Below are 42,713 nucleotides of genomic sequence, written 5' to 3'. Positions count from 1 at the left end.
GTTGCGGTTTGTCGGAGGGGCAGGGCAGGCGCTGGGGGAATGGACGCAGCGCACGGCGATGGGGATCAAGTTGGGCAAGGTGGCGAATATCACCAATGCGCCGATCGTGCAGAACAGCGGTGGGGTGTTGCCGTTGGTGGTGATGGTGTTGAATTTGTTGAATGCCCGGAAGTCCTTATTGCAGTTGCAGGTAGTGGAAAGGCCGGATAAGCAGAGGGTGTACGACGCCGCGTCTACGGCATTGTACGCAGGGGCGGCCCTGACAGCTGTTTTAGATAATCAAGTCCGGAAAGCCATTGGGCGTAATTCATTCAGTGTACGCAGTCTTACTACTCCCTATATGGCCATGTTTGGAGCGCTCATCGGTGGGCTGTCGACTGTCGCTGGGCTGGTTGAGTTGGAGTCTCTCCGAATTCAGCTTGAAAGTGCCACATCGGTAGATCCATGGCTAAACATGCGTCGAAAAGCGGTTGGTGGGCTTGTGGTGGCGTATGCCGCTCAGACGCTCGCTGGCGTGTACTGGACAATTAGAGCTCTCGCTGGGCTCTCAACGGTAAGTGCTGCCATTGCAGGGTATACCTTATGGATGGGGCCCGTTCTAATTGTGATTGCAGGGTTGGGGGTTTTGTATTTCATCACCTGGCTGTTTCAGCAAACACCTTTGCAAAACTTTTTGGCAAATTGCTGCTGGTCAAAAAATAGAGCGCAAGTATTAAAGCCTATAGCTGCCCAGGATCAGCGAGTGGAGTTGGAGAGGCTGATCGGTATTCTGTATGTTCCTAGAGTTAGTTTTACCAGCAGTACGCATGTGGTTTCATCACCAATGTTGCCCAGGAACATCGCGGCAGTAAGCACTGTCGACGCCTTGACCATTGATTTACCCGGCGCCGAACCGGACAAAATTCACATGGAAGTGGCGATGATAGGTTACGTAATCGATCAGGAGGCATTAGATGGCCAAGCTGCTGGCGCGCTGCCCGTAACGTCGCAACCACCACGGAAGTGGGTCGACGTAGTGCCTGGCTGGCTTGATAAGAGTCGCTGTGACTGGATCCCTGTTGGCGAAGGGCATGGGTTGCGTCTGGCTGGAAATTTCCCGACGACTAGGAATTTATCTAATCCGACCAAAATTGTCTTGAGAGTTAGGTATAAAACCCCGTTCGTCGCTTTACTGGGAGAGGAATGCTTTGTTGGAGGTAAATCGGGGTTGACATTTACTTTGAATTACTCGAATGGTGTTCTCAGTATACGGGATGAGATGCCGGAGGGTACTGGTTATCAAACAAATTATGTGTTGTCTCAGGAAGGGGTGTGCTCAGCCTATCTGCTTCCGAGGGTGAAAAATGGCCACTCATAAATCAGGTTGTGTCGAGCGAAAATTATTTGGTCAGAATGATTACTTGGCACCGCTGCCTTTGCCGACCCACCAAAATCCGGAAGATTCATTGAATGTAATCTGGCGCAAAAGTAGCGTGCTGCTAGATGTCGGAAACTACGCTGTTGGTGCGGCGGTTTTTACTATATGGCCGCAAGTTGTTCTTTATTCTGCTTTAGCTTACTGTTTTTCAGATGAGTTTATTTCATTGTCGATGCTTGGCATTATAGTGCCTCAACTCGCGCTCTTCATTTTTATGCTCTCAGCCAAAGTCCCCCCACCCATCCGCTTCAACCGCCAACGCCGCGAAGTCTGCGTCCCTCAGGCAGACGGCAGCTACTGGCTGGTCCCCTGGGAAACCGTCACCGCCGCCGCCACCCAGAAAACCAGCGTCGGCCGAGGCGGTTCGGCCTCGATGGGCATGCTGTTTATCGGTTTCGAAAACCCCGACCAAACACTCCCTGAAGAAAAGCGTCATTACGTCATGGGCTTCGGCTGCGGCGGTGGTGAAACGGCCATGGCGCTCTGGGAATGTATCCGCAGCTACATGGAAATAGGCCCGGAAGCTGTCCCTGAATGCCGGGTCGGTGCCTCGCCCTATAAAGAAACCCAGATCGGCGCATTCGTGACCGCCTGGCGTAACGATGACGTGGTCGAAGTGCTGAAGGGGCTGTTCTTCCTGACGATACTCGGCAGCTACTTCGCCGAGAAAGCCCAGGACCTGAAGCTCTCGCCGCCTCCCGACCTCGACCATCCCGACATCGTTGAATGGTCCAAGCCCCTTCCGCCCGAACAATGGGCAAAACGTTCACCGGAACTCGAAGCGGCCATCCTCAGGCGCGAAGCCGAACTCGCCGAACAGGGCTGAGTCGACATCCCGGCGCTGTGCTGTTCGAGGGCAAGGCCGGCTCACGCGGTTAGAAGTGGCCGCTGAGCGGATACTCCAGGGCTAGGCGCAGTTGATCGGCATCCAGTTCGGCCTGCGCCGGGTTGCCACGGTGCAGGTTGTGCCGCAACGAAATCGCCAGGCCCCGTGCGGCGCCACCCTGGATCACATAGCGTGCCTCCAGGTCGCGCTCCCAGTGCTTGCCGCCCTGGCCGTAACCCAGATAGGCATAGCCGCCGTGCGGGTCGACCCGGCTGCCGTCGATCTGGCTACCACGCACATAGGCGGCGCTCAGGGCCAGGCCGGGCAGGCTCCATCGGGCCAGATCGAGGTCATAGCGCGCCTGCCAGGATTGTTCGTTCGGCGCATTGAAATCCGATAATTGCACGGCGTTGCCAAGGAAGATCGCCCCGCGGGTGACATAGTCGAACGGCGTGTCGCCAGCGACCTTCTGGTAACCCAGGCTGAAGCCGTGCGCACCCTGGCTATAGGTGCCGAACAGGCTCCAGGTGGTGTTGTCGATCTGCCCGGACAACGCCTTGCCGGTGTCCGTGGTGCGATAGAGGTTGAGGTTGAGGCTCAGCGCGCGGTGGCTCCCCAGTGGTTGGTTGAAGGTGGTTCCCAGGTAGTGCTGGTGCCAGGTGTCCTCATAGCGCGAGGTGTAGAGGCTGGCGCTGAGGTTTGGCAGGCCGCTGTAGACCACGCCGGCCAGGTCGAAACTGCTGCCCTTGGCGGCGTTGGAGTAGTTCACCACGAAGCCGCGGTCGTGGCTGCTGGCGTTGCGGTCGGTGCTCTCGGTGAAATGCCCACCGACGAATTTCAGGCCACTCAGCGCCTGGCTGGTAAGGAACAGCCCGGTGGCGGTTTCCGGCAGCAGACGGCTGTCGGACGAGCTGAACACCGGGGTTTTCAGCCGTTGTTCACCATACGACAGCACGGTCGACGACAGGCGCAGCTTCAACGCCGCGCCGCCCCGGCTGTAGTCGTCCTTGGGCTCGCCGTGGTGGTCCAGGCTGAGCAGGCGCGCCTTGCCGGCGCGACCGCCGCCGCTGTCGAGCTTCACGCCCAGGTAGGCGTGGGCATCGACGCCGACGCCGATCAGGCCCTGGGTGAACCCCGATTGCAGCGTGCCCATCAGGCCGTAGGCCCATTCTTCGGCATAGCCATTGCGCTCGGCGCGGGCTTTGCTGGCATTGCGCGCCGCACTGTTACTGGCGCCGTGGCGGTACTCGCGGTTGTCGTAGACCGTACGGTTGAGCAGCAACCAGGTACTGTCTTCGATAAAGCCCTGGGCGCCGGCCTGGGCCGAGTCGGCCAGGGCGAACGGTGCCTGGCTGACCAGGGTCAGCAGCAGGGCGGAGCGGGTGCGTATTGGGTTCATGGGGGCCGTTCTTCAGAAGTACTTCAGCCAGGTGATATCGCGGCGCCGGGCCTTGAGCGCGGCGAACCCGCGCACCGGTAGGTACAGCGCCACCGACAACAGCACGGCGACCAGCCACACGGCCCAGACAGTGTCGAAACCGAAGTAGTTGCCCTGATTCAGGCCGAACGCGGCGACGGCCAGCAGGTACAGCAGCTTGAGTGCGTAGAGGTGTAGCAAGTAGAAGAACATCGGCGCCGAACCGAACACGCTCAGGGCCAGGATCCAGCGCTGTTGCTGGGCCCGTTCGAAGGTGCGCAGCAACAGCAGGCCGACTCCCAGGGTCAACGCGAGGAACAGCAGCGACGGTGGGTATTTGGTGATGTTGAAGAAGCTCATCAGGCTGTGTGTGGTGTCGGCGCCAACGCGCCACGGCGCTTCACCGTAGCCATTGCACAGGCGCAGCAGGAAGAATCCGGCCAGTGCCGCAGCGCCGCCGAGCAGCAGTTGGCGCTGGCGTCTGCCGGCATTGGCGCCGCGCGCAAACCACGGACCGAGGGCATAGCCCAGGGCGATCACGCCGATCCACGGCAGCAGCGGGTAGGAGGTCCGCAGGCGCAGGCCATCGGCCAGTTCGATCCAGCCACGGTCGTGCAGGACCGCCCAGGGCATGTGCAGCGCCGAACCCACCGGGAAGTGCAGGCCATCGAGCAGGTTATGCCCGGCGATGATTGTCAGGCCCAGCGCTAGCAGCAGTGGTCGCGGCAACCAGACCAGCGCGGCCAGGGCGATCATGCTTAGGCCGATGGCCCAGATCACTTGCAGGTAGACCACTGTGGGCGGGAACTGAAAGGTCCAGGCGAAGTTGACCAGGGTGAACTCCAGCAGCACCAGGAACAGCCCACGCTTGAACAGGAATGCCGAGGCGTCGGCCTTGCCCTGGTACTTTTCCCCGTAGAGGTAGGCCGACAGGCCGGTGAGCAGCACGAACACCGGCGCACACAGGTGGGCGAGGGTACGGCTGACGAACAGCGCCGGCTCGGTACTGGCGACATCCATCGGGTCGCCGACCTGGCGGTGCAGAAAGAAGGTTTCGCGCACATGGTCGAGCAGCATGAACAGAATCACCAAGCCGCGCAGGGCGTCGATGGACAGTAGGCGTTGGCTGACGGTTGTTGCAGCAAGGGGTGGGGGGCAGGTCATGGAAGGATCGCTGTCGGAAGGATGTCTCGTTTTGTTACTGTATAACAAGATATTCATTACCGACAACAACGCAGGCCCCCGGGGAGCGTTGTTTGCCACGTGCGACAGTAAGCCGCACCCGCTGGGCGATCCTTGATGGAACCGCTGTCCCCGGACGTGACAAAATGCCGGCTTGCTGAAAAACGTTCGTATGACAGGCGCGATCCTCGCGCCTGACACCTTCCCAAAAGGACGGTTACATGACTGATTTACTGACCCGGCGCCAGGTTATCGCCGGGCTCAGCGTGCTGAGCCTCGGGGCTTTGGCAGGCTGCGACAGCTCCAGCAAGTTGAACTTCAAATACGGCAAAGACCTGAGTAACCAGATTCTCGGTCGGACCTTCCGCCTTCGCGACGTCAATGGCGACCAATACAACCTGTCGAGCTTCCAGGGCACCATGCCGATGGTGTTCTTCGGTTTCACCCAGTGCCCGGCTGTCTGCCCAACCACGCTGGCGCGTGCGGCGCAGATCAAGAAGCTGATGGGGCCGAACAACATTCTCCAGGTCATCTTCATCAGCCTCGACCCGGAACGCGACACGCCAAAAGTGCTCGACGCCTATGTCAAGGCCTTCGATCCGTCGTTCGTGGCCCTGTCCGGGACCCTCGAAGAAACCGCCGCCACCGCGAAGGAATTCGGCGTGTTCTACGAGAAGGTGCCGATGGGTGACAGCTACACCATCTCGCATAGCTCTACCAGCTATGTATTCGACTCCCGCGGCGTACTGCGCCTGGGCCTGTCGCATTCCCTGAGTGCAAAAGAGTGCGCAGAAGACCTGCTCACTGTCATGGAGGTTTGCTGATGTTCAACCGTTCGTTCAAATGTGGCCTGGCCGCCCTGGCCCTGGTCGGCCTGAGCCTGCCGGTCATTGCCGAAACCCACGTCGACGACGCCTGGGTCCGTGCCACCGTACCGGGCCAGCAGTCCACTGGTGCGTTCATGAAACTCACCGCCAGCACCGACAGCAAGTTGGTCGGCGTGCAGTCCAGCGTCGCCAAGACCGTGCAGGTGCACGAGATGAAGATGAACGGCGACGTGATGACCATGGGCCCGGTTGACGCCGTGGCGCTGCCCGCCGGCAAAACCGTCTTGCTCGACCCCAACGGCTACCACGTGATGCTGATGGGCTTGGCCCAGCAGGCCAAGGAGGGCGACCAGGTGCCGCTGACCCTGATCGTCGAAGATGCCCAGGGCAAGCGTGAAAGCATCGAGTTGAAGGCGCCGGTCAAGGCACTGAACAGCGCTGGCGACGGCCATGACATGCACGGTCATGAGCACAAGCACATGCAGTAAGGCGTTCACCGCGCCCCAAAAAACGCCGCTGAATCAGCGGCGTTTTTATGCCTGCGTGGTTTGGCGGCAGTCGGCTGCAGGCAAGCCAGTGCCTACCCATACACACCGCGTGCTTGCTTTCTAGGCCAGGCACTCCGGGTCCAGTGCCATGCTTGCCACCCGACACACTGGGCCCTGCATTCGCACATCGTACTGCTCGCTCAGGGCGATCTGGATCGTGCCGCCGGGCATATTCACCATCACCTGGGCATCGACCAGTCCCAGTCGGCGCGCCACGGAAGCCGCCGCACAACTGCTGGTGCCCGACGACAGTGTATAGCCCACCCCACGCTCCCAGATCCGCACCTCCAGATTCGAACGGTCACGCACTTGCACCAGTTGCACGTTGGTGCGAGTCGGGAACTGCGCCAGGTGCTCGATCTGCGGGCCTAGCAGGCGCGCCAGGGCTTCGCTCGGCTGATCGACGAACAGCACACAGTGTGGGTTACCCATTGATACCGGGTACAGCTCCAGCGCCTGACCATCGAGGGTGACGCTGAAACTCGGCGTGGTAGGGAAGGTCGCGCGGCCCATGTCGATGGCCACACGGGCGCCGTTGTCGAGTACCTGGCAGGTAACGCTGCCGCCGGCGGTGCGAACCTGGAACGGTTCGGCGGTGACCAGGCCTTGATCCCACAGGTGCCGGGCAAGGATACGCAGGCCGTTGCCGCTTTTTTCCGCCTGCGAGCCATCGCTATTGTAGATGACGACGCTGTGTTCGGGGGTATCGAACGACGGCACCAGGATGCCATCCGCGCCCAGACCGTGATGGCGCGCGCAGATGCGGGTGATCGCGGCGCTGCCGAGGACGAAAGGTTGATGGCCGCTGTAGACCAGGTAGTCGTTACCGGCGGCGTGGTATTTGATGAAGTGCATCGGCACAAGCCTCCATTCGGTGAGCATACATTGTGCTGCCAAAAAGCAGCGTCGGACGAGCCCGCGCCAACACGTTGGCCGCTGCCGTGTGGCGGTGCGGCTGCTCCCGCCATTGCTACAACGCTACTGCCACGGTGTGTGGCGCCCTCACGTTTCACTGACAATCCGTATAAGGTTATGCTGTTTCGAAATATTACAGAGTCAGGGAATCGCATAATGCCCATCAAGGACCTGCTACTGGCGCTGATCGTCATCGTCGCCTGGGGCGTGAATTTTGTGGTAATCAAGGTCGGCCTCGATGGGCTGCCGCCGATGCTGCTCGGCGCCTTGCGTTTCGCCTTGGTGGCGTTCCCCGCCGTGCTGTTGGTGAAACGCCCGCAGTTGCCCTGGCGCTGGCTGATCGCCTATGGCGCGACCATCTCCCTCGGCCAGTTCGCCTTCCTCTTCGAAGCCATGGGCAATGGCATGCCCCCGGGCCTGGCGTCACTGGTGCTGCAATCGCAGGCGTTCTTCACGCTGTTCTTTGCCGCCATCTTCCTCGGCGAACGCCTGCGCGCCGCCAGCCTGCTGGGCCTGGCCATAGCCGCTGCCGGGCTGGCGCTGATTGGCAGCGAGAACGGCAGCCACGTGCCATTCATTGCGCTGATCCTCACCCTGTGTGCCGCTGCCAGCTGGGCCATAGGCAACATCATCACCCGGCGCTTCGGCACGGTTGACCTGGTGGCGCTGGTGATTTGGGGCGGGCTGATTCCGCCGCTGCCGTTCTTCGCCTTGTCGTGGTTTCTCGAAGGCCCGGCACTGATTGAGGCGTCGTTGCGCCAGATCAACCTCAACTCGATCCTTGCGCTGATCTACCTGGCGTTCGTCGCCACCATGCTCGGCTACAGCCTGTGGAGTCGCCTGCTGTCACGCTACCCGGCGGGCAAGGTGGCGCCGTTTTCGCTGCTGGTGCCGGTGGTGGGGCTGAGCTCGTCGGCACTGCTGCTCGATGAGCGCCTCAGCGCGCTGCAATGCGCAGGCGGCCTGCTGGTGATGCTCGGTCTGCTGGTCAACGTGTTCGGCCCACGCCTGCGCCGGGTCCTGTTGGCCAGGGCTTGAGCAAGCTGCTGGGGCGTCGAAGCGGTGGCCCCCCTTGTCGAGCCGGTCGTTGAGCTGGCACGGCTTAGCGGTGCCCTGACGGCAGCAGGAAACACCCGCGGCGCCCGCCTGCGCCGTGGTTTGTTAAGATCGCGTTCTTTTCTCCGGGCGGCCGTTTCAGGTCGCGCCAGGAGCCGCAACACAGGCAGAGGAGAACGCCATGATCACTACCACTACCGGCTCGGTCGAAGGCCGTGAAATTGCCGCTTATCTGGATATCGTCAGTGGCGAGTCAGTTCAGGGCGTCAACGTGGTTCGGGATATTTTCGCCAGCTTTCGCGATTTTTTCGGCGGCCGCTCGCACACCTTGGAAAGCGCATTGAAGGAAGCGCGGCTGCAAGCCACCGACGAGATCAAGGCACGCGCGCGCAGTTTGCAGGCCGACGCCGTGGTCGGGCTGGACTATGAAATCAGTATGCCATCGGCCCGTGGCGGGATGGTCGTGGTGTTCGTCACCGGCACGGCGGTGCAGCTCAAGTAAGCCGCTGTGAACGCGCCAAAGAGCCCGGCCACTGGTCGGGCTTTTACTTTTGTGACCAGGCAGTCTTCAAATGCCCGGCTAGTCTGTTAGGCATTAGGGTCGGTATTTTCCAGGTGATCGACTGATGGCCGGTACCGATCAGATGCGCAGGGGAGCAGCAGATGAAAGATTCCTACATCGACGTCGAAGGTGATGAGTATTCGGCCAACAGCCAGGTGCGCTGCGGACAATCCGAAGTGCGTCTGGGCTTCATGCTCATGACTCAGGACGACACCTCCAGCGCGGTAAAATCGCGGCCGCGGACCAGTAGCGAGCGTCGGCGGTTTCTGCCGAGCGTGCCACGCAAACGCTGAACGTCTGCAACATCAGCTGACAAGCGGCAGGGCGAATCGGCCGTTTTATGCCGCTTTGTTGACCTCGCGCAACGTCTGGTCGCACCCGACTGGAGAGGGCGGCGGATCTATGCCTTACTGAGACAGCATTTCAATTAGGCACCACAGGAGCAGCAGCATGCGCATCAGGGAAGAGACTTACTGGGAATGGGCAGACTCCCAATTGCACAGCCGCAGTCACGATGAGCAACTCTGCGACGGCACCAGCATCGACGTGCAGGTGCGACTGTCGCGTACCGGCGCCACCCAACTGTTTCTTGGCTTGTATGCCCGTCAGGGCAAAGCCCTGCTCGAAGAGTATTACCCGACGCGCCCCGGCGAAACCATGAGCCGCGCCTTGGTATGGGGCGTCGACCGCGCCAGGGCCCTGGCCACGGGCGCACTGCCCCTGGAGCAGGCCGACCAGCGCCGGCGTGCCTGAGCCCAAACGCTTCAGTCGACGTGACGGTTGCGGCTGGCCTGGACAATGCGCTGGGCCGGTACCCGCAACTGGGTCAACAGGTACTCGGCGAAGGCCGGTGAGTAGTCCTGCTGGGCGATGGCTTTGGCCATGCAATCGAGCCATATCGCGCCGTGCTGGTCGTCAATCGGCCACTGCGCGTGAAACGCCGGGATGGCAATTGGCCCGTAGCGCTCGTTGAATAACCTCGGGCCACCCAACCAGCCACTGAGAAAGCATGCCAGCTTGTCACTCGACAGCGCCAGGCTGTCTGGGTGCATGCGGCGCACGGCGGCGGCGCTGGGGTCCTGATCCATGATCTGGTAGAAATCCTCGACCAACCGGCGCAGGCCATCGATACCGCCAGCGGCCTGATAGGATGCGTCTCCCGTGCCAAACGTGGGGCTGTTCATGGCATGTGCTCCAGGTGCAAAAGCGCCATTCTAGCGAATCGCAGCATGAAAAAAGCCCAGCCTTGTGCAGGCTGGGCTCAATCGGTGCAGTTGGCTCAGCTGAGGCGGTCGATAACCTTCACGCCTTGCTGGTCTTTCAGGCTTGGCCATTCGGCCTGCAGGGTTTGCAGTACCTCGCCAACGAACTGGGTGTCGGCGGCGGCCTTCTTGCCGACGTAGCCATGGCCACGGCGGTACATTTTCAGGCGGGCGCGCATGTTCGGTTTGCGCTGCTCGAATTCGGCTTCGGCCGTGAACGGCGCCAGTGTGTCGATGTGTACTTCACCCGATTCGCACACCCAGAGAATGTGGTTGTCGAGGCTGTCCTTGCGTGCAGCGAACAGCTGAGCCAATTCAGTGATGGTCGGTTGATTGTTCAAGTTCATCATTTAAAGCCCCCAATTACCTTAAGTTGGTGATTTCACATCTGGCGCTACCAGCGTGTAGCGCACTACCAAAGCTGCTACAGCAGCGTCGCAACAGGGGCTTTCTTCACTCTGCCTTTTGGACAGTCCCTCTCCACGGACTACCTGAAAACCACTCAGACGTCTGGATCACCCTTTGCCAGCGCTCCCGATCAGGGAGACGGCTTCACTATGCCAAGCGCCGATGAACGGCGTCAACAGGTTTTGTAGTGATTTTTTTATTGCACTACACATTGCCGGAAACTCCGTTGGATTGTCCTACAAGCCCCGAGACAGAAGGGCTTCGCGGTGTCGTTTGATCCGCGTCAGCTAAAACGCTTCCGGCATTGGCGATGATGCAGGGGAGTGGCGTAGGCAGTGGCCTGCGTCTGATTTTCCGCTGTGAGAGAACCGCCCATGAGCGCGCAAGCAACGTCCCCGTCTTCATCCGGCAGTGGCCCACTGCTGCCGATAGGCCTGCTGGTGGCGATCGCCGCGCTGATCGCGGTGCTGCTGTTGCCGCTGCCGGCCGACCTGCCGCCAGCCGGGCATAGGGTCCTGGCGATCCTGGCGTTTGCCGTGGTGATCTGGATCAGCGAGGCGGTTTCCTATGAAGCCAGCGCAATCATGATCACCTCGCTGCTGGCCTTCCTGCTCGGTACGGCGCCGACCCTGGCCGACCCGACACACACCTACGGCTCGTCGGCGGCCATCGGCATGGCCCTGACCGGCTTCTCCAATCCCGCACTGGCGCTGGTGGTCGGTGCATTGTTCATTGCCGCGGCCATGACCCATACCGGGCTGGACCGGCGTATCGCCCTGGTGACGCTGTCGAGCGTGGGCGTCAGCACCCGGCGCATTTTGGTCGGCGCCGTGCTGGTGATCATTTTGCTCAGCCTGGTGGTGCCCAGCGCCACGGCGCGCAGTGCCTGCGTGGTGCCGATCATGATGGGGGTAATTGCCGCGTTTGGCGTCGACAAGCGTTCGAACATCGCTGCCGGGATCATGATCATCGTCGCCCAGGGCACCAGCATCTGGAACATCGGTATCCAGACCGCCGCCGCGCAGAACCTGCTGACCGTCGGCTTCATGGACAAGATGCTTGGTGCGCGGGTGTCCTGGCTCGACTGGCTGATTGCCGGTGCGCCATGGGCCCTGATCATGTCGCTGGTGCTGATCGCGGTGGTGCTGAAGATGCTGCCGCCGGAGAGTGGGCAGATTCCCGGTGGCAAGGCCGCGGTGGCCGCACAACTGGCTGCGTTGGGACCGATGAGCGGTGCGCAGAAGCGTTTGCTCGGGGTGTCGCTGGGGTTGCTGCTGGCCTGGGCGACCGAGGGCAAGTTGCATCACTTCGACACCACGTCGACCACCTATGCCGGCCTGGTGTTGCTGTTGCTGCCGCGCTTCGGGGTGATGACCTGGAAGGACGTGCAGGCGCGGATTCCGTGGGGCACGGTGATTGTCTTCGGGGTCGGCATCAGCCTGGGTAGCACCTTGCTCAGCACTCAGGCCGGGCAGTGGCTCGGCGCGCAGGTGGTGGCGCATACCGGGCTGGATCAGCTCGGCACGCTGGGCGTGTTTGCGATTCTGGCGGCATTTCTGATCGTGATACACCTGGGCTTCGCCAGTGCCACGGCGTTGACCTCGGCGCTGCTACCGATCCTGATCGCGGTGTTGCAGACCTTGCCCGGCGAGTTCAGCCGGTTGGGGATGACCATGCTGCTGGGGTTTGTGGTCAGCTATGGGTTCATCCTGCCGATCAATGCGCCGCAGAACATGGTGTGCCTGGGTACGGAGACCTTCAACGCACGGCAGTTTGCCCGGGTGGGGATCGTGGTGACGTTGCTCGGTTATGGGCTGATGCTGGTGTTCGCCGCCACCTACTGGCACTGGCTGGGCTGGTTGTAGGCAGCCCCGTTGTGGGCCGCAGGCAATCCTGTGGGGCCGGCAAGGTCGGCTCCCACCGGTTCCATCAGGATGCAGGGGGGGCTACTGGAGCAGGATCAGAAGTTCGCCGGGGTGTTGGCGCTGATGATCTCGGCCTCGTCCTGGCCGATGTTCTTGAAACTGTGCGGCAGGGTAGTCGGGAAGTAATAGCCGTCGCCAGCGTTCAGGACGCTCACCTGGCCATCCACCCGTAGCTCGATGGTGCCACGGGTGACCAGGCCACATTCCTCGCCCTCGGTGTGCACGATCGGCTCTTCGCCGGAGTCCGCGCCGGGTGCATATAGCTCGCGCAGCATGCGCATCTGCCGACCTTCGACACTCGCGCCGACCAACAGCAAGCGCAGGCCGCTGCTGCCCAGGTCGGGCTGCTCGACGGCACGAAACACGAAGCGCTCCTGACGCACCGGCTCATCAAAGCTGAAGAACTCCGCCAGGGTCATCGGAATGCCTTCCAGCAGCTTTTTCAGCGAACTGACCGACGGGCTGACGCGATTCTGCTCGATCTGGGAAATCGTCGAGTTGGTCAGGCCACTGCGTCGGGCCAGTTCCCGTTGAGAGAGCTTGTTGCGTTCGCGCACCAGCTTGAGTCGTGTCCCCGTGTCCATAGCCGCCTTAGTGTCAAAAATAATGGGCGACGCATTAAAGCACATTCCGCAGAGGATGCCGCCTACTGCCGTGAACTGCTCGGCCAGAACGCGATCAGCGCCAGTAGCAGCGCGGCCGCCAGGTACGGCAGGCGCGGGTCGAAGGCGTATATCAGTGTGCCGGCTAACGGCCCGATCACCACCCCCAGGCCCTGCGCGGCGCCGATGGAACCGGCGGTCGAGCCCTGTTCGGACGCGTCGACGGCATTCGCCGCCAGTGCCGAAAATGCCGGAAACACCCAGCCCATGCCCGCCGCTGCGACGAAATAGCAGGCCCACAGCAGCACTGCGCTGTCGACCCAGGCTCCCGAGGCAAAGCCCAGCGCCGCGACACTAGCGCCCACGCGGATCATCCGCAGTGGTGGCCATTCCAGCTTGCGTACGAGGAGCTGCGAGCAGATCAGCGCTACGCCGACCATGGTCAGGGCGATGCCGGCTGCCTGGGCTGCATCGGCCGGTGGCAGCCGCAGCCGGTCGAGGGCGAAGAAACCCACGGTAATTTGCGCCACCGAGACACAGAGCATCGCGACGAAGGCCACCACCAGCGCTCGGCGCAAGCGCGGGTCGTGCAGCCGGACCGGGCGCGGCGGCTGCTTGAGGTGCAGTTCCTGGCGTTGCAGCTTGAAGTACAGCAGCAGCGCCGCCAGCATCGGCAGCACGGCCATGGCATACAGCGGCAGGCTCAGGCTGTGGCGGGCGAGCAGGGCGGCCAGGGCCGGGCCGAGTACCAGGCCGACGGCGTTGGCCGCCCCCAGGCTGGCCATGGCGCGGGCGCGGTGTTGCGGCTCGATGTTATCGGCGATCAGTGCCGCGCCGCCGACCGGCAGCGCGGCATAGAAAGCACCGACCAGGCCGCGACCAAGGATCAGCCCGGCAAATGCCAGCGACGCCGAGGGCAGGTAGCGCAACGCACCGTCGATAAAAACGCACAGTGCCCAGTAGGCCGCGGTGAAACCGACGGTAGCGAGCAACAGCACCCGGCGCCGGCCGAAGCGGTCGCTGGCCTGGCCCCAGGGCCGCGCCAGGAGCATCCACACCACGCCGGCCACGGTCACGGCGGCGCCGGCCTGCCACGCCGCCAAACCGAGGGTACGGGCAATCGGCCCGATCAACGAGACGAACGCCATCATCGCCATGGTGCAGGCCATGTTGGCGACTAGCAGCGGGCGTATGTCGAAGGTGGCGGTGCGGGCTGGCGCTTCCTGGGCACTGTTCATGAGCTATCCAAGGCAGGGTAAGAACGGGCGGCTATTGTGCCGCAGTTACCCGTGCTGCTGAATCATACTTGAGAGTTATTCTCATTTTTCTGCTCGTGCTGCACTCAGGGTGCCGGCAGCTCGATCAGGAAGCGCGTCCAGCCCGCGTCGCTGCTGGCGCTGATGCTGCCCTGGTGGGCGCGGATAATCGATTGGGTGATGGCCAGGCCAAGGCCGGCATGCTCGTTGCTGCCTTCATGTCGAGCCGGGTCGACACGGTAGAAACGGTCGAACAGGCGCGGCAGCAGCGCGGCACTGATCGGCTCGCCGCGGTTGGCGACCTGCAGGTAGATGTGCCCGGCCTTGCGTTCGATCTCGACGCGGATCTCGCCACCGGCCGGGGTGAAGCGCAGGGCGTTGTCGATCAGGTTGGACAGGGCCCGGCGCAGCATGTGCCGGTCGCCCTCCAGGTGCGCCTGGCCAGTGCGCTGCAAGGTGATCTGGGCTTCCTCGGCCAGCGGCGCGTAATACTCCAGCAGCGCATCGGCCTCGTTCTCCAGCACCAGCGCTTCGCGGCTGGGCATCAGCAAGCCATGGTCGGCCTTGGCCAGGTAGAGCATGTCGTTGACCAGCTGCGCCATCCATTGCAGCTCTTCGAGGTTGCCGTGCAGCGCTTCGCGGTATTCCTCCAGGCTGCGCGGGCGGGTAAGGGTCACCTGGGTGTGGGTCAGCAGGTTGGACAGCGGCGTGCGCAACTCATGGGCGATATCGGCAGAAAACGCCGACAGGCGCTGGAAGGCATCGTCCAGGCGTTCGAGCATGGCATTCACCGTACGTGCCAGTTGCGCCAGTTCCGGCGGCATCTGGGCTTCGGGCAGGCGCGTGGTCAGCGATCGCGCCGAGACGCTGTCGGCCACTTCGCCCATCTGCCGAAGCGGGCGCAACCCGCTGCGTGCCGCCCAGGCGCCGAGCAGGGCGGTCGCCAGCGCCGAGAGCCCGACGGTCAGCCAGATCAGCCGTTGCATGCGCTGAAGAAAATGCTGGTGATGGGTGATGTCGAGCAGCAGGTTCAGTTGCGGGCCATCGGCCCGCGTGGCATCCAGCGGCACGCCCAGGCTACGGAAATCCATGCCATCGGCATGCAGGGTGTTCAGGCCGGGGCCGACCGGGAGCGCGCTGCGGGTACCACGACTGTCGAACCAGAGCTGGCCGTCGCGGCCCAGAATGCGCAGGGCCAGATCCGCCTGATGGCTCAATTCTGCCTGCAGCGCCGGCACCCGCGCGGCCAGTGCGGGCTGATCCTGCACGCCCTCCAGCAGCCGCTGGAACTGCGCAACCCGGCCACTCAACAGTTGCTGATCGAGCTCGATGAAGTGTGCGGCGCTGGCGCGACTGAACAAGACCCCGGCCACCAGCGAAACCACCGCTGTACAGCCGGCGAACAATAACGCCAGACGTGCGCCGAGCGACAACCGGCGCATCACGCCGGGCGCTCTTCGAGTACATAGCCCATGCCGCGCACGGTGTGGATCAGTTTGTGTTCATGCGGATCGTCGATCTTCAGGCGCAAGCGACGGATAGCCACTTCGATCACATTGGTGTCGCTGTCGAAATTCATGTCCCAGACCTGCGAGGCGATCAGCGACTTGGGCAGCACTTCGCCCTGGCGGCGTAGCAGCATCTCCAGCAGGGCGAACTCCTTGGCCGTCAGGTCGATGCGACTGCCGGCGCGTTCGACGCGGCGGCGGATCAGGTCCAGGCGCAGGTCGGCCAGGCCCAGGGTGGTTTCCAGGGTCGGGCTGGCACCACGGCGCAGCAGCGTGCGTACCCTGGCCAGCAGCTCGGAGAAGGCGAACGGCTTGACCAGATAGTCGTCGGCACCCAGCTCCAGGCCATGCACGCGATCCTCGACGGCGTCGCGGGCGGTGAGGAACAGCACCGGCGTGTCCAGGCCGGCGTCGCGTACTGCCTGGAGGATCTGCCAGCCATTGCGGCCGGGCAGCATCACATCGAGAATCAGCAGGTCGTAATCGCCGCTCAGGGCCAGGTGTTGCCCGCTGTCGCCGTCGCTGGCCAACTCGGTGCCGAAACCGGCTTCGCTCAGCCCCTGGCAGAGGTAGTGGCCAGTCTTGGCCTGGTCTTCGACAATCAGCAGTTTCATGGTGGGCTCGGCAGCGATAACAGAATGGCGTTATACCGTTTGCAGGACGGCGCAGGGCGAAGCTGACAAAGTTGTAATCTTTTCGTCAGGTAGATGCCAGCGGCTGCTGTCTAAAGTGAAGGCTTGTCGATGCGTTAGCCAAGAGGTTTGTTTCATGAAGAGTCTGATCGTTGCCGCCGCACTGTCGGTATTCAGCCTGCCGCTGCTGGCGGCTCCGCCGCACAGCTTCGCCTTTGGTCAGCCGGCCGCAGCAGCCAAGGCGACGCGTACGGTCGACGTGGTGCTCGGCGACATGTATTTTGAACCGGGCGAGCTCAAGGTCAAGGCCGGCGAAACCGTGCGTTTCGTCATCAGCAACAAGGGCCAGGTTGCGCACGAATTCAACCTGGGCGACGCCGCCATGCACGCGCGCCATCAGCAGGAAATGCTGGCCATGGCCGGACAGATGGATCACGCGGCGATGGGCCACGGCAGCATGGACCACAGCAAGATGCAGCCAGGCACGATGAAACATGATGATCCGAACATGGTTATGGTCGAGCCCGGCAAGCAGGCCGAACTGACCTGGACCTTCAGCCAGCCGGGCGCCATCGAGTTTGCTTGTAACGTGCCAGGGCATTACCAGGCCGGCATGGTCGGCAAACTGACCATCGCGCAATAGCCACTGCATGGCCCGAACCCGGTAAACTAGGGCAATTTCGTCCTTCAGGTTTGAGCCATGCATCCCGCCGCCGAACATTCCCCGCTGGGCAAGTCCAGCGAATACGTAGCCACCTACACGCCGTCGTTGTTGTTCCCGATTCCACGTACCGCCAAATGGGCCGAACTGGGCGTTACCGCGCAGACCCTGCCATGGCAGGGCACCGACTTCTGGAACTGCTTCGAACTGTCCTGGCTGTTGCCGTCGGGCAAGCCGGTGGTGGCGATCGGCGAGTTCGCCATTCCAGCCGATTCGCCGAACATCATCGAATCGAAGTCGTTCAAGTTGTACCTGAACTCGCTGAACCAGACCGCCTTTGCCACTGCGCAAGCCCTGCAGGCGTGCCTGGAGAAAGACCTCTCGGCCGCCGCCGGCAAGCCCGTCGGTGTGCGTATCCGCAGCCTCGCCGAGGTGGAGCGCGACGGCGTCAGCGGATTGCCGGGCACCTGCATCGACGACCTCGACGTGAGCATCAGCAACTACGAGCAGCCGCAACCGGAACTGCTGCGCTGTGACAGCGAGCGGGTGATCGAGGAAACCCTGCATAGCCACTTGCTGAAATCCAACTGCCCGGTGACCGGTCAGCCGGACTGGGGCAGCGTGACCGTGCATTACCGTGGCGCCGCGCTGGATCACGCCAGCCTGCTTACCTACCTGATCAGCTTCCGTCAGCACGCCGACTTCCATGAGCAGTGTGTCGAGCGTATCTATCTGGACCTCAAGCGCCTGCTCAAGCCGCAGACCCTCACGGTATACGCCCGTTATGTGCGCCGTGGCGGCCTGGACATCAACCCGTACCGCAGCACCGACGCGCTGGAAATCGACAATCAGCGGCTGGTTCGCCAGTAACGAAAAAGCCCCGTGCAACGACGGGGCTTTTCGGTTTGCGGAGTGTTCAGATGCCCATGCTTTGCAGGCTCTGAACGATATTGCGCAAGGTAGCAGTCAGGCCCGGGTGTTCCACCTCGAAGCGTTCAACCGCCAGGTTGACGCCGTCGACCAGGTTGTTGTCGGGGCTGGCAGCCTCGAGCTTGATCTCGGCTTCGATCTGCTGCATCAGTTCATGTAGATGTTCACGCTCCTCCAGCGAGAGCGGTGGGTCTTGCTCCAGTTGCTCGCGCAGAGTGTTGAGTTGCTCTTGCAGTTCGCGGGCAGGCATGGGTGATCTCCCTCTGTGAATTGGCACAGCCATGGACCTCGACGGGTGCCGAAAGGTTCGTGACCTGTTGCTCAGAGTAATCCACCGCGCGCTGCTTTGCATGACCCTGATCAACAGCGCTGTTTCAGGGCTTTTCACCTTTGTGCCGGCGTTGGGCGATATCATTCAGGCAGTCGTGCAGCTCTTCCAGATGGTCGATCACCGAATGTACGCCCAGCTTGAACAGTGCCAGGGTTGCCTGGCCGCGTTTTTGCTCGCGTTCGCCTGCCCCGAGTGCTTGCCACTGGCTGGTCGAGAGCCCGCACAACGGCCCGCAGGCGGCCAGGCCAATGGTCCACAGGCCAGCGTTCAGGCCCGATTGCAGTAGCTGTGGCTCGCCGCTGACCAGTACGCAGCCGTCCAGGCGGCTGGCCTTGAGTTGCATCAGCGCCTGCCAGCAGGCGTCGGGTGCCGGCCATGGCGCAGCGCTGCTGCAGGCGATGCCGTCGAGCCAGTCCGGTAGCGGCAGGGCCAGGTGCCGGCCGAGTGGCTCGGGCAGGTCATCTAGCCAGGCGCAGGGCACACCCTGGCGGTTGAGTAGCTCCAGGCTATGCAGCGCGCCGGGGGTGAGGCTGACGCTGTCGGCTGGGCTCTGGCAGCGCGCGCCAAAATCGACTAGGCAGCCACGCAGGCCGAACAGCAGGGCGGTAAAGGCGGGGGCATGAGGCATGGCAACATCCCTGAAAATAACTGTCGACGTTACTGCCGGTAGATGACCGTTGGGTGACAGTGGTGGGGCTAAACAGTTGTTCACAAATTTCCGATGCAGTTTGTGCGAAGCTGCCTAATCTAGTTAGGAGGCTTTATACTTGCTTCCTTTTTGGCTCGAGCGCGTCATGGCGCCTCGCCATCGTGAATGTTCAGGAGAGTGTGTATGCGTAGGATCGGTGCCGGTGTGATCGATCGAATGACCCGCAGCTGTGTCTGTGCAGGTTTGCTGATGAACCCGTTCCTTGCCCAGGCGGCAACCGAAGAAGACCCGTGGGAAAGCATCAACCGGCCGATCTTCCGGTTCAATGACACGGTGGATACCTACGCGCTCAAGCCGCTGGCCCAAGGCTATCAGTTCGTCACCCCGCAGTTCCTCGAAGACGGCATCCACAACATGTTCCGCAACCTGGGCGATGTCACCAACCTGGCCAACGACGTGCTGCAGCTCAAGCCGCATGCCGCTGGCGTCGACACCGCGCGGTTGATCGTCAACACCACCTTCGGCCTGGCCGGTTTCTTCGATGTCGGTACCAAGATGGGCCTGCAGCGTAACGATGAAGACTTCGGTCAGACCCTCGGCTACTGGGGCGTGGGCAGCGGCCCTTACGTAATGCTGCCGCTGATGGGCCCGAGCACCGTGCGCGATGCGCTGGCCAAGTACCCGGATACCTACACCGAACCGTATCGCTACATCGACCATGTGCCGACCCGCAACAGCTTCTTCGCCCTCGATGTGATCGACACCCGGGCCAACCTGCTGTCGGCCGAGAAGATGATCCGTGGCGACAAATACACCTTCATTCGCAATGCTTATCTGCAAAACCGCGAGTTCAAGGTCAAGGATGGCGAAGTCAAAGACGACTTCTGATGTGTAACAAAAAAAGCGGCCTGCGGGCCGCTTTTTTTTTGCCCGTAGGCTTTCTTCTAGCGCATGGCGAGGATGCGCAGCCCGAGCTTTTGCTGACCCTCGGCCTGGTCGGCGATCCACACCACCTGCGCCTTGGCATTCAGCCCGGTGAGTGCCGGGTGCTCGGAATCGATGCGTACCTCCAGCTCGTCGCCCACCTGAAAGGTGCGCGGCGCCTGCACCTGCATGCCGCTGGCCGAAAGGTCCAGGCAGACGGCGGCAATCACCTGGCCGGCATGGATAAGACTGACGTCGGCATCCACCCGCATCCGTATGAAATCGCGCTTCTCGCTGTAGTCGGCGTGGTTCTGACTCATGCCTGCATCCTTCCATTGGGTTGCGATAGATGAGGTTTTTATAACTCCCGGTGATTTGCGCTGTAAAGACCGCAAGTGACCATCGGTGCATGCTTGAAACGCCTGACGGATGGGAGTACCGTCTGCGCCTTACAGGGCACCTCTATTATTTGCCGGTCAGGTCTTTCTGTCCTACACCTCAAGTAGAAGAGTGGCAAGAAGTGAATCCAGTATGCGCGCTCCGTCACTCGAGCCGCCTACGCCAACCTATTTCTGGCGCCGTTTGCCCACATGCAGAAAACCAGTGCAACGCTGCTGATAATCGATGATGACGACGTAGTGCGTGCGAGCCTCGCCGCCTACCTGGAAGACAGCGGTTTCAGCGTCCTGCAGGCGAGCAATGGCCAGCAGGGCCTTCATGTCTTCGAGCAGGAACAGCCCGACCTAGTGATCTGCGATCTGCGCATGCCGCAAATGGGCGGCCTGGAGCTGATTCGCCAGGTGACCGAGCGTGCGCCCGATCTGCCGGTGATCGTGGTGTCCGGCGCCGGCGTGATGAACGACGCGGTTGAAGCCTTGCGCCTGGGTGCTGCCGATTACCTGATCAAGCCCCTGGAAGACCTTGCGGTGCTTGAGCACTCCGTGCGTCGGGCGCTGGACCGTGCCCAGCTGGTGCTGGAAAACCAGCGCTATCGCGACAAGCTCGAAGCTGCCAACCGCGAACTCGAGGCTAGCCTGCACCTGTTGCAGGAAGACCAGAACGCCGGGCGCCAGGTGCAGATGAACATGTTGCCGGAAAGCCCATGGCTGGCCGGCGACCTGTCGTTCGAGCACCAGATCATTCCATCGTTGTACCTGTCGGGCGATTTTGCCGATTACTTCCGCGTCGACGAGCGTCGCGTGGCGTTCTACCTGGCCGACGTGTCCGGGCATGGCGCCTCGTCGGCCTTTGTCACCGTGCTGCTGAAGTTCATGACCACCCGCCTGCTGTTCGAATTCAAGCGCGGCGGCAACCTGCGTGACTTCAAGCCGTCGGAAGTGCTCGGGCACATCAACCGCGGCCTGATCAACTGCAAGCTGGGCAAGCACGTGACCATGGTCGGCGGGGTGATCGACGAAGACACTGGCCTGATGACCTACAGCATCGGCGGGCACCTGCCGCTGCCGGTTCTGTACACTCCGGGCCAGGCCCGCTACCTGGAAGGTCGCGGTCTGCCGGTGGGGTTGTTCGAGGAGGCAACCTACCAGGATCACGTCCTGGAATTGCCTCCGCAGTTCAGCCTGACCTTATTGTCTGATGGCATTCTGGATCTTTTGCCGGGCGACACACTCAAAGATAAAGAGGCGGCCTTGCCTGAAATCATCAAGGCTGCGGGCGGTAGCCTGGATGGGCTGCGGCGACGATTCGAATTGGCTACGCTTGGGGAGATGCCGGATGATATCGCCCTATTGGTGTTGAGCAGGAACCTTCAATGAGTACTGGTAGAATCCAGTTCGCCGAGCAGAATGGCACCTTCGTTCTGAAGTTTGTCGGCGAAGTGCGTCTGACCTTGTGTTCGGCGCTGGATGCAACGATTGAAAAGATCTTCACGGCGTTGAATTTCTCGGCAATCGTCATCGATCTGACAGAAACCCGGAGCATCGACAGCACCACGCTCGGCCTGTTGGCCAAGCTGTCGATCCTGTCGCGGCAAAAAGTCGGGCTGCTGCCTACGGTGGTGACCACCCACGCCGACATCACCCGCCTGTTGCAGTCGATGGGCTTCGATCAGGTGTTCAACATCGTCGGCCGCCCGATCCCGTGCCCGGAGTGCCTGACCGACTTGCCGTCTCAGGATCAGAGCGAAGACGTGGTCAAAGCCAAGGTGCTGGAAGCGCATAAGATCCTCATGGGGCTGAACGATTCCAACCGTGAAGCCTTCCACGACCTGGTCAGCGCCCTCGAGCGCACCTGACCGTGCTTGGGCGCGGTACGCGCGCCCGGTCGTTACCTTTCCCTATTGTGCTGGCCCGCGCCGTGGAAACTCGGTCGGCGGTGAGCCGTCGGCGTTGAGCTGGAAAATCCGCTCGGGCTGGCCCTTGGCATTGAAAAACACCTGGCCCAGGCCCGCGCTGTTCCACAGCCGTTCGCCGGCCTTGCTGTGGCTGGGGATACGTGGCTCCACCTCCATCAGCCGGCGCTTGGTGAACCAGTTGAGTGGCGAGCGGGGTGCGTAGAGCCAGCGGTTGAGGCGGTCGAATACGTCGAGCAGGCGCCGTGGGAACTCGTTCTTGATTCCGCTGCTGGTGATCTGCCAAAGGTGCGGGCTTTGCTGGCGGTGGCGGATCTTCACCTCGTAAACGAACGAATAATGCACGTCGCCCGAGAGGATCACGTAATGCCCGGGTGTGCGCGAGTGGCGAAAAATATTCAGGATCACCTGCGCCGCACCGCGATGGGCCATCCAGTTTTCTGCGTCGACCAGCAACGGGTAACCGCACCAGCTAAAGACTTTCTGTACCGCCTCGATCAACTTGACGCCAAACAACGGGGCGGGTGAGACGATGATCGCCGAAGGGTGGTCGAGCAGTTCCTGCTGCAGTTCACTCAGCGCTTCCCAGTCGAGCAGCCCGGAGGGCTTCTGCAGGTTGCTTTCGCTGCGCCAGCGCCGGGTGCGTGTGTCGAGCACCAGTAATGCCGGGGTGCTGGGCAACACGAAATGCCACTGTTGAAAGCGCAGTAGAGTGTCGATCAAAGCGTCCTGGGCGCCGGCCAGCAGGAATCCGTCGCTGTCGACGCTGGTGGTCAACCTCTGGCACTGCCCGAGCAGCTCGGTAAATGCATCGGGGTTGTTGCCCCAGCCCTGGCAGAGCAGGTAGGCGATCAGCGCATTGCCGATGATTCGCCGCGAGAACGGGTGGCCGTAGGCGGTCTGTTCCCAGGCGGCGGACAGGTTCCAGTCGTCGGTGATGTCGTGGTCGTCGAAGATCATCAGGCTCGGCAGGTGGGCGAGCACTCGGGCCACGCCGGGCAAGCCGTCGACGAAACCGTCGATCGCCTGTTGTTCGTGCCGGTAGCGGCTCTGGCGCTGCGCGTTCAGTGCCGGCATTGCCGGGCTGATCAGTTGCCAAGGTACGGGCGACCACACCAGCAGGTACATGGCCATGACTTCGGCGAGCGTCACCAGGTGGTTATCGGCGTTGCTGCTGGTGAAAATCGGCTTGCTTACGCCGCCGAAGAAGCGTTCGCGCAGGGTTTCGTTGCTTTTCAGCGCCGGCAGCAGATCGCCGCGGTGGTAGTAGCTGGCGGGGTGCTCATACAGTTGGCGGCTGTTCTCGACTACCGCGCCGTCAAGGTGTTCGTCGAACAGGCCGAGGCGTTCGATCAGTGAATGAATGCTTCGCAACATCGGCCCGGCGACGTCGTCGGCATAGATCTGGTCGCCATTCATCATCAATAGTGCCGGGCGCTGCTCGGGCGTGTGCGGCGTGGCCAGCAGGCGGTCGGCGCAGAGCAGCCCGTCGGCGGCGCTGTGATGGGGCTTGCGGCAGGAGCCGTGGAGCAGTTGATCGATCCGCGAGCGGAGCACGACGTTCGGGTAGCGACGGCCGTCGTACAGCAGGTGCGTGGCCCAGTCGGCAATACCTTGCGGGCCGGTCGGCGTGTCGAGGATCACGTCGTAGTCGACTGGCACGTCGAACGGCAGCGGCGTGCCGAACGACACATCGATCAGATGGATGTAGGCGTGACGGCCGATGGCGAGGGTGGTGCAGGCCATTGGACCCACTTCTGCGTCGCCGTTGGGCAGGCACAGCTGCGCGTGCAGGGGTTGCGAGCCCACCAGCCAGATCACCATGCGTGACGATTCGAGGCGGCGCAGCACGGGGCCGGCCAGAACTAGCGGTAAAGCGGGTTGTTCGGACATCGGTGACTCGGGTGTGGAGTTGAACAGCTGCGCGCGCGGAGAAGCCGTTGCCCGTGTGGAAGCCAGCCTTGCCGGCTACAGGCCCGGTGGGGCCTTGATCGCTGGCAAGGCCAGCTCCCACAGGGCTTACAGGTTACTTGAGCCTGGCGATAAGGCCTCATGCCCGCCCAGCAGGCAAACCCATATTTGTTTCAACCCTTTGCAGCGAGCAATGCTTCGAGCTTTTCCTGGTCACGGGCGAACTGGCGAATGCCTTCGGCCAGTTTCTCGGTGGCCATGGCATCTTCGTTCGAGGCCCAGCGGAACTGACTTTCGTTCAGGCTGAGGCGTGGCTCGGCGGTCTTGCCCGGTGCCAGTTTGCGCGCCAGGCGGCCCTGGTCGTCGCTCAGTTGCTGGAGCAGTTCCGGGCTGATGGTCAGGCGGTCGCAGCCGGCCAGTTGTTCGATCTGGCCGATGTTGCGGAAGCTCGCGCCCATCACCACGGTTTGGTAACCGTGGGCCTTGTAGTAGTCGTAGATGCGGGTCACCGACTGCACGCCCGGATCGTCGGCACCGACGTACTCGGTACCGGTGGCTTTCTTGTACCAGTCGTAGATCCGGCCCACGAACGGCGAGATCAGGAACACCCCGGCGTCGGCACAGGCAGCGGCCTGGGCGAAGGAGAACAGCAGGGTGAGGTTGGTCTGGATGCCTTCCTTCTCCAGCACCTCGGCGGCGCGGATACCTTCCCAGGTAGAAGCCAGCTTGATCAGTACGCGGTCGCGGCCGACACCGGCCTGGTCGTACAGCTCGATCAACTGGCGGGCCTTGGCCAGCAGAGCCGGCTGGTCGAACGACAGGCGGGCGTCCACTTCGGTGGAAATACGCCCTGGAATTGCCTTGAGAATGCCGCTGCCGACCGAAACGGCAAAGGCGTCGCAGGCCAGGCCGAGATCGCCCTTGCTGGCTTTTACCGCATCGTTGAGCAGCTCGGCATAGCCGGGCATGGCCGCTGCCTTGAGCAGGAGGGACGGGTTGGTGGTGGCATCGACCGGCTTCAGCCGGCTGATGGCGTCGATATCGCCGGTGTCGGCGACGACCGTGGTGAACTGCTTGAGTTGTTCCAGCTTGGAAGTCATGAGCGTGCTCTGTCCTGTGCGGTTCGACGACATTACCCGAGCGCCGCCAGCCGCTCAAGGGCTGTGCCGGCAGGCGCGGGGCAACGGGATAGTGCTTCGAGTGTCGAATGGCGCGCAGGTTCCTAGCGGCCCTGCAGCAACGCGCTGGCCTGGTCGAGCAGGGCGAGTGGGTCCGGGTGCTTGTGGATGTCTACCGAGAGCAGTTGGCGGAACTTGCGTGCGCCGGGGAAGCCCTGGCCCAGGCCGAGAATATGCCGGGTCACATGGTGCATCGCGCCGCCGCTCTCCAGGTGCCTGGCGATGTACGGGCGCAGCTTGGCCAGCGCTTCGCTGCGGGAAATGACCGGGGCGTCGCTGCCGAACAGTTGCTGGTCGACTTCGGCCAGTACATATGGGTTGTGGTAGGCCTCGCGGCCGAGCATGACGCCGTCGAAGGTCTGCAGGTGCTGCTGGCACTCGGCGAGGGTCTTGATACCGCCGTTGAGGATGAACTCCAGATCGGGGAAATCGGCCTTGAGCCGGGCGGCGACGTCGTAGCGCAGCGGCGGGATCTCACGGTTTTCTTTCGGCGACAGGCCTTCGAGGATGGCAATACGTGCGTGCACGGTAAAGCTGCGGCAGCCGGCATCGCGGACCTGGCCGACGAAATCGCAGAGTTCGGCATAGCTGTCGCGGCCGTTGATGCCGATGCGGTGCTTGACTGTGACCGGAATCTGCACCGCATCAAGCATGGCCTTGACGCAATCGCCAACCAGCGCCGGGTGGCCCATCAGGCAGGCGCCGATCATGTTGTTCTGCACGCGGTCGCTGGGGCAGCCGACGTTGAGGTTCACTTCGTTGTAGCCGGCGGCCTGCGCCAGGCGTGCGCAGGCGCCGAGGTCGGCCGGCACGCTGCCACCCAGTTGCAGGGCCAGCGGGTACTCGGCCTCGTCGTGCCGCAGGAAACGCTCGGCATCGCCGTGGAGCAGAGCGCCGGTGGTGACCATTTCGGTGTAGAGCAGGGCGTTGCGCGAGAGCAGGCGCAGGAAAAACCGGCAGTGGCGGTCTGTCCAATCCATCATCGGTGCAACGCTGAACCGGCGGGACGGCTCAGGGCGCTGGTTTACTGGGGTTGAGGCGGATTCTAGGGGCATTTCGTCCAACGTGGGGTGTACCAATTTTTTGGGGGGCGTACTTGCCGAGCCGTTGGTACACAGTACCAAGCATAAACCGATCTGCTCGCTTCAATCGCAAGTGGCGCACAGTCTACCAAGAGCGCTGGGCTTTCGCCTAAGCAGCGTACTAAGCCCTCTTGAAGTCGGCAGCAACGCCTGAGGTTCCGTTACTCGTCAGCGTCCTCATCCAGATCGCCGGCAAATGCCTCTGGCGCTGCTTCGACCGCGTATGGCGAGCCCCAGCGTGTGCTGATCCAGTCCACCAGCGTCTGCCGGCGCTCTTCGCATTCCAGCGGCGTCCAGTCCTCGAACAGCGCCAGTTTGCGCTCCTGGCGGATATCCGAGTTGCTGTAGCTGTAGCCGCTACCGGCACTGCCTTTCTTGCGGGCGAAGTCGAAGTTGCGGTAGTTCGAATTGTTGTGGGTCAGCACCAGGTTGCCGATGTCATGCAGGTACAGTTCCGTGTTCTTGGCGTCCCATACGTCGCGCCAGTGCGAGTCCGCTGCTGGCGTCTGCGGGAGGATATGCTCCAGGGTGGAGTCCTTCAGGTCTTCCCAGGCAATTTTCGCACGGTGGCCTTTGCCTTCCTTTTCCGTCAGGTACAACTCGTATTCGTACAAGGTGTACTTCAGCAGATAACGGTAGTGGTACCAGTTATCCGGCTCGCCGATCCAGGTCTTGAAGCCCTTGTCCGAGGAATAGTAGCGGGCCATCCCATAGACTTCGCTGATCACTGCGGCAACGTCCAACTTACCGTGGAACATTCGATAGGCCAGGTAGTTGAAGCGCGAGGTACCGGTATTGCTCTTGCGCCCATCGAACAGGAACACCCGGTAGGCGTAATGTTCGAGCGCGCGCAGCAACTCTATATAGTGGTCTTCGGCGAGGCTGCGGTCGTTTCTGCATTTACGCGCTGATACCAGCAGCGGCAGGAAGTTGGCGATGTTGCCCGTATGATGAATCTTGGTCAGCCACGTCAGTTCGCCTGGCGTGGTAGTGGCGGCCGACGGGGTGACGATACGGGCATACTCTGCCGAGACTTCGGTCAGGCCTTCGGCGAAGGTGACGATGAATTCGCGGGTCTCCCGCTCGTTGCGCAGGCTGAAGTCGCGTAGGGGAATGTACTGGCTTTCCTTGAAGCCCTTGTAGCCCACCCAGTTTTTCGGCGAGTGGGAGCAGTACAGCGTCCAGGCAATCCGCAGGCACTGGTCTTCATTGCCGGTGCAGGTGCCGAGGTTGCCGTAAATGGTCTTCCAGCTGCGGTTCAAGGTCGCGGTCAGCGCTTGCGCAGTGCCATGTTTATGGCCGTTACGCGATGCCCAGTGCATCAGGTAGTTCTTCAGCAGCTCTAGTACCGAGAGGTCCTTGCCGCGCGAGTTCATCAACTCGAAGGTCATGCCGATCTCACATTCTTCCTCGATGGTATAGAAGGTGAAATGCAGTTTCTGGGTGAGGGCGTTGTACAGCGCTTGCAGGTAGTCGCCGGCTGTTTCGCCGCGCGCCTGAAGTTGCGTGTGCAAATGCACGGTCATGAAGTCGAGTGCCTGCACCAGCCGTTTGCCGTGGGGCGTCAGCACCGTGGTATTCGACCGGCCATGTTTGAGCAGGTCATGGAACAGCTCTTTGCAATCGTTGTTCAGTTCGAGCCTGCAACGACCTTCGGCGAACAGGAACGCTTCGACGGCGCGCTGGTAGCCCCTGTCCCCACGGGCAACCAGTTCACGGGCAATCAGCGAAAGGTACAGGCAGGAAGTGGTCAGGCGTTGCTGGCCGTCGACCACATCGGCGGTTGAATCGGCGTCGTCCTGGCGATACACCACCACGGTGCCGGTGTAGTGCCCGCGCACCTCCTCATCGACCAGCCCGTCGACATCCTGGACGAAATCCAGCCAATGCGGTTTGACCCAGGCATAGCCGCGTTGATAGTCGGGAATGCGGAACAGGTAGTCGGAAAATAGGCTGGTCAGGGTTTTCTTCTGCACCGGGCGGCTCCTTGCAGGGACGAGGTTTCCAAATCGCCCGCGAGGGTAGCACGAAGCCATCAGCGCGCCACGGGCTCTTCAGCTGCGGCGCGCGCTTCGTTACTCAGCGCTAGCGAGGAACTCCAGCAGATGGCCGATAACCTCAGACGGCGCGTCCTCGGTCGCGTACTCGGCACCGACTGCCAGCACCGGCAGGGTTAGCGGTTGCAGCGCCGCACATGATCGTTGTGCGGCTACAGGCGGCCAGCCTGGCAGGGCAGTTGAGGGAAGGGGCGAACGTGCAGGCGCGCGACGGGCTATCGAAGGAGGCATTGCTGACGGCAGTGGAGAGCGCCATGGCCGTGTTGCCACTGGCGCCTCCACCGGCCGAGCGAGGCGATCAGAACGCCAGCTTGTAGCCGATCATCAGCAGCATGGCTGCCAGGCAAGGGCGTAGGACGCTATCGGAAATGCGCCCGGTCAGGTGACTGCCGATGTAGATCCCCGGCAACGACCCCAGCAGCAGGTAGCCGAGCAGCGACCAGTCCATATTGCCCATGCTCGCGTGGCCGAGGCCGGCGACCAGCGTCAGGGGGACCGCGTGGGCGATTTCGGTGCCAACCAGGCGGCGGGTCACCAGGTGCGGATAAAGCAGGAACAGCGCCACGGTACCCAGTGCGCCGGCACCAATCGAGGTCAGCGAGACCATCACCCCGAGGATCACCCCGGTCACCACGGTGAGGGCGTTCAGGCTGCGCTCGCTCAGCGCGTAGCGGTCGCCGGCATGTTTGCTGGCGAAGGCTTGCAGGCGCGACTTGAACAGGATCGCCAGTGCGGTCAGCACCAGCACCACGGCCAGGCCCTGCTTGATGATGGCGTTAAGTGCCTGGGTGTCGGTGTGCAGGGTGGTCAGGAACCACAGGGTCAGCGCTGCCGCCGGCACGCTACCGAGCGCCAGCCAGCCGGTGATCTTCCAGTCGATGTTCTTCTGCTTGCCATGCACCCAAACCCCACTGGCCTTGGTAATGGCGGCATAGAGAAGGTCCGTGCCCACGGCGGTCGCCGGGTTGATACCGAACCAGAGCAGGATAGGGGTCATCAGCGAGCCACCGCCGACGCCGGTCATGCCGACGATGAAACCCACAACCAAACCAGCAATCGTGAAGCCGAAAGAACCTACATCCATAAATGACCTAAACGTCCCGCGTGCCCGTGATCGGATGGACGCAGCATAAAGGTTTTTTTATAGCTAAATAGACTAGTTCGTTATTAGGTTATAACCGGCCAGAGGAATGACCGGCGATGAGCAGAAAATACTGTGGGAGCCAGCCTTGCTGGCGATGCCCGGCTCGGCCGGGCCAAGGGCCGCTACGCGACCCATCGCCGGCAAGCTTGGCTGCGAAAAAGAACGTTTAGATCTTGAAGCTATCCACCAACTGCTTCAACCGCCCCGCCTGACGCGCGAGGTCGTCGCAATGCTTGAGCGTGTCGTTCAGGTTGGTCACCCCTTGCTGGTTCAGCACGTTGATCTGGGTGATGTCCAGGTTCAGGCTCTCCACCACGGCGGTCTGCTCCTCGGTCGCCGCCGCCACCGACTGGTTCATCCCATCGATCTCACCGATACGCTGGGTGACGCTGGTCAGGCGCTCGCCGGCCTGGTTGGCGACCAGCACGCTTTCCTCGCTGGAGACCTGGCTGGCGTTCATGTTGTGCACTGCTTCGCGCGAACCGACCTGCAGCGAGGTGATCATCTTGTGGATCTCCTCTGCCGATTCCTGGGTGCGGTGGGCGAGGTTGCGCACCTCGTCGGCGACCACGGCGAAACCACGGCCGGCTTCGCCTGCGCGCGCCGCTTCGATGGCAGCATTGAGCGCCAGCAGGTTGGTCTGCTGGGAAATCCCCTTGATCACGTCGAGGATCTGCCCGATATCGTCGGTGCTGGCGTTCAGGGTTTCGATCTGCTGGCAGGATTCGCTGATCTTCTGCGACAGCGCAGTCATCGCCGAAATGGTTTCCTCAACCACCTGGCGGCCATCGTTGGCCTGGTCGCTGGCGCCGCTGGCATGCTGCGAGGCATCGGCGGCGTTACGGGCGATTTCCTGGGTGGCGGCGCCCAGTTCGTTGATCGCCGCCGCCACGCTGTTGGTGCGCATGCTCTGCTCTTCGGAGCCGATGATCGAGGCGTTGGATGCCGCCATTACCCGCTCGGAGAGATCGTGCACCTGGCGGGTCGCCGACGACACTTCGCTGATCGAGGCATGGATACGCTCGACGAACTGGTTGAACGAGGTGGCCAGTTCGCCGAACTCGTCCTTGTTTTCCACGCTCAGGCGGCGGGTCAGGTCGCCCTCGCCTTGGGCGATGTCCTGCATGGCGCGGCCCATGGTGGTCAGCGGGCGCATCAGCACCGGGATCAGCAGGCCGAGCAGCACCACAATGGCGGCCACGGCAATCAGCATGGCAATGATTGCCGAGGTACGGAACTGGCTGAGCGGGGCGTAGGCTTTGTCCTTGTCGATCGACAGACCGATGTACCAGTCGGCCGACGGCAGGCCGGCGACCTTGGTGAACGACAGCAGGCGGTCCTGCTTGTTCAGCACCACTTCCTGGTTGCCCGGCTGGATGCGCAGGTTGCTGCCCGGGTAGATGTCGCTGAGGTTTTTCATCACCTGGTCTTTGTCCGGGCTGACGATCACCTGGCCGTTACCGTCGACCAGGAAGGCATGGCCGATTCCGCCGAAGTCGACGGCATTGATGATGTCGACCAGGGTTGCCAGGCTCAGGTCGCCACCAACCACGCCCATCAGCTCGCCGCTGCCCTTGGCTTTCACCGGCATGGCGATGGTCACCACCAGCCCGCCGACGGCGGCCATGTACGGCGGGGTCAGCATGGTTTTGTTGGCGGCCACTGCGGCGCTGTACCACGGGCGCTGGCGCGGGTCGTAGCCGTCGGGCATCTTCGCGTCCGGGCGCTGGGTAAACACGCCGTTGGCCTGGCCGACATAAGTGAACTGGAAGTTCGAGGTGAACGACGGTTGGTCGACCAGCCCCGGGTAATCGGCGTTGGCGCCTTGGTGGGCAACGTTCTCGGCCAGGTTCTCCAGCACCAGGATGCGCCCGCTCATCCAGTTCTGCACACTGCTGGCGGTCAGCGCGCCGGCCTGCTGCACCGAGTCGTCGATGTTCTGGTGGATGGTCTTGCGTTGCAGGTAGTCGTTGTAGAGGGTAAACAGCGCGAATGCCAGAACCACAACGCCACAGGCGCTGAGCAGGATCTTGTGGCGAAATTTCAGGTTCATGTTTCGAGACCTTATGCCAGAAAAAGGGAGTGCTGGCTGCGCGAGTCAGGCCTTGTGGGCCAGTCGACGAGCCAGGCGGGGCACCTATCCTTGTAGGTATCGGCTGTAGGACCGAAATGTTTATGCACCATTTTGCCGCACGGGCCGCCTCAGCGCCCCAGCAAGCGCACCAGTTCCTGCGCGCCGCGCTGCAGTGGCTGGTTTTTCAGCCAGAAGGCGTGCACCGGCAATTGCAGCTCGTTCTTGGTATTGCGAAAGGCCAGCTGTACCAGGCGCCCGGCTGCCAGCAACGGGGCGATGCGCGACAGCGGGAAGTCGCCCCAGCCGAGCCCGGCTTCAACCATAGCGATGGCCATGCCGAGGCTATCGGTGCGCCAGTGCGAGGTACCGATCAGTGGGCGGGTGTCGGTCATCGGCAGGTCGCGGCTGGCCACCAGGATCTGCCGCACATTGATCAGATCTTCCAGGTAACGCACCTGGCCGTGTTCGCCAAGGGCCGGGTGGTGCGGCGACACTGTGGCGGTCAGCGCCTCCATGCCGATGTGCTGAAAGCGCTGGCGCGGGTCGACACTGAGTCCGGCAAAGGCCAGGCACAGGCTGACCCGGCCGCTGTGGAGCAATTGCAGGGCGTCTTCCTGCGGCGCGGTAAAGACCTCCACGTCGAGCAACGGGTGCCGCTCGCTGAGGGTTTTGATCGCGCCCAGCAGGGGCTGGTGATCGATGTCCGGGATGACCGCGACCGCCAGTTTGCTCTCCAGCCCCTGCGACAGTTCGACGGCATGCGTTTGCAGTTGCGCCAGCTGTTCGGCGATCAGCCGGGCGTGCGGTTCGAGGGTCAGTGCCAGCGCGGTGGGGCGGGTCTCGCGGTGGGTGCGTTCGAACAGGGCAAAGCCCAGTTCCGCCTCCAGGTTGCCGATCGCCATGCTGACCGCCGAGGGCACCCGACCGAGGGCGCGGGCGGCAGCCGAGAACGAACCGCGGTCGAGCACGGCGAGGAACAGTTCGATGTTGTCGCTGGAAAAATTCATGGAGGCTCCGTCAGCTATCAGTTGATCTGACAGCTGTTGACTTTTTCTGTCAAGAATATTGACGCAATCTGCGCGCCTTCGCTAACTGACAAGAGGCAGTAACGTGCAAGGCGTTAAACGCAAACTGGTTTATGTGACCGCGTATGAACTGATCGGCTTGAGCCTGTCGACCCTGGGCCTGGCCCTGTTGTCCGGCACGGCGCCGAGCACTACCGGCCCGTTGGCGGTGTTGATCACCAGCATCGCGATGGCCTGGAATTTCATCTACAACACCGCGTTCGAGTGGTGGGAGCACCGTCAGCTGACCCGCGGCCGCAGCGTGGCGCGGCGGGCGGTGCATGCCATCGGCTTTCAGCTGACCCTGGTGGTGTACCTGATCCCGCTGATTGCCTGGTGGCTGGGGATTTCGCTGTGGGAAGCGTTTGTGGTCGACCTGGCGTTTATCGTACTGATCCCTTGCTACACCTTTGCCTACAACTGGGCGTTTGACCGGATCTTCGGGCTGCCGGCGTCGGCGCTGGCGCAGCCGGCCTGAAGGGCGCTATCGCGGGAGACGCCTGTTCGGTAGGCGCTGGCTTGCCCGCGCCTACCGCCGCTGATCACGCCACCTGAGCCTGCATCAGCCATTCCCCGTCCTGCTCCCGCACCAGCCCGCTGGCGAGGAACAATGGCAGTACCCGCACATGCAGCTGTGGCTCGACGAACGCCTTGACCGCCTCCAGGTCCAGCGCGCCGGCAGTGCCGAGCTCGGCCTTGGTGTACGACAACCAGGCTTTCTTCAGCATGATCAGCACATCGCTGCCCGCTGTGCTGGCGAAGCGGCGGTTCACCAGCAGGCCGTTGAAGCTGAAGGTGTGCTGATGCGCGTAACCGGTCTCGTCGCCCGAACCCTGCTGGCAGCGGCTGCATGCACAGGCACCCTCGCCAAAGGCGTTGAGCAGGTAGTTGTTGAAGTCCACCACCGGTTTGAGGCTCAGGCGCTTGTCGACCTCGAACAGATCGGCAGTCAGGTTTTCTTGAAGGCTCAACGTCGTTCCCCTAATCATTTACCGCAGTTTTGCGGCCGTCACGATACCAGCCACGGCAGGGCAATGCACACCGCTAGACGATTGCCTGCCTGCACCGATTGCCGAGGGCACTCGGGCCAATGCATGAGCCGGGCAGCGCTGATCCAGGCAAATTGCACGGTGCAGCCCACACGGGCAAAGGCAAGCTCGCGCCAAGGCAAACATTCATCGAAACGGGCTTTTTCCCCGCCACTGGCTTACCCTACGCCACATTTCCCAGCCCCGGAGCACACGCATGTACAAGTACACCGCCACCGTGACGATCAGCAACGATCAGGACGACGACGTCGAGGCGGTTGAAAACCCATCGATCCGCGTGGGCCTGGAAGCCGTCAGCGAAACCCTGAAAAAGGTCCACTTCGTCGGTACCCTGGCCGCCCCGGATGGCGCCACGCACATTTGCGTCACCCTGGAAAACGGCCTCAGCTACTACGGGCCGATCGTCAACGGCCACGCCGAACTGGAAGGCGGCTGGATCGCCTTTGAATCCGACATGCTCACCCCTGAGGAACTCGAACTCCCAGGCTAAACCTGCGGATTTACCGCGGCCACCAGATCCAGCTCGACGCTGGCATTCTTCGGCAGTTGGTAAGCGCCCACCGACGTTCGCGTGTGGGCGCCCAGCTCGCCGAGTACCTGATACAGCACCTCGGAAGCGCCATCGGCCACTTCGCTGTGCTGGGTAAAGTCGGCGCTGCAATGCACATACACGCTGATGCGCAGAATCCGCCGCACCTGGTCCAGCGAGCCGAGGCTGCGCTGCAACAACGCCAGGGCCCGCATCGCGCCGATCTTCGCCGCCAACTGGGCCCGCGCCAGGTCGACATCCTCGCCCACCCGACCGGTCACCACCACGGTGTCGCCGACCCGCGGAATCTGCCCGCTGATGTACACCTCGTCGTCATGGCGCAGCAACGGCACGTAGTTGCCGCCAATCTTTATCTCGCCGTCGAAGCAATAGCCCAGTTGCTCGGCAACCTGGGTAAAACGCTGGTCAGCAGACATGCAGGTACTCGCACTGAATAAGGGCTGGGGCCCGGGCTGCTAAACCTAGCAGATTTATTTTCGCCCCCCTGCATCCAATTGCCCCCCTGACGGGTAGTAGTGGCAGTGGCGCTATTGCCGCTGACCCTAGCCCTGTGGAGAGATGACGATGATCGCCCATCACCTGCTTACCAGCCTCGCCGCCAGCTGCCTGTTGCTGGCCCTGCCTGCCGCCCATGCCGCCAGTGTACCGGACAGCATCAAGGTGCCTGATGGCCACAAGGTGGCCCTGGAAACCGTCGGTGTCGGCGAAATCACCTATGAGTGCCGCGACAAGGCTGACATGGCCGGGCAGACCGAATGGACCTTCGTCGGTCCCAAGGCCGTGCTCAACGACCGCAGCGGCAAGGCCATTGGCAGCTACTTCGGCCCACCCGCTACCTGGCAAGCCGCCGATGGCTCGAAGGTTACTGGCACCCAACTGGCCGTGGCGCCATCGAGCCCGGGCAACTTGCCGTATCAACTGGTCAAGGCCAACCCGGCCGAAGGCAAGGGCGCGATGACTGGAGTCACCTATATCCAGCGTGTCGCGCTTAAAGGCGGGGTAGCGCCGAGCAGCGCCTGTACGGCCGCCAACAAGGGCGCGAAGGCAGTGGTGAAGTACCAGGCCGACTACATTTTCTGGGCTGCCAACTAGCCTGGGCAAACTCGGCTACGCTGCTATGCGCAGGCCCCCGCGAGTCAGCGGGGGCCACAATTACGGCGGACGGCAGACCTTGGTGACGCTACTCGAGTGCCCCTTCGACTACGAAGCAACCCTGGCCGCCTGCGCCCGTGGCGAACGCCTGGCCTTGCAAAGCCTGTATCGGCAGGAGAGTGCGCGCCTGCTCGGCGTGCTGCTGCGCCTGGTGCGCGAGCCGGCCCTGGCCGAGGACCTGCTGCATGACGCTTTCCTGCGCATCTGGAGCGCCGCCGGCAGTTTCGAGCCCAGTCGCGGCAGTGCTCGCGGCTGGATCTACAGCGTTACCCGGCACCTGGCGCTGAATCACCTGCGCAACCGTCAGCGGGAAGTGCAGGGCGGTGCGCTCGAGGAGATTCCCGCCGCGGACCTGCTCGACCTGGCGTCGGACGTCAGCCTGCAATCGGCGCGCATTCACTTGTGCCTGGATCAACTGCCGCCAGCGCGACGCGCCTGCATCATGCACGCCTATGTCGACGGCTTTTCCCACGCCGAGATCGCCCTCAAGCTCGGTGCGCCGCTGGGCACGGTGAAGGCCTGGGTCAAACGCAGCCTGGCTGCCTTGCGGGAGTGCATGGGATGAACGACGACTCGGACAACGACACGCAGGACGAACTCGACGCGCTCGCCGCCGAATATGTGCTCGGCACGCTGACGGCAGGCTTGCGCAGCGAGGTCGAGCAGCGCCTGCACCATGACGCCGAGTTGCGCGCAGCGGTCGATGCCTGGGAGCAGCGCTTGCAACCGCTGAGCGAACTGGCGGCACCGCACACGCCACCGCCGGCACTCTGGCCGCGTATCGAACGCAGCCTTGGCGAATTGCAGGCAGCGCCCCCCGCGCCGGCCACCACCGGCTGGTGGAACTGGCTGGGCCTATGGCGTGGGCTGAGTGCCGCAGGGCTGGCGGCGAGTGTGGTGCTGGCCAGCTTGCTGCTGACCCGCGAAGCGCCGCCGCCGAGCTATCTGGTGGTGCTGGTCGCACCCCAGGACAGTGCCCCCGGCTGGGTGATCCAGGCCAACGACCGGCAGAGTATCCAGTTGATCCCGTTGGGGGTCGCCCAAGTGCCGGAAGACAAGGCCCTGCAATTCTGGACCAAGGGCGCCGACTGGCAGGGGCCGGTGTCGCTGGGTCTGGTCAAGCCGGGGCAGACCCTCAAGGTGCCGCTCGACCGTCTGCCGCCACTGGAACCGAACCAGCTGTTCGAGCTGACCCTCGAAGGCCGTGGCGGCTCGGCTACCGGCAAGCCGAGTGGGCCGATCCAGTTTATCGGGCGCGCGGTAAAGGTGATTTGAAGTAGGTCACACTGCAAAATAATTGCAGCCATCCTGCAATTCTTTCCGTTGGAGCGCGGCCGGAATTTTCTGCAGACTGCGGCGCAGGTGAACCTTCCGGGTTCCATCTCCAAGGAAGGAACAATTCTGTATTGCGCCCTCGCGATACAAGGTCCGTCCGCTATTGGACGGGCTTCTTTTCTTCATTTCAGGTGTCTGGTCGTCGCATGTCTACCCGTGCTCCACAACGCTGGCTTGATCGCTTCATCCCTGCTGCCCTGCACATCCCCCCCAAAGAATGGCTGCGTGCCGGCCTCGGCGCCTTGTTGGGCCTGTTGCTGGCCGGCGGCCTGACCAGCGTGCTGTTCGGCAGCACTGTGGCCCTGCACCTGATGGCACCGTTGGCGGCGTCGGCGGTGCTACTGTTCGGCGTGCATTCGGGGGCGCTGTCGCAGCCCTGGCCGCTGCTCGGCAGTTATGCCTGCGCGATGGCGGTGGGGCTGGGCCTGCATCATCTGTTCGGGCCGAGCCTGCTGGTGGTGGTGCTGGCGTTGCTCGCGGTGATTTTGCTGATGTGCCTGTTGCGCTGCCTGCACCCGCCGGGGGCGGCACTGGCGGTGAGCCTGGCCCTGGCCGATCCGTCGTTGAGTCAACTGGGCGTTGCGGTGGTCGAACCGATTCTGCTCAACGCCCTGTGCCTGCTGCTGGTGGCCGTGGTGTACAACCGTCTCACGGGGGTGCGCTACCCGAAAATCGCCGCCCCGCGCAAAGACCTCCATCACACCCAGGACGCCCCGCTGGCCGAGCGTGTCGGCCTGCGCAGCGACGATCTGGACCAGGCCCTGGAAGAGGTTGGCGGTTTTGTCGATGTGACCCGCGACGACCTTGAGCGGATCATCCTCGCTACCGAACGGCATGCCTTGCAGCGCAGCCTTGGCGGGATCAGCGCAGCCCAGGTGATGTCGCGCGACGTGCAGTTTGCCGCGCCTACGGACTCGCTCGAACAGGCCTGGGAACTGTTGAGTCGCCATCGCCTGAAGACCCTGCCGGTGCTCGACGCCGAGCGGCGGCTGGTGGGCATCGTCAGCCTCAGCGACCTGGTCGGCCCGGCCATGGCCCGGGCGCGGTTCAGCTGGCGTGCGCTGTTCGGCCGGCGCCGCCCGGTGCGCCTGGCGCAGGTGATGAGCCCGCGGGTGATCAGCGTGCGCAGCGAGCAGCCGGCCAGCGAACTGGTACAGCTGCTGTGCGAGCAGGGCCTGCATTGCCTGCCGGTACTGGAACAGGGGCAGGTGGTGGGGGTGATTACCCAGACCGACCTGATTGCCGCCTTGCAGCGGCACCTGTTGCAGCGTGCCGGTGACGCGCTAGACCAGCGGGTCCCAGCGTTGGGACCAGTCGCTGTCGCCCGCCGCGAGCTGGCGTAACAGGCCGCAGGCCTGTTGCAGCGCCGTCGAGTTGCGCTCGCGGGCGTACACCAGATAGGTCGGGTAGGTGAACTCGGGGGCCTGCGGCACCCGTTCCAGCACCCCGCGGTCCAGGTAGCTCTGCACCACGCGGGTGCGAAAGTAGCCGCTGCCGCCATGCTCGAGGATGTACTGCAAGGCCAGCGGGCCGAGGTTGAAGCTCAGCGCCGGGCGTGCCAGCTCCGGCAGGGCGGCGTCGTGCTGGCGGCGGAACACGTCGCCCCAGTCGATGTACACGTAAGGTTCCGGCTGGTGGGTGCGGCGGATGCGGATTAGCTTTTCTTCCATCAACTGCTCCACTTGCAGCCCCGGTGCGTAGCTCGGCTGGTAGACCAGCACGGCGTCCAGCGCGCCGCTTTCCAGCTTGCGCAGCAGGCTTTCGCTTTCGCCGACTTCGCTGCGCACGGCGTGGCTGGCGATCTGTTCGCGGATGGCGCTGACCCAGTGCAAGACCAGCGGGTTGCACAGGCTCATCTCGCCGCCGATGTGCAGCACCTGGTGGCAGCCGTCGGGCAGCGGCAGGTCGCGGCGCGCGGCTTCCCAGGTTTGTACCAGCTGGTTGGCATAGACCACGAAGGCTTCGCCGTCGGTGGTCAGGCTGGCGCCATTGCGGCTGCGCACGAACAACTGGCAATTGAGCTGTTGTTCGAGCTTCTGCACCCGCGCGCTGATGGCGGTCTGGGTCAGGTGCAGGCGCTGGGCGGCGGCGACCAGGCTGCCACTGCGGACGATTTCCAGGAAGGTGCGGGCGAGGTCGATGTCCATGCGGGGCTCTTGGGGCGGTGAAGGGGAGCATTCTATGCTCAACTGCCCGCATTGTTGCAGCCGATCTCTGTGGGAGCCGGCTGCCACGGAAGGCCCTGATACAGGCATGCTACGATCTCTCCCGTCGTTTGCGCCGTAGCCCCGCCCTTGAACCCCACCTTCGCCTCGCTGAGTCTAGCCACCTGCACGCGTTGGACACCCTGCTGCAGTTGAAAAACCTTAGCCACGCCGCCGAGCGGCTGGGCAGCAGCCAATCCGTGCTCAGTCGGCAGCTGGCGCACATGCGCAGCGCCTTCGACGACCCGCTGCTGGTCCACCAGCACCTGCGCGCCCAGGGCCAGGCCCGGCGCATCAGCCTGCAAGTGCCGTTCTTCAGTGCCGCGGTGCAGGTGCTGTGCAGCAGCCAGCAGATGGCCACCGTGCCCGAGCACATCGCCCGCCAGCTCAGCCGCCTGCACCCGCTGACCTGGTGGCCGCTGGCGTTCGTCGAACACACCCAGCGCTACTGGGTGGTCTGGCACCAGCGCTTGCAGGCCTCGGCCGAGCACCGTTGGTTGCGCGCGCTGGTGTTCGAGTTGTGGCAGCAATCGCAGTTCGGCGTGCACGCCAGCTATGCGGATTCGCCATAACAGCTATGCGCCCGGCGACGTTCTTCGCCGCGCCAGCAAGGCCTAGACTCAGCGGCACCACCGCCACCACGGCCATCGACCCGCTGCCGGCCATCGGCGCGATTGCCTCGGGCCTGGCCTATGTGACCCCGGCCACCTTGCAGGGGCGCTGGATGGTGCGTATATCGGTGGGGGCATTGCCGACCGAACGCGAGCATGTGCAACGGCTGTGGGAGCGGTTGCAGGCGGTGGTTCGGCAGTAAGCCCATTGCGGGCTTGTCCCGCGATGCCAGGCACAGCCTTGCTAATCCATCACGGAGTTTCAACATGGACGACTCGCTATCCCTGAACAAGGCCTGCTGGGACGAGCGCGCGCCGTTGCACGCGAGCTCTAGCGGTTACGACACCGCCGCCTTCCTGCGCGACCCGACCCACCTCAGCAATGTCGTGCGCTTCGACCTGCCGCGCCTGGGTGGCCTCGCCGGGTTGCGCGGGGTGCACCTGCAATGCCATATCGGTACCGACACGCTGTCGCTGGCCCGTCTCGGCGCGCAGATGAGCGGGCTGGATTTTTCCCCGGCCTCGCTGGCTCAGGCGCGCGCCCTGGCGCAAGCTTGCGGCAGCGCCATCGATTATGTCGAAGCGGACGTGTACCGCGCCAGCGAAGTACTTGCGCCGGCGTCGTTCGATTTTGTCTACACCGGCATCGGTGCGCTGATCTGGCTGCCGAGCATCGAGCGCTGGGCGCAGGCCGTGGCCGCTCTGCTCAAGCCGGGCGGATGGCTGTTCCTGCGCGAAGGGCACCCGATGTTGCTGGCGATCAATGAGGACCATCGCGATCGGCTGGTGGTCGAGTATCCCTATTTCGAACGCGTTGAGCCGACGGTCTGGGTGAGCGACCAGACCTACGTGGAAACCGACCGGCCCCTGCGCGAAAGGGTGACCCACGAGTGGAACCATGGGCTTGGCGAGGTGATCAGTGCCTTGCTCGGGCAGGGTATGCAACTGACCGCGCTGGTCGAGCATGACAGCCTGCCGTGGGAGGCATTGCCCGGGCAGATGAGCCTGAATGCGGACGGCGAATGGCAACTGGGCAAGGACCGCTGGCGCTTGCCGCTGAGCTATACCCTGCAAGCAGTGAAGCGGTAGCTGCGGCCTCATCGCGGGACGAGTCGTCCCGCGATGAGGGCTGACCTCTTAATTCAAGGCCCAGGACTTACCGTCGCATTGCGCCACGCCACCTGTAGCGCTTGCTCCACCCGCGCCGGCACGCTTTTGCCCGGTTGCTGTTGCAGGCTCAGCTTCAACCCGTTCAACGACCGCCCGCTCAAGCGGTTCTCGCTCAGGTCCTGGGTGAACACCCGCTCGGCCTGCGCCGGCATGCCCTGCGCCAGGTAGGCATAGCCCAGCGACTCACGCAGCGTGTAATACCAGTCCGGTGGCTCGTTGTAATTCAGGCCGTCCTGCACCGCAACGGCCTGGGTCCAGGCCGCCAGCACCTGCGCCGGATTATCGCCGTTCAACGCCTTGAGGTCATCGGCCAGCACTTTGCCCTTGCCAGCCCCCAGCAACTTCGCACTGGCGCTCTGCACCTCGGCCAGCACCAGCTTCGCGGCCGTCGCATCCTGAGCCTTGTTGAACAGGATCAGGTTGGCGATACGCAGCAGCTCCAGCGCCTTGTTGCTGCCATACATCAGTTCCGTCTTGCGTTCGGCCAGCACGCCGTCGACCTGTTGCCAGTAGCCATTCAGCGCATCCACCGCCGCTGCGCTGCTCAGCCCACCCGCGGCCAGCTGTTGGTAGGCTTTGGCATAGGCGGCCATGATTCGCGTGTAGGGCATGTCCAGTTTCGTCCACTCAAGCCCCTTGGCCTTGCTCGCCTGTTCGCAGGTCTGGTTGATCTGCGCCAGCCCGTCGTGGATCTTCGGCTCGATCCGCGCCAGCGCGTCCCAGTCCTGCATGCGTACGGCAAAGTAGTACGGCACCGCGTAGAAGTAGTCCGACTTGGTGGCGATTTCCTGCGGGTATTGCTGGCAGAGGAAGTCCAGCGCCGCGTAGCGGGTGGTGTTTTCTACCAGTTCCTCGGCCATGTTCAGGGTTTCGTTGCGCCGGCCTTCGATGGACAGGGTCCAGGTCAGGAAGTGGATGTTGTGCCCGAGGTAGTGCAGCGGGTAGGGGCTCTGTGGCTGCACCTGGTGGGCATAGGCACGGTCCACCGACACCGCCGAATAGTTCGCCGCGCTGGCCAGGGCATTGTTGCCGGTGCGCTGATAGATGTGCGAAGCCATGTGGATCAGGTGGCCGATGGCCGGGTTCTGATCGCGGAAACGCTCGGCCATCGGCATGCCGCTGTCGGGGAACGGCGATTCTTCGATGGCGTGGATGTAGAAGTGGTTGGCCCCGGTGTGCTGCTTGTCCTGGCCGAGCACGCGATTGAGCACCTGCAGCGCCTCGTAGGCGGCCGGCGTCGGCTTGACCGCGTCACTGGTGGCCTCGCTGCCTTCCCACCATTTCCACGGGCTGATGTTGAGCAGGGCGTCGGCGTACAGCGTGGCGGCGTCAAGATCGTCCGTGTAGGTGTCGGCCAGGACTTTCATTGCCTTGGCGTAGCGCTCGTTGTTTGCCGCGGACAAGCCGAGCTTGCCGGTTTCGCCCTGGTACAAGGTCAGAAAGGCCTTGGCGTAATCCACCTCGCGTTGCAGTTGGCTCTTGCTGAAACGCTGGTTGGCGGCCGGGTCGTCGAGGCGTTTGCTGGCGTTGTCGAGGGCGATGCTGGCCGCGCGGTAGGCGAGGGTGTCGCACGCCGGGGTGGCGACGCTGTTGATGTTCGAGTTGGCCGATAGGGCGATGCCCCAGTACGGCATGGCCGAGCCTTCGTCGAAGCGGCTAGCCTGGTAGAAGGCGCGAATCGCTTCGGAGAAGTTGAAACCGTATTGCAGGGCCATGCCTTGGCTGTAGAAGGCCTCGACCTGCTCGGGCTCATTCATGGCTACCAGCGCGTAGCGGCTGCCGCCCAGGCCGGAGAGTCGTTGGGCCGGTTGCGTGTCCTGGCTGCTGACGCATTTTTGCAGCAGGTCGAGCAGGCTGCTGGAGGCCGCGGCCGGGGTGAACGCGGCAGGTTGCGGGGCGGGGCTGTGACCGAGGGTGTGGGCCTGGAGGCTGAACGGCAGGCAGGCCAGTAGGGTGGCGCCGAGGATTCTTTGCATGGGAGGA

44 protein-coding genes and 3 pseudogenes are annotated in these 42,713 nt (G+C 63.0%); 23 read left to right on the top strand and 24 right to left on the bottom strand.

Translation table 11 applies throughout. The annotated features are described in order from the left end of the window. A pseudogene (locus DCO48_RS22785) lies at window positions 1-1,357 on the top strand (hypothetical protein); the annotation flags it as partial. Then, window positions 1,344-2,243 carry a hypothetical protein gene (locus tag DCO48_RS20585; RefSeq protein ID WP_116552450.1) on the top strand — a complete coding sequence of 300 codons (900 nt, stop codon included), beginning with the start codon at window positions 1,344-1,346 and terminating at the stop codon, window positions 2,241-2,243. The pseudogene DCO48_RS22785 and the gene DCO48_RS20585, both read left to right, overlap by 14 nt. A gap of 49 nt (window positions 2,244-2,292) precedes the next feature. Here DCO48_RS20585 and DCO48_RS20580 read toward each other — a convergent pair whose 3' ends face one another. Together DCO48_RS20580 and DCO48_RS20575 are read right to left on the bottom strand one after the other, a co-directional pair. After that, window positions 2,293-3,642: an OprD family porin gene (locus tag DCO48_RS20580; protein WP_116552449.1), complete on the bottom strand. Its 1,350-nt coding sequence runs from the start codon at window positions 3,640-3,642 to the stop codon at window positions 2,293-2,295. Window positions 3,643-3,654: 12 nt separating this feature from the next. Further along, on the bottom strand, window positions 3,655-4,824 hold the full coding sequence (locus DCO48_RS20575) for a DUF1624 domain-containing protein (protein WP_116552448.1): 1,170 nt from the start codon (window positions 4,822-4,824) through the stop codon (window positions 3,655-3,657). A gap of 239 nt (window positions 4,825-5,063) precedes the next feature. Here DCO48_RS20575 and DCO48_RS20570 point away from each other — a divergent pair, with 239 nt between their 5' ends. Then, window positions 5,064-5,666 (top strand): SCO family protein, encoded by a 603-nt coding sequence (locus DCO48_RS20570; protein WP_116552447.1) that lies wholly within the window; start codon window positions 5,064-5,066, stop codon window positions 5,664-5,666. Beyond that, complete coding sequence (locus tag DCO48_RS20565; protein ID WP_116552446.1) at window positions 5,666-6,157, top strand: copper chaperone PCu(A)C; 492 nt, start codon at window positions 5,666-5,668, stop codon at window positions 6,155-6,157. Before DCO48_RS20570 ends, DCO48_RS20565 begins: the two co-directional genes overlap by 1 nt. Window positions 6,158-6,277: 120 nt before the next feature. Here the strand turns inward: DCO48_RS20565 and dapF are convergent, their stop codons facing one another. After that, on the bottom strand, window positions 6,278-7,072 hold the full coding sequence (dapF, locus tag DCO48_RS20560) for a diaminopimelate epimerase (RefSeq protein WP_116552445.1): 795 nt from the start codon (window positions 7,070-7,072) through the stop codon (window positions 6,278-6,280). A gap of 216 nt (window positions 7,073-7,288) precedes the next feature. Between dapF and DCO48_RS20555 the strand changes: the two genes are divergently transcribed. The 4 genes from DCO48_RS20555 (at window position 7,289) to DCO48_RS20540 (ending at window position 9,503) form a co-directional block, all read left to right on the top strand. Next, complete coding sequence (locus tag DCO48_RS20555) at window positions 7,289-8,170, top strand: EamA family transporter (protein WP_116552444.1); 882 nt, start codon at window positions 7,289-7,291, stop codon at window positions 8,168-8,170. A 199-nt stretch (window positions 8,171-8,369) separates the two neighbouring features. Continuing rightward, the gene (locus tag DCO48_RS20550; protein WP_116552443.1) at window positions 8,370-8,690 is read left to right on the top strand and encodes a YbjQ family protein; all 321 of its coding nucleotides are present in this window, start codon (window positions 8,370-8,372) and stop codon (window positions 8,688-8,690) included. 161 nt (window positions 8,691-8,851) lie between these two features. Further along, window positions 8,852-9,043, top strand: coding sequence for a hypothetical protein (locus tag DCO48_RS20545; protein ID WP_116552442.1), 192 nt, complete (start codon window positions 8,852-8,854; stop codon window positions 9,041-9,043). 157 nt (window positions 9,044-9,200) lie between these two features. Next, window positions 9,201-9,503 (top strand): hypothetical protein, encoded by a 303-nt coding sequence (locus DCO48_RS20540; protein ID WP_116552441.1) that lies wholly within the window; start codon window positions 9,201-9,203, stop codon window positions 9,501-9,503. Window positions 9,504-9,514: 11 nt separating this feature from the next. On the opposite strand, the gene DCO48_RS20535 is transcribed toward DCO48_RS20540, so the two are convergent. Together DCO48_RS20535 and DCO48_RS20530 are read right to left on the bottom strand one after the other, a co-directional pair. Further along, window positions 9,515-9,934 carry a group II truncated hemoglobin gene (locus tag DCO48_RS20535; protein ID WP_116552440.1) on the bottom strand — a complete coding sequence of 140 codons (420 nt, stop codon included), beginning with the start codon at window positions 9,932-9,934 and terminating at the stop codon, window positions 9,515-9,517. A gap of 95 nt (window positions 9,935-10,029) precedes the next feature. Next, on the bottom strand, window positions 10,030-10,362 hold the full coding sequence (locus DCO48_RS20530) for a hypothetical protein (protein WP_116552439.1): 333 nt from the start codon (window positions 10,360-10,362) through the stop codon (window positions 10,030-10,032). Between the two features lie 432 nt (window positions 10,363-10,794). Here DCO48_RS20530 and DCO48_RS20525 point away from each other — a divergent pair, with 432 nt between their 5' ends. After that, window positions 10,795-12,285: a DASS family sodium-coupled anion symporter gene (locus DCO48_RS20525; protein WP_116552438.1), complete on the top strand. Its 1,491-nt coding sequence runs from the start codon at window positions 10,795-10,797 to the stop codon at window positions 12,283-12,285. A 95-nt stretch (window positions 12,286-12,380) separates the two neighbouring features. On the opposite strand, the gene DCO48_RS20520 is transcribed toward DCO48_RS20525, so the two are convergent. The 4 genes from DCO48_RS20520 to DCO48_RS20505 form a co-directional block, all read right to left on the bottom strand. Beyond that, window positions 12,381-12,929, bottom strand: coding sequence for a cupin domain-containing protein (locus tag DCO48_RS20520; RefSeq protein WP_116552437.1), 549 nt, complete (start codon window positions 12,927-12,929; stop codon window positions 12,381-12,383). A gap of 62 nt (window positions 12,930-12,991) precedes the next feature. After that, on the bottom strand, window positions 12,992-14,185 hold the full coding sequence (locus DCO48_RS20515) for an MFS transporter (protein WP_116552436.1): 1,194 nt from the start codon (window positions 14,183-14,185) through the stop codon (window positions 12,992-12,994). 104 nt (window positions 14,186-14,289) lie between these two features. Continuing rightward, window positions 14,290-15,648: a heavy metal sensor histidine kinase gene (locus DCO48_RS20510; RefSeq protein WP_116552435.1), complete on the bottom strand. Its 1,359-nt coding sequence runs from the start codon at window positions 15,646-15,648 to the stop codon at window positions 14,290-14,292. Continuing rightward, entirely contained in the window at window positions 15,645-16,325 is a 681-nt protein-coding gene (locus tag DCO48_RS20505) for a heavy metal response regulator transcription factor (RefSeq protein ID WP_116552434.1), read from the bottom strand. The genes DCO48_RS20510 and DCO48_RS20505 overlap by 4 nt, the downstream gene beginning before the upstream one ends. Before the next feature lie 154 nt (window positions 16,326-16,479). Here DCO48_RS20505 and DCO48_RS20500 point away from each other — a divergent pair, with 154 nt between their 5' ends. Both DCO48_RS20500 and queF read left to right on the top strand, forming a co-directional pair. Continuing rightward, window positions 16,480-16,986, top strand: coding sequence for a cupredoxin domain-containing protein (locus DCO48_RS20500; RefSeq protein WP_116552433.1), 507 nt, complete (start codon window positions 16,480-16,482; stop codon window positions 16,984-16,986). A gap of 57 nt (window positions 16,987-17,043) precedes the next feature. Next, window positions 17,044-17,874, top strand: coding sequence for an NADPH-dependent 7-cyano-7-deazaguanine reductase QueF (gene queF, locus DCO48_RS20495; RefSeq protein ID WP_116552432.1), 831 nt, complete (start codon window positions 17,044-17,046; stop codon window positions 17,872-17,874). A gap of 46 nt (window positions 17,875-17,920) precedes the next feature. Here queF and DCO48_RS20490 read toward each other — a convergent pair whose 3' ends face one another. Both DCO48_RS20490 and DCO48_RS20485 read right to left on the bottom strand, forming a co-directional pair. Continuing rightward, window positions 17,921-18,184, bottom strand: a complete 264-nt coding sequence (locus DCO48_RS20490; RefSeq protein WP_116552431.1) for a DUF4404 family protein — start codon at window positions 18,182-18,184, stop codon at window positions 17,921-17,923. A gap of 124 nt (window positions 18,185-18,308) precedes the next feature. Continuing rightward, window positions 18,309-18,893, bottom strand: coding sequence for a phosphonoacetaldehyde phosphonohydrolase-related protein (locus tag DCO48_RS20485; RefSeq protein WP_116552430.1), 585 nt, complete (start codon window positions 18,891-18,893; stop codon window positions 18,309-18,311). 204 nt (window positions 18,894-19,097) lie between these two features. Between DCO48_RS20485 and DCO48_RS20480 the strand changes: the two genes are divergently transcribed. Beyond that, the gene (locus DCO48_RS20480; protein ID WP_116552429.1) at window positions 19,098-19,802 is read left to right on the top strand and encodes a VacJ family lipoprotein; all 705 of its coding nucleotides are present in this window, start codon (window positions 19,098-19,100) and stop codon (window positions 19,800-19,802) included. A gap of 56 nt (window positions 19,803-19,858) precedes the next feature. Here the strand turns inward: DCO48_RS20480 and DCO48_RS20475 are convergent, their stop codons facing one another. Beyond that, window positions 19,859-20,158, bottom strand: a complete 300-nt coding sequence (locus DCO48_RS20475) for a PilZ domain-containing protein (RefSeq protein ID WP_116552428.1) — start codon at window positions 20,156-20,158, stop codon at window positions 19,859-19,861. 270 nt (window positions 20,159-20,428) lie between these two features. Between DCO48_RS20475 and rssB the strand changes: the two genes are divergently transcribed. Together rssB and rssC are read left to right on the top strand one after the other, a co-directional pair. After that, the gene (gene rssB / locus DCO48_RS20465; RefSeq protein ID WP_116552426.1) at window positions 20,429-21,613 is read left to right on the top strand and encodes a two-component system response regulator RssB; all 1,185 of its coding nucleotides are present in this window, start codon (window positions 20,429-20,431) and stop codon (window positions 21,611-21,613) included. After that, on the top strand, window positions 21,610-22,092 hold the full coding sequence (rssC, locus tag DCO48_RS20460; protein WP_116552425.1) for an anti-sigma factor antagonist RssC: 483 nt from the start codon (window positions 21,610-21,612) through the stop codon (window positions 22,090-22,092). The genes rssB and rssC overlap by 4 nt, the downstream gene beginning before the upstream one ends. A gap of 42 nt (window positions 22,093-22,134) precedes the next feature. On the opposite strand, the gene DCO48_RS20455 is transcribed toward rssC, so the two are convergent. From DCO48_RS20455 to DCO48_RS20420, 8 genes and pseudogenes are all read right to left on the bottom strand, one after another. Continuing rightward, window positions 22,135-24,042 carry an alkaline phosphatase D family protein gene (locus DCO48_RS20455; protein ID WP_116552424.1) on the bottom strand — a complete coding sequence of 636 codons (1,908 nt, stop codon included), beginning with the start codon at window positions 24,040-24,042 and terminating at the stop codon, window positions 22,135-22,137. Between the two features lie 191 nt (window positions 24,043-24,233). Then, on the bottom strand, window positions 24,234-25,160 hold the full coding sequence (gene tal, locus DCO48_RS20450) for a transaldolase (RefSeq protein ID WP_116552423.1): 927 nt from the start codon (window positions 25,158-25,160) through the stop codon (window positions 24,234-24,236). Between the two features lie 122 nt (window positions 25,161-25,282). Next, window positions 25,283-26,293, bottom strand: coding sequence for a tRNA dihydrouridine(20/20a) synthase DusA (gene dusA, locus DCO48_RS20445; protein WP_116552422.1), 1,011 nt, complete (start codon window positions 26,291-26,293; stop codon window positions 25,283-25,285). A gap of 188 nt (window positions 26,294-26,481) precedes the next feature. Further along, window positions 26,482-28,296, bottom strand: a complete 1,815-nt coding sequence (locus DCO48_RS20440) for a DUF262 domain-containing protein (RefSeq protein WP_165840810.1) — start codon at window positions 28,294-28,296, stop codon at window positions 26,482-26,484. Between the two features lie 379 nt (window positions 28,297-28,675). Then, window positions 28,676-29,461 carry a sulfite exporter TauE/SafE family protein gene (locus tag DCO48_RS20430; RefSeq protein WP_116552419.1) on the bottom strand — a complete coding sequence of 262 codons (786 nt, stop codon included), beginning with the start codon at window positions 29,459-29,461 and terminating at the stop codon, window positions 28,676-28,678. 226 nt (window positions 29,462-29,687) lie between these two features. Further along, complete coding sequence (locus DCO48_RS23345) at window positions 29,688-30,428, bottom strand: methyl-accepting chemotaxis protein (protein ID WP_371919532.1); 741 nt, start codon at window positions 30,426-30,428, stop codon at window positions 29,688-29,690. 162 nt (window positions 30,429-30,590) lie between these two features. Next, window positions 30,591-31,574, bottom strand: a pseudogene (locus tag DCO48_RS23340) (cache domain-containing protein); the annotation flags it as partial. 149 nt (window positions 31,575-31,723) lie between these two features. After that, the gene (locus tag DCO48_RS20420) at window positions 31,724-32,602 is read right to left on the bottom strand and encodes a LysR family transcriptional regulator (RefSeq protein ID WP_116552417.1); all 879 of its coding nucleotides are present in this window, start codon (window positions 32,600-32,602) and stop codon (window positions 31,724-31,726) included. Between the two features lie 103 nt (window positions 32,603-32,705). Here DCO48_RS20420 and DCO48_RS20415 point away from each other — a divergent pair, with 103 nt between their 5' ends. Next, window positions 32,706-33,137 (top strand): PACE efflux transporter, encoded by a 432-nt coding sequence (locus DCO48_RS20415; protein ID WP_116552416.1) that lies wholly within the window; start codon window positions 32,706-32,708, stop codon window positions 33,135-33,137. A gap of 64 nt (window positions 33,138-33,201) precedes the next feature. Here DCO48_RS20415 and DCO48_RS20410 read toward each other — a convergent pair whose 3' ends face one another. After that, complete coding sequence (locus DCO48_RS20410; RefSeq protein WP_116552415.1) at window positions 33,202-33,630, bottom strand: hypothetical protein; 429 nt, start codon at window positions 33,628-33,630, stop codon at window positions 33,202-33,204. A gap of 274 nt (window positions 33,631-33,904) precedes the next feature. On the opposite strand from DCO48_RS20410, the gene DCO48_RS20405 reads away from it, so the two are divergent. Beyond that, the gene (locus DCO48_RS20405) at window positions 33,905-34,198 is read left to right on the top strand and encodes a hypothetical protein (RefSeq protein ID WP_116552414.1); all 294 of its coding nucleotides are present in this window, start codon (window positions 33,905-33,907) and stop codon (window positions 34,196-34,198) included. Here DCO48_RS20405 and DCO48_RS20400 read toward each other — a convergent pair. Then, the gene (locus DCO48_RS20400) at window positions 34,195-34,674 is read right to left on the bottom strand and encodes a RidA family protein (protein ID WP_116552413.1); all 480 of its coding nucleotides are present in this window, start codon (window positions 34,672-34,674) and stop codon (window positions 34,195-34,197) included. The two genes, DCO48_RS20405 and DCO48_RS20400, sit on opposite strands and share 4 nt — an antisense overlap. 148 nt (window positions 34,675-34,822) lie before the next feature. Between DCO48_RS20400 and DCO48_RS20395 the strand changes: the two genes are divergently transcribed. The 4 genes from DCO48_RS20395 to DCO48_RS20380 all read left to right on the top strand — a co-directional run bounded on the left by DCO48_RS20395 (window position 34,823) and on the right by DCO48_RS20380 (window position 38,088). Beyond that, a complete protein-coding gene (locus DCO48_RS20395) occupies window positions 34,823-35,350 on the top strand; it encodes a DUF3455 domain-containing protein (protein ID WP_116552412.1) in 528 nt (175 codons plus the stop codon). 82 nt (window positions 35,351-35,432) lie between these two features. Beyond that, complete coding sequence (locus tag DCO48_RS20390) at window positions 35,433-35,975, top strand: sigma-70 family RNA polymerase sigma factor (protein WP_256584126.1); 543 nt, start codon at window positions 35,433-35,435, stop codon at window positions 35,973-35,975. Then, the gene (locus DCO48_RS20385; protein WP_116552410.1) at window positions 35,972-36,685 is read left to right on the top strand and encodes an anti-sigma factor domain-containing protein; all 714 of its coding nucleotides are present in this window, start codon (window positions 35,972-35,974) and stop codon (window positions 36,683-36,685) included. Before DCO48_RS20390 ends, DCO48_RS20385 begins: the two co-directional genes overlap by 4 nt. A 206-nt stretch (window positions 36,686-36,891) precedes the next feature. Continuing rightward, window positions 36,892-38,088: an HPP family protein gene (locus DCO48_RS20380; protein WP_116552409.1), complete on the top strand. Its 1,197-nt coding sequence runs from the start codon at window positions 36,892-36,894 to the stop codon at window positions 38,086-38,088. Here DCO48_RS20380 and DCO48_RS20375 read toward each other — a convergent pair. Next, on the bottom strand, window positions 38,029-38,892 hold the full coding sequence (locus DCO48_RS20375; RefSeq protein ID WP_116552408.1) for a LysR family transcriptional regulator: 864 nt from the start codon (window positions 38,890-38,892) through the stop codon (window positions 38,029-38,031). The two genes, DCO48_RS20380 and DCO48_RS20375, sit on opposite strands and share 60 nt — an antisense overlap. 147 nt (window positions 38,893-39,039) lie before the next feature. On the opposite strand from DCO48_RS20375, the pseudogene DCO48_RS20370 reads away from it, so the two are divergent. The 3 genes and pseudogenes from DCO48_RS20370 (at window position 39,040) to DCO48_RS20360 (ending at window position 40,649) form a co-directional block, all read left to right on the top strand. Next, window positions 39,040-39,521: pseudogene (locus DCO48_RS20370) on the top strand (LysR family transcriptional regulator). Window positions 39,522-39,526: 5 nt separating this feature from the next. Beyond that, entirely contained in the window at window positions 39,527-39,763 is a 237-nt protein-coding gene (locus DCO48_RS20365; protein ID WP_116552407.1) for a hypothetical protein, read from the top strand. 64 nt (window positions 39,764-39,827) lie between these two features. After that, window positions 39,828-40,649 carry a bifunctional 2-polyprenyl-6-hydroxyphenol methylase/3-demethylubiquinol 3-O-methyltransferase UbiG gene (locus DCO48_RS20360; RefSeq protein WP_116552406.1) on the top strand — a complete coding sequence of 274 codons (822 nt, stop codon included), beginning with the start codon at window positions 39,828-39,830 and terminating at the stop codon, window positions 40,647-40,649. A gap of 53 nt (window positions 40,650-40,702) precedes the next feature. On the opposite strand, the gene DCO48_RS20355 is transcribed toward DCO48_RS20360, so the two are convergent. Beyond that, window positions 40,703-42,706: a hypothetical protein gene (locus tag DCO48_RS20355; RefSeq protein ID WP_116552405.1), complete on the bottom strand. Its 2,004-nt coding sequence runs from the start codon at window positions 42,704-42,706 to the stop codon at window positions 40,703-40,705. Window positions 42,707-42,713: the final 7 nt, after the last annotated feature.

The sequence above is a fragment of the Pseudomonas sp. SDI genome, from assembly GCF_003105155.1.
Lineage (GTDB): Bacteria > Pseudomonadota > Gammaproteobacteria > Pseudomonadales > Pseudomonadaceae > Aquipseudomonas.
The sequence above is the reverse complement of the archived record's forward strand: the minus strand, read 5'-3'. Positions and strand labels throughout refer to the sequence as shown.

Bases quoted from the DNA above. Each gene is read 5' to 3' on its own strand.
- DCO48_RS20585 (WP_116552450.1), top strand. From the start codon at position 1,344: ATGGCCACTCATAAATCAGGTTGTGTCGAGCGAAAATTATTTGGTCAG.
- DCO48_RS20580 (WP_116552449.1), bottom strand. From the start codon at position 3,642: ATGAACCCAATACGCACCCGCTCCGCCCTGCTGCTGACCCTGGTCAGC.
- DCO48_RS20575 (WP_116552448.1), bottom strand. From the start codon at position 4,824: ATGACCTGCCCCCCACCCCTTGCTGCAACAACCGTCAGCCAACGCCTA.
- DCO48_RS20570 (WP_116552447.1), top strand. From the start codon at position 5,064: ATGACTGATTTACTGACCCGGCGCCAGGTTATCGCCGGGCTCAGCGTG.
- DCO48_RS20565 (WP_116552446.1), top strand. From the start codon at position 5,666: ATGTTCAACCGTTCGTTCAAATGTGGCCTGGCCGCCCTGGCCCTGGTC.
- dapF (WP_116552445.1), bottom strand. From the start codon at position 7,072: ATGCACTTCATCAAATACCACGCCGCCGGTAACGACTACCTGGTCTAC.
- DCO48_RS20555 (WP_116552444.1), top strand. From the start codon at position 7,289: ATGCCCATCAAGGACCTGCTACTGGCGCTGATCGTCATCGTCGCCTGG.
- DCO48_RS20550 (WP_116552443.1), top strand. From the start codon at position 8,370: ATGATCACTACCACTACCGGCTCGGTCGAAGGCCGTGAAATTGCCGCT.
- DCO48_RS20545 (WP_116552442.1), top strand. From the start codon at position 8,852: ATGAAAGATTCCTACATCGACGTCGAAGGTGATGAGTATTCGGCCAAC.
- DCO48_RS20540 (WP_116552441.1), top strand. From the start codon at position 9,201: ATGCGCATCAGGGAAGAGACTTACTGGGAATGGGCAGACTCCCAATTG.
- DCO48_RS20535 (WP_116552440.1), bottom strand. From the start codon at position 9,934: ATGAACAGCCCCACGTTTGGCACGGGAGACGCATCCTATCAGGCCGCT.
- DCO48_RS20530 (WP_116552439.1), bottom strand. From the start codon at position 10,362: ATGATGAACTTGAACAATCAACCGACCATCACTGAATTGGCTCAGCTG.
- DCO48_RS20525 (WP_116552438.1), top strand. From the start codon at position 10,795: ATGAGCGCGCAAGCAACGTCCCCGTCTTCATCCGGCAGTGGCCCACTG.
- DCO48_RS20520 (WP_116552437.1), bottom strand. From the start codon at position 12,929: ATGGACACGGGGACACGACTCAAGCTGGTGCGCGAACGCAACAAGCTC.
- DCO48_RS20515 (WP_116552436.1), bottom strand. From the start codon at position 14,185: ATGAACAGTGCCCAGGAAGCGCCAGCCCGCACCGCCACCTTCGACATA.
- DCO48_RS20505 (WP_116552434.1), bottom strand. From the start codon at position 16,325: ATGAAACTGCTGATTGTCGAAGACCAGGCCAAGACTGGCCACTACCTC.
- DCO48_RS20500 (WP_116552433.1), top strand. From the start codon at position 16,480: ATGAAGAGTCTGATCGTTGCCGCCGCACTGTCGGTATTCAGCCTGCCG.
- queF (WP_116552432.1), top strand. From the start codon at position 17,044: ATGCATCCCGCCGCCGAACATTCCCCGCTGGGCAAGTCCAGCGAATAC.
- DCO48_RS20490 (WP_116552431.1), bottom strand. From the start codon at position 18,184: ATGCCTGCCCGCGAACTGCAAGAGCAACTCAACACTCTGCGCGAGCAA.
- DCO48_RS20485 (WP_116552430.1), bottom strand. From the start codon at position 18,893: ATGCCTCATGCCCCCGCCTTTACCGCCCTGCTGTTCGGCCTGCGTGGC.
- DCO48_RS20480 (WP_116552429.1), top strand. From the start codon at position 19,098: ATGCGTAGGATCGGTGCCGGTGTGATCGATCGAATGACCCGCAGCTGT.
- DCO48_RS20475 (WP_116552428.1), bottom strand. From the start codon at position 20,158: ATGAGTCAGAACCACGCCGACTACAGCGAGAAGCGCGATTTCATACGG.
- rssB (WP_116552426.1), top strand. From the start codon at position 20,429: ATGCAGAAAACCAGTGCAACGCTGCTGATAATCGATGATGACGACGTA.
- rssC (WP_116552425.1), top strand. From the start codon at position 21,610: ATGAGTACTGGTAGAATCCAGTTCGCCGAGCAGAATGGCACCTTCGTT.
- DCO48_RS20455 (WP_116552424.1), bottom strand. From the start codon at position 24,042: ATGTCCGAACAACCCGCTTTACCGCTAGTTCTGGCCGGCCCCGTGCTG.
- tal (WP_116552423.1), bottom strand. From the start codon at position 25,160: ATGACTTCCAAGCTGGAACAACTCAAGCAGTTCACCACGGTCGTCGCC.
- dusA (WP_116552422.1), bottom strand. From the start codon at position 26,293: ATGCCCCTAGAATCCGCCTCAACCCCAGTAAACCAGCGCCCTGAGCCG.
- DCO48_RS20430 (WP_116552419.1), bottom strand. From the start codon at position 29,461: ATGGATGTAGGTTCTTTCGGCTTCACGATTGCTGGTTTGGTTGTGGGT.
- DCO48_RS23345 (WP_371919532.1), bottom strand. From the start codon at position 30,428: ATGCGCACCAACAGCGTGGCGGCGGCGATCAACGAACTGGGCGCCGCC.
- DCO48_RS20420 (WP_116552417.1), bottom strand. From the start codon at position 32,602: ATGAATTTTTCCAGCGACAACATCGAACTGTTCCTCGCCGTGCTCGAC.
- DCO48_RS20405 (WP_116552414.1), top strand. From the start codon at position 33,905: ATGTACAAGTACACCGCCACCGTGACGATCAGCAACGATCAGGACGAC.
- DCO48_RS20400 (WP_116552413.1), bottom strand. From the start codon at position 34,674: ATGTCTGCTGACCAGCGTTTTACCCAGGTTGCCGAGCAACTGGGCTAT.
- DCO48_RS20395 (WP_116552412.1), top strand. From the start codon at position 34,823: ATGATCGCCCATCACCTGCTTACCAGCCTCGCCGCCAGCTGCCTGTTG.
- DCO48_RS20385 (WP_116552410.1), top strand. From the start codon at position 35,972: ATGAACGACGACTCGGACAACGACACGCAGGACGAACTCGACGCGCTC.
- DCO48_RS20380 (WP_116552409.1), top strand. From the start codon at position 36,892: ATGTCTACCCGTGCTCCACAACGCTGGCTTGATCGCTTCATCCCTGCT.
- DCO48_RS20375 (WP_116552408.1), bottom strand. From the start codon at position 38,892: ATGGACATCGACCTCGCCCGCACCTTCCTGGAAATCGTCCGCAGTGGC.
- DCO48_RS20365 (WP_116552407.1), top strand. From the start codon at position 39,527: ATGCGCCCGGCGACGTTCTTCGCCGCGCCAGCAAGGCCTAGACTCAGC.
- DCO48_RS20360 (WP_116552406.1), top strand. From the start codon at position 39,828: ATGGACGACTCGCTATCCCTGAACAAGGCCTGCTGGGACGAGCGCGCG.
- DCO48_RS20355 (WP_116552405.1), bottom strand. From the start codon at position 42,706: ATGCAAAGAATCCTCGGCGCCACCCTACTGGCCTGCCTGCCGTTCAGC.